The 40,659-nt window shown below is 72.6% G+C and carries 37 protein-coding genes and 2 pseudogenes; 16 read left to right on the top strand and 23 right to left on the bottom strand.

Annotation, left to right across the window (positions count from 1 at the left end; genetic code table 11):
• The 5 genes and pseudogenes from IQ251_RS19315 to larC all read left to right on the top strand — a co-directional run.
• A pseudogene (locus IQ251_RS19315) lies at positions 1-441 on the top strand (Crp/Fnr family transcriptional regulator); the annotation flags it as partial.
• A 63-nt stretch (positions 442-504) separates the two neighbouring features.
• A complete protein-coding gene (locus tag IQ251_RS19310; RefSeq protein ID WP_193930507.1) occupies positions 505-1,551 on the top strand; it encodes a family 2 encapsulin nanocompartment cargo protein polyprenyl transferase in 1,047 nt (348 codons plus the stop codon).
• Between the two features lie 218 nt (positions 1,552-1,769).
• Positions 1,770-2,594: an ATP-dependent sacrificial sulfur transferase LarE gene (gene larE, locus IQ251_RS19305; RefSeq protein ID WP_193930505.1), complete on the top strand. Its 825-nt coding sequence runs from the start codon at positions 1,770-1,772 to the stop codon at positions 2,592-2,594.
• On the top strand, positions 2,591-3,265 hold the full coding sequence (gene larB / locus IQ251_RS19300) for a nickel pincer cofactor biosynthesis protein LarB (RefSeq protein WP_193930495.1): 675 nt from the start codon (positions 2,591-2,593) through the stop codon (positions 3,263-3,265). Before larE ends, larB begins: the two co-directional genes overlap by 4 nt.
• Positions 3,262-4,422: a nickel pincer cofactor biosynthesis protein LarC gene (gene larC, locus IQ251_RS19295; RefSeq protein ID WP_193930487.1), complete on the top strand. Its 1,161-nt coding sequence runs from the start codon at positions 3,262-3,264 to the stop codon at positions 4,420-4,422. Before larB ends, larC begins: the two co-directional genes overlap by 4 nt.
• On the opposite strand, the gene IQ251_RS19290 is transcribed toward larC, so the two are convergent.
• The 6 genes from IQ251_RS19290 to IQ251_RS19265 are packed head-to-tail and all read right to left on the bottom strand — an operon-like array spanning position 4,391 to position 9,843.
• Positions 4,391-6,460, bottom strand: a complete 2,070-nt coding sequence (locus tag IQ251_RS19290; protein ID WP_193930475.1) for a xanthine dehydrogenase family protein molybdopterin-binding subunit — start codon at positions 6,458-6,460, stop codon at positions 4,391-4,393. The two genes, larC and IQ251_RS19290, sit on opposite strands and share 32 nt — an antisense overlap.
• Entirely contained in the window at positions 6,457-7,446 is a 990-nt protein-coding gene (locus tag IQ251_RS19285; RefSeq protein WP_193930474.1) for an FAD binding domain-containing protein, read from the bottom strand. Before IQ251_RS19285 ends, IQ251_RS19290 begins: the two co-directional genes overlap by 4 nt.
• Entirely contained in the window at positions 7,443-7,946 is a 504-nt protein-coding gene (locus IQ251_RS19280) for a (2Fe-2S)-binding protein (protein WP_193930472.1), read from the bottom strand. Before IQ251_RS19280 ends, IQ251_RS19285 begins: the two co-directional genes overlap by 4 nt.
• A gap of 38 nt (positions 7,947-7,984) precedes the next feature.
• Positions 7,985-8,341, bottom strand: coding sequence for a hypothetical protein (locus IQ251_RS19275; protein WP_193930470.1), 357 nt, complete (start codon positions 8,339-8,341; stop codon positions 7,985-7,987).
• A 24-nt stretch (positions 8,342-8,365) separates the two neighbouring features.
• A complete protein-coding gene (gene ligD / locus IQ251_RS19270; protein ID WP_193930468.1) occupies positions 8,366-9,250 on the bottom strand; it encodes a non-homologous end-joining DNA ligase in 885 nt (294 codons plus the stop codon).
• Entirely contained in the window at positions 9,247-9,843 is a 597-nt protein-coding gene (locus IQ251_RS19265; RefSeq protein WP_193930465.1) for a DNA polymerase ligase N-terminal domain-containing protein, read from the bottom strand. The genes ligD and IQ251_RS19265 overlap by 4 nt, the downstream gene beginning before the upstream one ends.
• Positions 9,844-10,040: 197 nt before the next feature.
• Between IQ251_RS19265 and IQ251_RS19260 the strand changes: the two genes are divergently transcribed.
• Together IQ251_RS19260 and IQ251_RS19255 are read left to right on the top strand one after the other, a co-directional pair.
• The gene (locus tag IQ251_RS19260; RefSeq protein ID WP_193930463.1) at positions 10,041-10,244 is read left to right on the top strand and encodes a DUF8847 domain-containing protein; all 204 of its coding nucleotides are present in this window, start codon (positions 10,041-10,043) and stop codon (positions 10,242-10,244) included.
• 103 nt (positions 10,245-10,347) lie between these two features.
• Entirely contained in the window at positions 10,348-11,145 is a 798-nt protein-coding gene (locus IQ251_RS19255) for an exodeoxyribonuclease III (protein WP_193930461.1), read from the top strand.
• Between the two features lie 22 nt (positions 11,146-11,167).
• Here IQ251_RS19255 and IQ251_RS19250 read toward each other — a convergent pair whose 3' ends face one another.
• On the bottom strand, positions 11,168-11,851 hold the full coding sequence (locus IQ251_RS19250; RefSeq protein ID WP_193930459.1) for a hypothetical protein: 684 nt from the start codon (positions 11,849-11,851) through the stop codon (positions 11,168-11,170).
• A gap of 65 nt (positions 11,852-11,916) precedes the next feature.
• Complete coding sequence (locus tag IQ251_RS19245; protein ID WP_193930457.1) at positions 11,917-13,074, bottom strand: LLM class flavin-dependent oxidoreductase; 1,158 nt, start codon at positions 13,072-13,074, stop codon at positions 11,917-11,919.
• A 191-nt stretch (positions 13,075-13,265) separates the two neighbouring features.
• On the opposite strand from IQ251_RS19245, the gene IQ251_RS19240 reads away from it, so the two are divergent.
• Positions 13,266-14,735, top strand: a complete 1,470-nt coding sequence (locus tag IQ251_RS19240; RefSeq protein WP_370591509.1) for an AMP-binding protein — start codon at positions 13,266-13,268, stop codon at positions 14,733-14,735.
• A gap of 5 nt (positions 14,736-14,740) precedes the next feature.
• Here the strand turns inward: IQ251_RS19240 and IQ251_RS19235 are convergent, their stop codons facing one another.
• Positions 14,741-15,862, bottom strand: a complete 1,122-nt coding sequence (locus IQ251_RS19235; protein ID WP_193930452.1) for an NAD(P)H-dependent flavin oxidoreductase — start codon at positions 15,860-15,862, stop codon at positions 14,741-14,743.
• 44 nt (positions 15,863-15,906) lie between these two features.
• On the opposite strand from IQ251_RS19235, the pseudogene IQ251_RS19230 reads away from it, so the two are divergent.
• Positions 15,907-17,295: pseudogene (locus tag IQ251_RS19230) on the top strand (MFS transporter); the annotation flags it as partial.
• 211 nt (positions 17,296-17,506) lie between these two features.
• Here IQ251_RS19230 and IQ251_RS20400 read toward each other — a convergent pair.
• Together IQ251_RS20400 and IQ251_RS20060 are read right to left on the bottom strand one after the other, a co-directional pair.
• A complete protein-coding gene (locus IQ251_RS20400; protein WP_228047667.1) occupies positions 17,507-18,499 on the bottom strand; it encodes an Acg family FMN-binding oxidoreductase in 993 nt (330 codons plus the stop codon).
• 102 nt (positions 18,500-18,601) lie between these two features.
• The gene (locus tag IQ251_RS20060; RefSeq protein ID WP_255526629.1) at positions 18,602-18,733 is read right to left on the bottom strand and encodes a hypothetical protein; all 132 of its coding nucleotides are present in this window, start codon (positions 18,731-18,733) and stop codon (positions 18,602-18,604) included.
• Positions 18,734-19,109: 376 nt separating this feature from the next.
• Here IQ251_RS20060 and IQ251_RS19220 point away from each other — a divergent pair, with 376 nt between their 5' ends.
• The 3 genes from IQ251_RS19220 to IQ251_RS19210 all read left to right on the top strand — a co-directional run bounded on the left by IQ251_RS19220 (position 19,110) and on the right by IQ251_RS19210 (position 21,748).
• Complete coding sequence (locus IQ251_RS19220; protein ID WP_193930450.1) at positions 19,110-19,616, top strand: ATP-binding protein; 507 nt, start codon at positions 19,110-19,112, stop codon at positions 19,614-19,616.
• 81 nt (positions 19,617-19,697) lie between these two features.
• A complete protein-coding gene (locus tag IQ251_RS19215; RefSeq protein WP_193930448.1) occupies positions 19,698-21,527 on the top strand; it encodes a transketolase in 1,830 nt (609 codons plus the stop codon).
• A 23-nt stretch (positions 21,528-21,550) separates the two neighbouring features.
• Positions 21,551-21,748: a DUF2795 domain-containing protein gene (locus tag IQ251_RS19210; protein WP_193930446.1), complete on the top strand. Its 198-nt coding sequence runs from the start codon at positions 21,551-21,553 to the stop codon at positions 21,746-21,748.
• A 37-nt stretch (positions 21,749-21,785) separates the two neighbouring features.
• Here the strand turns inward: IQ251_RS19210 and IQ251_RS19205 are convergent, their stop codons facing one another.
• A complete protein-coding gene (locus IQ251_RS19205; RefSeq protein WP_193930444.1) occupies positions 21,786-22,076 on the bottom strand; it encodes a DUF3040 domain-containing protein in 291 nt (96 codons plus the stop codon).
• Positions 22,077-22,272: 196 nt separating this feature from the next.
• On the opposite strand from IQ251_RS19205, the gene IQ251_RS19200 reads away from it, so the two are divergent.
• Positions 22,273-23,259, top strand: a complete 987-nt coding sequence (locus IQ251_RS19200) for an MDR family oxidoreductase (protein WP_193930442.1) — start codon at positions 22,273-22,275, stop codon at positions 23,257-23,259.
• Between the two features lie 12 nt (positions 23,260-23,271).
• Here IQ251_RS19200 and IQ251_RS19195 read toward each other — a convergent pair whose 3' ends face one another.
• From IQ251_RS19195 to IQ251_RS19165, 7 genes are all read right to left on the bottom strand, one after another.
• Positions 23,272-24,297: an MBL fold metallo-hydrolase gene (locus IQ251_RS19195; RefSeq protein WP_193930440.1), complete on the bottom strand. Its 1,026-nt coding sequence runs from the start codon at positions 24,295-24,297 to the stop codon at positions 23,272-23,274.
• Positions 24,298-24,466: 169 nt separating this feature from the next.
• Positions 24,467-26,233: an acetyl/propionyl/methylcrotonyl-CoA carboxylase subunit alpha gene (locus IQ251_RS19190; RefSeq protein ID WP_193930509.1), complete on the bottom strand. Its 1,767-nt coding sequence runs from the start codon at positions 26,231-26,233 to the stop codon at positions 24,467-24,469.
• A gap of 76 nt (positions 26,234-26,309) precedes the next feature.
• Complete coding sequence (locus IQ251_RS19185) at positions 26,310-26,573, bottom strand: acyl-CoA carboxylase epsilon subunit (protein WP_193930438.1); 264 nt, start codon at positions 26,571-26,573, stop codon at positions 26,310-26,312.
• Between the two features lie 26 nt (positions 26,574-26,599).
• Complete coding sequence (locus IQ251_RS19180) at positions 26,600-28,240, bottom strand: acyl-CoA carboxylase subunit beta (RefSeq protein ID WP_193930436.1); 1,641 nt, start codon at positions 28,238-28,240, stop codon at positions 26,600-26,602.
• Between the two features lie 232 nt (positions 28,241-28,472).
• Positions 28,473-29,675, bottom strand: a complete 1,203-nt coding sequence (locus IQ251_RS19175) for a TetR/AcrR family transcriptional regulator (protein WP_193930434.1) — start codon at positions 29,673-29,675, stop codon at positions 28,473-28,475.
• Positions 29,676-29,774: 99 nt separating this feature from the next.
• Positions 29,775-30,392: an FMN reductase gene (locus tag IQ251_RS19170; protein WP_193930432.1), complete on the bottom strand. Its 618-nt coding sequence runs from the start codon at positions 30,390-30,392 to the stop codon at positions 29,775-29,777.
• Positions 30,389-31,489 carry an LLM class flavin-dependent oxidoreductase gene (locus tag IQ251_RS19165; protein WP_193930430.1) on the bottom strand — a complete coding sequence of 367 codons (1,101 nt, stop codon included), beginning with the start codon at positions 31,487-31,489 and terminating at the stop codon, positions 30,389-30,391. Before IQ251_RS19165 ends, IQ251_RS19170 begins: the two co-directional genes overlap by 4 nt.
• Before the next feature lie 163 nt (positions 31,490-31,652).
• Between IQ251_RS19165 and recQ the strand changes: the two genes are divergently transcribed.
• Entirely contained in the window at positions 31,653-33,539 is a 1,887-nt protein-coding gene (gene recQ / locus IQ251_RS19160) for a DNA helicase RecQ (protein ID WP_193930428.1), read from the top strand.
• A 3-nt stretch (positions 33,540-33,542) separates the two neighbouring features.
• Here the strand turns inward: recQ and IQ251_RS19155 are convergent, their stop codons facing one another.
• From IQ251_RS19155 to IQ251_RS19145, 3 genes are all read right to left on the bottom strand, one after another.
• On the bottom strand, positions 33,543-35,087 hold the full coding sequence (locus tag IQ251_RS19155; protein WP_370591507.1) for an acyl--CoA ligase family protein: 1,545 nt from the start codon (positions 35,085-35,087) through the stop codon (positions 33,543-33,545).
• Between the two features lie 72 nt (positions 35,088-35,159).
• Positions 35,160-35,669: an XdhC family protein gene (locus IQ251_RS19150; protein WP_193930424.1), complete on the bottom strand. Its 510-nt coding sequence runs from the start codon at positions 35,667-35,669 to the stop codon at positions 35,160-35,162.
• Between the two features lie 22 nt (positions 35,670-35,691).
• The gene (locus IQ251_RS19145) at positions 35,692-36,315 is read right to left on the bottom strand and encodes a class I SAM-dependent methyltransferase (protein WP_193930422.1); all 624 of its coding nucleotides are present in this window, start codon (positions 36,313-36,315) and stop codon (positions 35,692-35,694) included.
• A 281-nt stretch (positions 36,316-36,596) separates the two neighbouring features.
• Here IQ251_RS19145 and IQ251_RS19140 point away from each other — a divergent pair, with 281 nt between their 5' ends.
• Positions 36,597-39,113 (top strand): ATP-dependent Clp protease ATP-binding subunit, encoded by a 2,517-nt coding sequence (locus tag IQ251_RS19140; RefSeq protein WP_193930420.1) that lies wholly within the window; start codon positions 36,597-36,599, stop codon positions 39,111-39,113.
• A 76-nt stretch (positions 39,114-39,189) separates the two neighbouring features.
• On the opposite strand, the gene IQ251_RS19135 is transcribed toward IQ251_RS19140, so the two are convergent.
• Positions 39,190-40,164, bottom strand: coding sequence for an aldo/keto reductase (locus tag IQ251_RS19135; protein ID WP_193930418.1), 975 nt, complete (start codon positions 40,162-40,164; stop codon positions 39,190-39,192).
• Between the two features lie 216 nt (positions 40,165-40,380).
• Here IQ251_RS19135 and IQ251_RS19130 point away from each other — a divergent pair, with 216 nt between their 5' ends.
• On the top strand, positions 40,381-40,548 hold the full coding sequence (locus tag IQ251_RS19130) for a hypothetical protein (protein WP_193930415.1): 168 nt from the start codon (positions 40,381-40,383) through the stop codon (positions 40,546-40,548).
• Positions 40,549-40,659 lie beyond the last annotated feature (111 nt).

Genomic DNA, 40,659 nt, shown 5'->3' with positions numbered 1-40,659 from the left:
ACCGGCCCACCCACCCCCGACGACCTCGACGAGCTCGTCTCGCGCCGGCGCCGCACCCGGTTCCTGCTCGCGCATCCGCGCACCATCGCCGCGTTCGGCCGGGAGTGCACCCGCCGCGGGATCTACCCCGAACCCACCGACGTGGGCGGGCGCACGGTGCAGGCGTGGCGCGGGATCCCGTTGCTGCCCAGCGACAAGGTGCCGATCAGCGATCGGGGCACCAGCTCGGTGCTGGCGATGCGCACCGGCGAGGACGACCAGGGCGTGGTGGGTCTGCACCGGACAGGGCTGGCCGACGAGTACCAGCCGGGCATCTCGGCGCGGTTCATGGGCATCGACCGGAACGCGGTCATGTCGTACTTGGTCAGCACCTACTACTCGGCCGCCGCGCTGGTCCCGGACTCGCTGGGCGTGCTCGAACACGTCGAGATCAACCGCTGACCCGCCGACCCCGGTGGACACCCGGTCCCCGCGTGCGGGGCACGAGCCGAAGGGAAGCAGCAGATGACAGCTCTGCAGCACAACGCGAACGGGGCCGGGGCCGCCGCGCGGGCAGCCCTGGACCGCAGCCGGACGGCCGCGGAACCGGCACTGCGCGCCGCCGTGGACGAGCTGCCGGAGCGGATGCGGCACATCACCGGCTACCACCTCGGATGGTGGGACGAGCGGGGCAATCCGGTGGACGCGGACCGGGGCAAGGCCGTCCGGCCCGCCCTGGTGCTGCTGGCTTCCGCGGCGGTGGGCGGGGCGGAGTCCGACGCGCTGCCCGGGGCCGTCGCGGTCGAGCTGGTGCACAACTTCTCGCTGCTGCACGACGACGTGATGGACGGGGACGTCTCGCGCAGGCACCGGCCGACGGCCTGGACCGTGTTCGGGACCGGCCCGGCGATCCTGGCCGGGGATGCGCTGCTGACGCTGGCCAACGACGTGCTCGCCTCCTGCGCGAACCCGCGGGCGGCCGAAGCGGCGCGGATGCTGTCCACCGCGGTGCTCGACCTGATCAGCGGGCAGAGCGCGGATCTCACGTTCGAGGACCGGCACGTCGTGGAACTGGCGGAATGCCGGCGCATGGCGCGGGACAAGACCGGTGCGCTGCTCGGCGGGGCCGCCGCGCTCGGTGCGCTGCTCGGCGGCGGTTCGGCCGAGCAGGTCGCACGGATGCAGTCCTTCGGCGAGCGGCTGGGGGTGGCGTTCCAGCACGTGGACGACCTGCTGGGCATCTGGGGCGATCCGGGCGTCACCGGGAAACCGGTGTTCTCCGACCTGCGCACCCGCAAGAAGACCCTGCCGGTGGTGGCCGCGCTGAGCTCGGGGACGCCGGCCGGGCAGCGGTTGGCCGAGCTCTACCGCCGGGACGAGCCGCTCTCCGGCAGCGATCTGGCGCACGCCGCGGAACTCGTGGCGGTGGCCGGTGGCCGGGCGTGGAGTCAACGCCAGGCCGACGACGTGCTCTCCAGCGCGCTGCGCGACCTGCGGCGGGCCGGACCGGTCGAGTCGGCCACCGGTGAGCTGACCGCGCTCGCGCAGCTGATGACGAATCGCGACCACTAGCATCCGTCCATTGCGGACGATCAGGTCTAGTGCCGCAGTGGCCTGCTGGGCGGTGCGGGCCGCGTGCCGCGCGGAGACGGATTCCGTCGCTCAAGGAGCACAACCCGGAACCTCCCTCCCGCACCGGAGCTTCGGCGCGGGACGGGTCTTGCGCCGTTGGGCTAGAGTCGTCCCGGGCCGGGCACGTGCCCCGCGCCGCTGGACGGAAGGAGCCGGCCGTGAGCTCGTCCGCACTCGATCGCCTGCACACCCGGATCGCCGCGGAACCCGCCCTGGTGGTGGCGTTCTCCGGCGGGGTGGACTCGGCGCTGCTGGCCGAGGTCGCCCACCGGGTCCTCGGTTCCCGGATGCTCGCGATCACCGCGATTTCGCCGAGCCTGCCCGCCGCCGAGCGCGCCGGAGCGCGCGCGTTCGCCCGCGACCGCGGTTTCGCGCACGTGGAAGTGTGCACCGACGAGGCCGAGCGCCCGGAATACGCTGCCAACGACGGGAACCGCTGCTTCCACTGCAAATCGGCGCTGTTCGACGCGGCGGACCCGATCGCGACCGCGATGGGCGCGCGGGTCGCGCTGGGCACCAACCTCGACGATCTCGGCGATCACCGACCGGGACAGCGCGCCGCCGCCGGGCGGGACGCGATCGCGCCGATGGTGGATGCGGGACTCGACAAGCGCGCGGTGCGCGCGATCAGCGGCGATCTCGGACTGTCCACAGCGGACAAACCTGCGGCCGCATGCCTGGCCTCGCGGGTCGCCTACGGGGACCCGGTCACCCCGGAGGTGCTGGCGCAGGTCGAGCGCGCCGAACAGGAGCTGCACCGGCTGGGCTTCGCGGAGTGCCGGGTGCGCGCGCACTCCGGCGGGACGCTCGCGCGGTTGGAGGTGCCCCCGGACGCGGTCGAGCGGGCCGCGGCCGCCCGGCAGGAGATCGACGGCGCCGTGCGCGCGGCCGGGTTCACCTTCTGCTCACTGGACCTCGCCGGGTTCACCAGTGGCCGGATGAATGCCCTGTTGCCGCTGCTGCCGTCCCGGACGAGCGCATGACCGGGTTCACCGACCTCGGCTACGCCCGCCCGGACCTGGACCGGGAATCCCGGCAGGGCCTGCCGGAAGTGGTCTACGCCCCGGGCAAGCGCACCGCTGAGATCACCGGTGTGGTGCGCGAACTGCACGCGCACAGCAGCGGACCGGTGTTGGTGACCAGGATCGGCGCGGACGCGGCCGCCGAGGTGCTGGCCGAAGTCCCGGACGGGCACTACCGTGCCGACGCGCGACTGCTCGTGTGGCGCCCCGCGGCGGAGGGCTCGTTCCGGATCTGCGTGGCCACCGCCGGAACCGCCGACGGGCCCGTCGCGGCCGAAGCGACCGCGGTCGCCGAGGCGATCGGGCTGCGCACCACCGCGGTGCGCGATGTGGGGGTGGCCGGGCTGCACCGGCTACTGGCGGTGCAGGACGAACTGGCCGCCGCCGACGCGGTGATCGTGGTCGCGGGCATGGAAGGGGCGCTGGCCAGCGCGGTCGGCGGATTGGTCGGCTGCCCGGTGATCGCGGTGCCGACCTCGGTCGGCTACGGCGCCGCGCTGGACGGGGTGACCCCGCTGCTGGCGATGCTGACCTCCTGTGCGGCCGGGATCGTCGTGGTCAACATCGACTCCGGGTTCGGTGCGGCGATGGCCGCGCACCGGCTCGCGCGCACCGCGGCGGGGCAGCGGTGATCCTCTGGCTCAACCCGGCCACGGGCGTCTCCGGGGACATGCTGCTGGGCGCGTTGCTCGGACTCGGCGCACCGCTGGACCGGGTGCGCGCGGCCGTCGAGGCCACGGGTCTGCGCGGCTGGTCGCTGGCTGCCGAGCAGGTCGGCACCGGCGGCATCAGCGCGACCCGGGCCGTGATCGGTACGGACGACGACCGCACCGCGCGCACGGCGGCCGACCTGCTCGACCGGGTGCGGCGCGCCCGCCCGGAACCGGTCGCCGACCTCGCCGCCGAGGCGGTGCGGGCCATCGCGGGCACCGAAGCCGCGCTGCACGGCCAGGATCCGGATCAGGTGCACCTGCACGAGATCGGCGGTCTGGACACCGTGCTGGACACCGTGGGCACCGCGGCGGCCCTGCACGCGCTGGGCGTGCGGCAGGTGCACAGCGCCCCGCTCGCCCTGGGCACCGGGACCGTCCGCTGCGCGCACGGCGTGCTGCCCGCACCGGCCCCGGCCACGACGGAGCTGCTGCGCGGTGCGGTGGTCCGCGGGTGTGATCTGGATGGGGAAACGGTCACCCCGACCGGTGCCGCGCTGCTGCGCGCCGCCGGGACCAGCTACGCCCCACCGCCGCCGATGACGGTGGTCGGGACCGCGCGCGGCGCGGGGACCCGCGAGTTCGCGGACCGGCCCAACGCGCTCACCGCGGTGCTCGGCGAACCGGTCGGCGAACCGGCGGGCGCGATGGCGATGCTGGAGACCACTGTGGACGATGTACCGGGTGAGATCCTGGGACATGTGCTGGAAAGCGCGCTGCAACGCGGCGCCGCGGACGCGTGGACGAGCCCGGCGGGGATGAAGAAGTCCCGGCCCGGGTGCGTGCTGCACGTGCTGTGCGATCCGGCGCTGGAACCGGAGCTGACCGAGCTGCTGTTGGCCGAGACCGGAACGCTGGGCGTGCGCAGCCACCGCGTGCACCGCTCCCCCGCACCCCGCACGACCTCGGCGGTGCTGGTCGGTGGACACCGGGTGCGGGTCAAACAGGGCCCGTGGCACGCGAAACCGGAGCACGACGACGTCGTCGCCGCGGCCGACGCCCTCGGCGTGCCTGCGCGCGCGGTCGCCGAGCGCGCGTTGCGCGGGTTCACGGACCGCGCAGGAACCGGTCCGGGGTGAGCGGCAGCTCGCGCACCCGCACCCCGCTCGCGTGGTACGCCCCGTTGGCCACGGCCGCCGCGGTGCCGACGATCCCGATCTCGCCGATCCCCTTGGCGCCCATCGGGTTGACGTAGGGGTCGTGCTCCTCGATCCAGTCCGCCTCGATCTCGCCGATGTCCGCGTGCCCGGCGATGTGGTACTGCGCGAGATCGCGGTTGACGACGTGCCCGAACCGGGGATCGCGGTAGCTGTGCTCGTGCAAGGCGCCGGACAGCCCCATCGTCATCCCGCCGATCAGCTGCGACCGGCCGGTGACGGCGTTGATCACCCGGCCGACGGCGAAAATGCCCAGCAGACGCGGAACCCGCACCTCACCGGTGTGCACGTGCACCCGCACCTCGGCGAACTGGGCCCCGAAGGCGTGCATCGCGCAGTTGCCCGCGTGCGGGTTGTCCGGCAGACCCGCGGTGACCGCGACCCCCTCGTCGGGCATCGCCTCCCGCTCGGCCAGCTGCTCCCGCAGCAGCCGAGCCGCGTGCACGATGGCCGACCCCCAGCAGTTCGTGCCGGTCGATCCGCCCGCGCCCGAGGCCCACGGCAGGTCGGTGTCGCCGAGGCTGACCCGCACCGAGCTCTCCGGCACGTCCAGCGCCTCGGCCGCGATCCGGGTCAGCGCGGTCCACGCCCCGGTCCCGATATCACTCGCCCCGATGAGCACCTGGTAGGTCCCGTCCGGCCGCGCCCGGACGGTGGCCCGCGAACCGGGCATGCGCAACACCGGATAGGTCGACGCGGCCACCCCGGTACCGACCAGCCACTCGCCGTCCCTGTTGCCGCGCGGGCTGGGCGCCCGGTCGTACCAGCCGAACCGCTGCGCTCCGGTGCGCAAGCAGGACACCAGGTTCCGACTGGAGAACGGCAGTCCGGTGGCGGGATCCTGCGCGGTGTCGTTGCGTTCGCGGAACTCGATCGGGTCCAGCCCGCACGCTTCGGCCGTCTCGTCGGCGGCGACCTCCAGGCCGAACATCCCCGGGCACTCACCGGGCGCGCGCATCCAGCTGGGCACCGGCACGTCGAGCACCGCGATCCGGTGCGCGGTGCGCCGGTTCGGGGCCGCGTAGGTGGTGCGGGTGGGCACCGCGGTCTGCTCGGCGAACTCCTTGGTCCGCGACGACTGCTCGGCGACGTCGTGGCTGATCGCGGTCAACCGCCCCGCGGAATCGGCGGCCATCCGGATGTGCTGGACCGTCGGGGTGCGGTAGCCGACCACATCGAACATCTGCCCGCGGGTCAGCGGGTACTTCACCGGCCGCGGCGCCACCAGGCGCGCGGCCATGGCGGTCAGCACCACGTTGGAATGCGGGATCCCCTTGGACCCGAAACCGCCACCCACGTGCGGCGAGATCACGTGCACCCGCTCCGGGTCGAGGCCGAACGCGCGCACCAGCGCGTCGCGCACCCAGTGCACGCCCTGGGTGGAGTCGTACAGGGTGAGCTCCCCGTCGGCCGACCAGGACGCGATGGTGGCGTGCGGTTCCATCGGGTTGTTGTGCTCCAGCGGTGTGCGGTACGTGCCCCGCACCAGCACCTCGGCCGCGGCGAACGCGGCGTCCACGTCGCCCTGGTCGGTGTCGGTCGGGTGCCCGGCGTTGACCTTCTCCGGCGCCACCAGCTGCGGATCGTCCGGCGCGAAGGCGAGTTCGGCGGGCTGCTCGGCGTACTGCACCTGGACGAGACCGGCGGCGTGCCGGGCAGCTTCGGGCGTTTCGGCCAGAACCGCGCCGATGAACTGGCCGCGGTACCCGATCTCCGCGGACTGCAGCACCACCAGGTCGCGATCGGCTTCCGGGGCCAGCCGCGGGGCGTTGTCGTGCGTGAGCAGTCCGAGCACCCCGTCCTGCGCCCGCGCCGCGCCGACGTCCAGCGCGGTCACCGACCCGCGGGCGATCCGGGACTGCAGCGCGTACAGGTGCACCGGATCCTCGACCGGGTGCTCGGCGGCGTAGCGTGCGGTCCCCCGCACCTTGTCCGGTCCGTCCAGCCGCAGCTCGCTCATCGCTGTTCCCCCGCGATGTCGGCCAGCGTCGCAACGATCATGTTGCGCGCCAGCGGGACTTTGAACTCGTTGCCCGGAACCGGCTGCGCCGCGGACAGTTCGGCATCGGCGGCCGCGGTGAACCGCGCGGTGTCGGCGGGGGCGCCGAGCAGTTCGGCCTCGGCGGCGGCGGCCCGCCACGGCTTGTGCGCGACACCGCCGAGCGCGAGGCGCACCCCGCGCACGATCCCGTCGGCGACGTCGAGCGCAGCGGCCACCGACACCAGCGCGAACGCGAAGGACGCCCGTTCCCGGGCCTTGCGGTAGCGCGAACGCGGGGCGAAACCCAGCGGCGGGATGTCCACCGCGGTGATCAGTTCGCCGTGCTCCAGCACGGTGTCGTGCTGGGGTTCGTCTCCCGGCAGCCGGTGCAGCTGGGCGATCGGCAGCACGCGCGCACCGCTCGGGCCGGTGGTGCGCACCGCGGCGTCCAGCGCCACGAGCGCGACCGCCATGTCCGAGGGGTGCGTGGCGATGCACGACCGGGACGCGCCGAGGATCGCGTGCTCGCGCTGGAACCCCTCCAGCGCCGAACAGCCGGTGCCGGGTTCGCGCTTGGTGCACGGCGTGGTCACGTCCTGGAAGTACGGGCATCGGGTGCGCTGCAGCAGGTTGCCGCCGGTGGTGGCGATGTTGCGCAGCTGCCCGGACGCGCCGGTCAGCACCGCTTCGGACAGCAGCGGGTAGCGGCTGCGCACCTCGGTGTCAGCGGCCAGCGCGGTGTTGGTGACCGCGGCGCCGATGCGCAGCCCGCCGTCGTCCAGCCGCTCGATACGCGGGGCGGTGGCGGTGCGCACGTCGACCAGCGAGCCCGGTTCGGCCACTGCCAGCTTCATCAGGTCGACGAGATTGGTGCCACCGGCCAGGAATCGGGCGTCCGGATCGCGGGAGACGGCACGCACCGCCGCGTCCGGGTTCGCGGCGTGCTCGTAGCGGAACGGCCTCACCGGTCGGACACCTCCCGGATCGCGGGCACGATGTTGGCGTAGGCGCCGCAGCGGCACAGATTCCCACTCATCCGCTCGCGGATCTCGTCATCGGGGTCCGCGGGTGTGCCGTCGCGGCGAGTCGCGGCGCTGGGCGTTCCGGCGGCCCACTCGTCGAGGGCGCCCACCGCGGAGATCACCTGGCCGGGCGTGCAGTAGCCGCACTGCAGCGCATCGTGTTCGACGAACGAGCGCTGCATCGGGTGCGGATCCTCGGCCGTGCCGAGCCCTTCGGCGGTGCCGACGCGGGATCCGCCGCATGCCACCGCCAGCAGCAGGCACGAGTTGGCCCGCACGCCGTCCAGCAGCACGGTGCAGGCACCGCACTGCCCGTGGTCGCAACCCTTCTTCGGGCTGGTCACCCCCAACCGCTCGCGCAGCGCGTCCAACACGGTCGTCCGCGTGTCCACGGTGAACCGGTGCCGCGTCCCGTCGACCGTCAACGTGATCTCGGCGTCCACTGCTCCCCCTTCCCGCCGAGCGGACCTCGCCTGCCCGGTCAGTCCGGTTCGACGTGGTCCGGGTCGCTGTCGGCGACCTGCTGTTCGGCGCGCTCGTCGACGGTCTCGTCGAGCTCGTGCTCGCGGGTCTCGCCGACCGGTTCGGTGCCGACCGGCTCGTTCTCGGTGTCCGGGCGTTCCTCGGCCAGCCGCTGCTCGACGGATTCGCCGGCGCGCTGCTCGCGCGGGGTGGGCCGGTCGGCGGCCGTCCTGCTCCACTCGTCCGGCGGTTCCACACCGCCCGGGGTCCGGTCCTCGCCGATCTCGTCCTCGTCGAGGCCGGTCGGTCCGCCCAGCGTGGTGGGCTCCTCCGGTTCCGGGGCGCTCTCACCGGTCTCGGCCGGATCGGAGCTCATCGGTCCTCCTCTCGCGTCGGTCGGTCACGCACCGCCGGGCAGTCCGGCAGGATGAGCCTGCTCGATGCCGCTCCACGGATCCCCGCGGCGCGCCAACCGTTCGGCCATACCGGCCAGACCGAACGAGCGGGGACCGACCTCGTCCAGCTCTTCCTCGGTCACCGGGGTGGCCGCGGGGGCACCGTCCCGCGCGCGCAGCGAGTACGGCGCGATCATGGTCTGCCCGTAGGCGTTCCGGCCGACGTCGAGGTAGATGCGGTCGCCGCGGTGCTGCTTGCGCTGGCTGGTGGTCAGCGTGCGCGGCTGGTCGTCCTGGGCCTGCTGGCTCATCGTCCGCATCCGGTCGCGTACTTCGTCGAAACCGTGCTCGCCGGCCAGCGGCGCGACCACGTGGAACCCCTTGCCGCCGGTGGTCTGCAGGTACGGGGTGAGCCCGGCCCCGCGGAACCGCCGGCACAGATCGCGCACCACGTCGCGCAGCAGCGGCAGGTCGACGTCGGCCGGCGGGTCGACGTCCAGCACAGCCAGCAGCGGACGGTCGGGCTGCTCCACGCGCGCCAGCCCCACGTGCAGTTCCAGGCACGCCAGGTTGGCCAGGTACAGCAGCGTGGCCGCGTCGTCGGCGACGACCTGGTGCAGCGGTTCCGCGGAGCCCACCTGAGGCACGGCCGCCACCCGGATCCAGTCCGGGACGGAATCCGGTGCCGCCTTCTGGAAGAAGCCCTCCTCGTGCACCCCGTCCGGGAACCGGCGCAGGGTCGCGGGTTTGCCGCGCACGTGCGGCAGCATCTCGCTGGAGACCGAGCCGAAGTACTCGAACACGTCCCGCTTGGTCCGGCCGTCGGCCGGGTAGAGGACCTTGTCCGGGTTCGACAGCTCCACGTCCCGTTCGCCGGGGTCGCGGTTCATCGGCCTCCTCCGCTGCGCAGTTCGGCGTTGGTCCGGCCGGACAGCACCGACTCCGGGTCCTCGCGCACCGGATCGTGCCTGCGGTCGACCTCGGCGTCGTCCACCTTCACCAGCAGCCATTCGGCGCGGCCGTCCATCCGGGTGCGGGTGAGCGCGAACGCGCCGTGCAGTTTGCTACCTCGAAGCTCGACCTTGACGTGCCCGCGGTCCAGCGCATCGGGAACGGGAACCGGTGCGCCGCGGTGCTCGGTGAGGTTGCGGTAGGTACCGGTGTCCCACACCACGACGGTGCCGGCGCCGTAGCCCTCCGGGATCTCGCCCTCGAAGTCCGCGTAGTCCACCGGGTGGTCCTCGGTCTGCGTGGCCAGCCGCTTGTCGTGCGGGTCCAGCGACGGCCCCTTGGGCACCGCCCAGGACTTGAGCACGCCGTCGGCCTCCAGCCGGAAGTCGTAATGCAGGCTGGAGGCTTCGTGCCGCTGCACCACGAACCGCGGGTGCGGTCCGCCGTTCGCGCCGGACCGCGCCCCGCTGGGTTCGCCGGACGTTGCCGTGTCCCGCCGGGCGCGGTAGGTGGCGAGTCCGTCATCGGTCATGCCGCTCGCGTACCCGCGGGACGGGAGGCGCAATCTCCGCGCCGCGACCGCGGCTCCGGCACGGAGCGCTGTCCGGCGAACGCGAAACGTATCTGCGCGATCGACTTCGTTGCGACCTTCGGGTGACACGTGGAACCCAATCCGAACACAGATGGTCCCATGGACAGCGCAGTCGTCACCGAACGGAGGGATACTGGATGCAGCAGCACGTGCACGCGGAGTTGATCGGCGGCCCACAGGACGGCCGGTCGTTCATCCTCCCGGCGCCCGGCGCGCAGCCGCCCGTGGGCGAGTTCACCTTCGGCACCGACGGTGCCGCGAGCCGGGTGCACTACGAGCGGTACGACCGCCGGGCCGACGGCGTGTGGCGCTACCAGTTCGCCGGCGAGCAGGCGGCCTGACAGCGGCCGACCCCTGCGATCCGGCGACCCCGCACGCGGTGATCCCCGGAGGGCGGCGACCTCTCCCGCAGCGCGCGCGAGCAGGTATGACAGGCTCTCCGCCATGCGCATCGCCACCTGGAACGTCAACTCGGTGAACGCGCGGCTACCCAAGCTGCTCGACTGGCTGTCCGCGGCCGAGCCGGACGTGCTGTGCCTGCAGGAGCTGAAGGTCGACGCCGACGCGTTCCCGGCCGAGCAGGTCGCCGAACTCGGCTACGAGGTGGCCGCGCACGGCAACGGCCGTTGGAACGGCGTCGCGGTGCTGTCCCGGGTCGGGCTGGACGACGTGCGGCGCGGCCTGGCCGACGAACCGGGGTTCCAGGCCGAGGGAGCGATGTTCGAGGCGGCCGAACCGCGGGCGATCGGCGCCACCTGCGGCGGTGTCCGGGTGTGGTCGGTGTACGTGCCCAACGGCCGCGATGTCGACCACCCGCACTACGAGTACAAGCTGCGCTGGCTTTCCGCGCTGCGCGAGACAGCGGCCGAAGAGCTCAAGACCGCCGGACCGTTCGCCGTGCTGGGGGATTTCAACATCGCGCCCACCGATGCCGATGTGTGGGACATCGGCCAGTTCGACGGCGCGACGCACGTGACCGAGCGGGAGCGCGCCGCGCTGACCGAACTGGTCGGCACGGGCCTGGCCGAGGTGGCGCCGCGGCCGCTGAAGTACGAGGTGGCCTTCACGTACTGGGACTACCGCGCACTGCGCTTCCCGAAGAACCAGGGCATGCGCATCGACCTGGTCTACGGCGACCCGCAGCTGACCGCTGCGGTCAGCGACGCCTACGTGGACCGGGACGCGCGCAAGGGCAAGGGAACCTCGGACCACGCCCCGGTGGTCGTCGACCTCGACCTGTGACCGCACCCCGGTCCACGATCCGTCAGTCGTCCGCGTCGGTGCCCGCGACCGCGTGGTCGTAGTACCCGACGAGGCCGCGCGTCACGTGCAGCGCGAAGTCCGCCTGGTCGGTGTCCGACGGTCCGGCCGCCTCCACGACGTGCCGGAGATGCCCGCCGACCAGCACGTCGAGTTCGCGCCACCGCGCGACCGGATCGGCGTCCGCGGTGGGCCTGCCGTCGGCTGCCGCGCCGAACTCCGCCGCACACCACCGGGCCGTGCTGCGTACCGCGCGCAACCCGTCGGCCAGCTGCTCCTCGGTGTGGAACTCGGACGGTCGCAGCTCGCGGGCGTGCTGGTCGAGCAGCCCGGCGACGTGCTTGATATCCGGGATGTGCTCGGCGAGCCACTTGCGCCGCCGGTAGATCTCGCCCAACCCCGGCCACCGCTTGCGCGCGGCCTGCCGGGAATGACCGGTGGACGTGCCGAGGTCGGCCAGGCTCGCACCCAACCACACGGCCCGTTCGGCCGCCGCCGCGGTGCGCTGGGCGGCCGCGCGGGCGGCGAGCTCCTCCACGTCCCGCGCAGCCCTCAGTCGGCCCATGGCCGCGCCGCGGCGGCGCTGCTCGTCGGGCGGGTCCTCGTTCTTCGGCGCCACGACGGAATCCTCGGCTTTCTCCACCGCCAACCGCTCCGCCAGGGCGCCGAGCTCCTGCACCGGCATCATCGCGCCCACCTCCTAGCTGTAAACCTGAGGTTCACAGTACGCGGCATCATGTCTCGGCGCCAGGGTCAGCCGCCCTCCTCCGCGTATTTCTGCGTCATCCGTGCCACCGCGTCCAGCTGCGCCTGCGCGTGCCCGCTGCGCACCTCCGTGGCCCGGTCCCGCGCGCGCAGCGTCGGCTCGCTCTGCCCCTGGAAGTGCGGCAGAACCCGCTCGGCGAGCAGTTCGTAGGAGCGCCGGGTCGCCGCCGGATCGGCCCAGTCCTGCGCCATCACCAGCATCGCACCGAAACCGCCCGACTGGTCCCACAACCGCTGCACCTGCTCGGTGGCGTCGTCGGGCGTACCGATCACGCCGACCCCGGACTCCCGGATGAAATCCACCATCTCCCGCATGTTCCCGCCCTCCACGTGCATCTGCGGGAACGCGGCGACCTTCTGGAAGTAGCGGAACCAGTCCTCGATGCCGTGCTCGACGTCCCGGTACGCCTGCTCCCGGGTCTCGGCCACGTGCATCGGCCCCACCAGCCGCCAGGAGGCGCGGTCCACCTCGGCACCCACGTGTTGCGCGCGTTCGGCGAGCACGCCCCAGTGGTGGCCCAGCGCATCGAACCCGTCCGCGGTCAGCGTCGCGCCGAGGGACAGCATGCCCAGCCCGTGCGTCCCGGCGAGGCGCGGCCCGGTGGGCGAGGCCACCGCGGCGACCGCGATGTCGAACAGCGGGTCCGAGTACGGGCGCAGCTGCAGCCGCGCATCGACGAGCTCGTGCGTGCGGGTGCTCGCCGTGACCGCCTCGCCGCGCAGCAGCCGCAGCACGATGTCCAGGTTGGTCGCCAGCAGCTCGCGGGTGGCGGTGGGGTCGAGCCCGATCATCGCTGAATCGGTGGGCAGCGAACCGGGTCCCACGCCGAGCATCACCCGCCCACGGGTGAGGTGGTCCAGCAGCACCATGCGATCGGCCACCCACAGGGGGTTGTGGTACGACAGCGAGACCACGCCGGTGCCCAACCGGATCCGCCGGGTCCGTTCGGCCGCCGCGGCGATGAAGATCTCCGGCGAGGCGATCAGCTCGCTGCCCGCCGAATGGTGTTCACCGATCCAGACCTCGTCGAAGCCGAGGTCGTCGAGGTGCTCGACCAGCTCCAGATCGCGCTGCAGCGCGAGGGTGGGATTGCGGCCGGGAGTGTGGAAAGGTGCCAGGAAAACGCCGAATCGCAGCTTGCTCACGCCAACCTCCCCACGCACAGGCGCTTCCGGACGCCCGCGGCGATCGCTCCGGAACCAGTGCACACGTGCCTTCCGGAACAGCACAATCCGCCGCATGGCGGTTCTTTCCACCGTTCCCGTCGTCGAGGCGATCGGCGAACACTCCATAGTGGATCATGAGACCTCGGCTCCGACGCGAAGGAGAACCGACCGTGTCCGACGATGATCAGCACTCCGGCACACCACTCCCGGTCCGACTGGCCGAACTCGCCGCCGAAGGACCCGATATACCCGCCCTCACCTGCGAAGACGGAACGCTGACCCGCGCCCGGCTGGAGTCGGCCGCCAACCGGCTGGCCCGCGACATGCTGGCGGCCGGTGTCCGCGCCGGGGATTTCACCGCCATCGTGCTGGGAAACAGCACCGCGTTCGTGCTCGCCGAGGTCGCCTGCTGGAAGATCGGCGCGGTCCCGCAGCCGCTGAGCCCGAAGCTGCCCACCGCCGAACTCGCCGAGATCGTCGCTCTCACCGGTCCGGCCCTGGTGATCGGCGACGTGCCCGGCGAGGTCACCGGCAACCGGCCGCACCTGCCCGCGGGGCACCGGAGTTCCGCCCAGCAGGACGATTCCCCGTTGCCCCCGGCCATCTCGCCGGCGTGGAAGGCGCCGGCCTCCGGCGGGAGCACCGGCCGGCCGAAGGTCATCGTCTCCGGCGGCGCAGCCACCGTCGAGGAGATCGACCCCGCCGCGGACGCGTTCGGGATCGAGCACGGCGGGGTCGTGCTGGTGCCGTCCCCGGTCTCGCACAACGGCCCGAACATGGCCGTGGCGATGGGACTGCTGCGCGGCAACCACGTCGTGCTCATGCGCCGCTTCGACGCGGCCCGCGCGCTGGAGCTCATCGCCGAGCACCGGGTCAGTTGGCTCTACGCGGTCTCCACGATCCTGCACCGGATCGCGAAACTCCCCGAACCCGTGCGCGCGGCCGCGGACATGTCCAGCCTGCGCACCGTTTTCCACACCGCCGCCCCGGTCCCCGTCTGGCTCAAGCGGCACTGGATCGACTGGGTGGGCCCGATCCTGCGCGAGATCTACGCCGGGACCGAATCGGTGGCCTCCGCGGCGATCACCGGTGAGGAGTGGCTGCAGCACCCGGGTTCGGTGGGCAGGGTGCTCAAGGGTCGGATGCAGGTGCGCGACGCGGACGGGCGCGAGCTCGGCCCGGGTCGGGAAGGCAAGATCTGGATGCGCCGCGACGCGGGCACCGAGCCGACCTACCACCTGCTCGGCGGCACGGCCGACGCCGACGACGCGGGCTGGGAATCGCTGGGCGACATCGGATGGTTCGACGAGCACGGCTACCTCTACCTCGGCGACCGGGAATCGGACATGATCCTGGTGGGCGGGGCCAACGTCTACCCGGCGGAGATCGAAGCCGCGCTCGGGCTGCACGAGGCGGTCGCGGACAGCTGCGTGATCGGGCTACCGGACGAGGACCTGGGCAATGCGGTGCACGCGATCGTGCAACCGAGCGCTCCGGTCAGCGCCGAAGCCCTGCTGGAACACCTGCGCGGGCACGTGGCGGCGCACCGCCTGCCCCGCAGCGTGGAGTTCACCGCGCAACCGCTGCGCGACGAGGCGGGCAAGGTGCGGCGCGGCCTGCTGCGCGCCGAACGCCGGTAGCGGCCTCAGTCGGCGAGACCGCCCAGCCCGCGCAGCACTTCCCGGCAGTCGTCGATCATCTCCCGGGTGATCTCGGCTGCCGGGCGCAGCTGCGCGAACGAACCGACGACCTGACCGATGAAGAACGATTCGAGCTCCCGGGCGCCTGCGTGGCCCTGCTCGGCGGCGCGGTCGATGCGCCGCCACGCCTCGGTGACCAGCATCGGTTGCAGCGGCATCGGCAGCGCGCCCGGGGAGGCCGGGCCCGCCCACTCGTCGTGCCAGGCGCTGCGCAGCTGGCGCGCGGGCTTGCCGGTCCTGGCCGGTGAGCGCACGGTGTCCGAGCTCGTGGCGCCGAGGAACTTCGCCTTGACCGCGGGCGAGGTGATGTCCTCGTGGCTGGACAACCACACCGAGCCGCACCAGACTCCCGCCGCGCCGAGGGCTAGGGCCGCCGCCATCTGCCTGCCCGAGGCGATCCCGCCCGCGGCCAGCACCGGCACATCGCCCGCCGCCTCGACGACTTCCGGGACCAGCACGGTCGTGGCGATGGTGCCCGTGTGCCCGCCCGCCTCGGTCCCCTGCGCGACCAGCAGGTCCACCCCGAGGTCGAGCTGCCGGGCCGCGTGCTCCGGCGTGCCCACCAGTGCGGCGATCGGGATGCCGTCGCGCCGCCCGCGCTCCAGCATCCCGGGCGGTGGCGGGCCGAGCGCGTTGGCCATCAGCGAAATCCGGTGCGAGAAGGCGACGTCCAGCAGCGGTTCGACGATCTCCGGTCCGACGCTGGCCGCGAACCGCTCGCTGCCCAGTTCGGGGTCCGGGACCGGCGGAATGTCGTACTTGGCGAGCAGTTCGTCCACGAAACGGCGGTGCTCGTCCGGGATCTGCGCGCGCAGGCTGGCGATGTAGTCGGCCGGGTCGCCGGTGGCGGTCTTGGACGGCACCAGGACGTCGACGCCGAACGGCCGCCCGCCGACCTGCTGCTCGATCCAGGTCAGTTGCGCATCGAGCTCCTCGGGCGTGTACCCGGTCGCGGCGAGCACCCCCATCCCGCCGGCCTTGGTCACCTCGGCCACCACACCCGGTGAGCGGTTGAACCCGACGAGCGGGCTGTCGATGCCGAACATGCCGGTCAGCGCGTTGCGCATGAGCGATCCTCCGTTCGCCGCAGCGGTGCGGCCGCCGTCCGATCATGCACGTCGAGCACGGCGTTGACCAGACGCACCGCGTAATCCACAGTGGACTTGGTGGCGGGAACTGGTCCACTGGCATGAATTCCAGGTGGACGGCATTGCGTTCACCACGGATCGCGGGGTTTACTCCTCGGTCGGCCGCACAAGCGCATACGAGGAGGACGATGAGCAGCGCAGCAAGCGCCGCACCGTCCCGCAGCAGCCGGACCGTCATCGCGGTCCTGGCCTCCTGCGGCATCGCGGTATCGCTGATGCAGACGCTCGTGGTCCCGCTGCTCGGCGAGTTCCCGCACCTGCTGGACACCTCCCGGGCCAATGCCGCGTGGCTGGTCACCTCGACGCTGGTCGCGGGTGCGGTGTGCGCGCCCGTGCTGGGCCGGCTCGGCGACATGCACGGCAAGCGGCGGATGCTGCTGATCGCGCTGGCCTGCATGGCCGCCGGTTCGGCGCTGGGGGCGGTCAGCGACGAGTTCGCCGTGGTGCTGTGCGGCCGAGTCCTGCAGGGCGCCGCGATCGGGGTGGTGCCGCTGGGCATGAGCATCATGCGCGACGTGCTGCCGCCGGAGCGGGTCGGTTCCGGTGTGGCGCTGATGAGCGCGACGCTGGGCATCGGCGGCGCGGTCGGGTTGCCGATCACCGGTCTGGTCGCCGAGCGGTTCGACTGGCACTGGCTGTTCGCCGGTGCCGCCGCGTTCGGTATCGCCGAGATCGTGCTGGTGCGGCTGGTCGTACCGGCCTCGCCGCTGCGTTCCGGCGGGGGCTTCGACGTCCCCGGCGCGGTCGGGCTCAGCGCCGGTCTGGTGTGCCTGCTGCTGGCCGTGTCCAAGGGCAACGACTGGGGCTGGACCAGCGCCGCGGTGCTCGGCCCCGGCGCCGCGTCCGTCGTGCTGTTCCTGGTGTGGGGGCGCTACGAGCTGCGGCGCGGCGATCCGCTGGTGGACCTGCGGATCTCGGCGCGCCCGACGGTGCTGTTCACCAACATCGCCTCGATGTTGGTGGGTACGGCGATGTTCGGCGGATTCATGGTCGGCGCGCAGATCATGCAGGCACCGCGGGCCACCGGGTACGGCTTCGGGCTGTCCCTAGTGGCCAGCGGGCTCGTGCTGCTGCCCATCGGCGCCGCGATGGGCGTGTTCTCCCCGGTGTCGGCGCACCTCTCGGCCCGTTACGGCCCGCGCACCGCCGTGGTGCTCGGGGCGAGCGTGCTCACCTGCGGGAACGTGGCCGCGGCGATGGTGACCGCACCGCTGGCCCTGGTGGTCGCGGCGCTGACGCTGATCGCCGTCGGCGGTGCGCTGGCCTACGGGGCGCTGCCGACGCTGATCATGCAGGCGGTACCGACGAGCACCACGGCGGCCGCGAACAGCCTCAACAGCCTCGCCCGCTCCATCGGGACCGCGGCGTGCAGCGCGGTCGTGGTCGCGTTCACCACCGGGTGGGTGCTGCGGGTGGACAGCGCGGTGCTGCCGGCCCGCGCCGCCTACACCGGGATCTTCCTGGTCGCCGCGGGAGCGGCGTTGGCCGCGGCGGTGCTTGCGGCGGTGACTCCGCGCCCGACGGGGGTGGACGCGGAGCCGGAAAGGCCGGCCCGGCAGCCGGTCAGTCCTCGAACACCTGCGGCAACGGGCGACGCTCGGCGTGCGGGACGTGCGGCTCCGGGGGGAAGCCGACGCGCAGCAGCACCTGCGGGATCCCGCCGAGCCCGAGCTCGTCGCGCAGCTCGGTCCGCACCTCCGACAGGCGCAGCGGCTGGGTCAGCACCGAACCGACCAACCCGAGCCGGGTCGCCTCCAACCAGGCGCGCTGAACCGCCATGCCCACCCGCAGCTGATCCCGAGGACCGTCGGTCAGCGTGCTGAACACCAGCACCGACTCCTGGCCGATCCACTCGGCGAGCCGCTCCTGGTCGGGCAGTCGGGTGCCGGATCCGACCAACCCCACCGACGGGAGCCCGGTCTCGGCCAGGGCATCGGCCGGGAAACCCGTGCCGCCGCTGGGTTCGGACATCCACATGCCCAGCTCGCGCTGGTACCGGACGTCGCTGCGGTTGATCCGCGCCGCGCGGGCGAGGTTCCGCGCCAGCGCGCGCTCCTCGGCACCACCGCGGATCCAGCTCGCCTGCACCGTCGCCGCCGAGATCACGCAGGTGCGCAGCAAGTGCGGCACCACCCGCCCCGCGAACGGGCGCCGGAAACTCGCCCGCTCACCGATGGCGCGGGCGCGCTCGCGGTCCAGCACCGTCGCGCGCTGCCGGTGCGTGCCGATCACCGTCGCGGTGCCCGGTTCGTCCTCGGCGTGCCACCGCACATCGGTGGCCCAGCCGAGCGCGCGCACGGACAGCGCGAGATCGGCGACGGCCGCACCGACGGAGATGCGCCGGTCGCGGCCCTCCGGGTCCTGCTCGTGCAGGCCTTCCACGGACCGCTCGTGCAAGGTGGCGCTGCGGCCGTCGACCGCCAGCGTCCAGGGCTGCGCGTTGTGCACGGAAGGCGCCAACCGCACCGCTTCGGCGAGGGTCTCGACCTCCTCGGAGGTGAACGGCCGCTCCTCGGCGACGCCCCGCTTCCTGCTCATGGCCGGGAACCACGTCATGGCCCGCTCCCTCCCTCTGCCGGTGTTCGGACACCACAGACAGTGCCCGCGCCGGAACCCGGCGGGCAGAGGAAAACGTCCCGGTGTGACCGACGCTGCAGATCACGAGCGTTGCGCGCGGGCGGTGATCACGCCGGTACCGTGCGCCGACGGGCGCGCCTGCTTCGCCCGCAATGCGCCGAACGGACCGGTGAACCGGGCCACGACGACATCCGCCGGTGGCCGCGCGCTCATCCGCGCGGCACACCGCCGTTGCGGAACCGATACGCCCAGAAGGGTGTACCGGCCGCGGAGCCGTGCCGTAACTTCCGGACATGCCCAAGCGCCCGGCACCCTCGCCACGAGGCCGTGACCAGCGCTCGCGCAGCCGGCACCGGACGGTCCGGCGGGTGTCCGCAGTGGACCGGACGTGCGGAGCCCCGCACGACTCCGCGCCCCGGCCGCCACGATCGGCCACTGCCGAGCGCTTCCGCGGGCGAACACCTGTGCGCCGGGTGGCGCGCGGTCGAGCCGGTCCGCCCCTGGCTGCGGGCCGGATCGCGGGGGTTGGCAAGATGAAGTACCCGGGTGAGGCGGCACCCGCAGCGGACGTGGAGAGGACGAGGACCAGGTGAGCACCCAGACCGCACAAGTCGACGACCTTCGACTCATCGCCTTGCCGAGTGCGTTGAACTGCACGGAGATGTTCGTCCGGTTCTCCCTGACCGAGTGGTCGCTGCGCTCGATGATCGAGCAGACGAGCACGCTCGCCGCCCAGTTCGTGACCGCGGCCGTGGACAGCGCCGACCAGAACTCCCCCGGTTTCCTCACCGTGCGCCTGCGGCTCAGCGGCGAGGCGCTCGTGCTGGAGGTCGAGGACGAGCAGGGCGGCGAGGCCCCGGCCCTGGACCCCGCGCTGGCCGACGGCCGGTGCGGCGCCACCACGCTGACCGGCGGCGGGACCGTGGTCTGGTGCGAACTCGCGCTTCCCGGCGGCGTGTCCGCGGACGCCGTCCCGCTGCCCCGCCGCTCCCCCGGTCGCACCGCACCCGCCGAGAAGCCCACCGAGCAGACCGGCGAGATCGACCCCGAGGTGATCAAGCGGCTGCTGTCCGGGCTGAACAACACGCAGAACTGAGTCCACTGAGGACGGTCGGTCGACCGGGTGTGCGACCGGCGGCAGGTTTCGGCACCCCGACGAGCGGGGCACCACGGGTGCATGGACCAAACGACGTTCCGCCATGAACTCGCGCAACAGCTCCGAGTCGATTCGGTCCGGGCTAGCGATGCGGCGGGGTCCGGGCACCCGACGTCGTCCATGTCGGCCGCGGACCTGATGGCCTGCCTGCTGGACGGCCACCTGCGGCTGGACTTCACACGTCCGGACGATCCGCGCAACGACCACCTGGTCTTCTCCAAGGGGCATGCCTCCCCGCTGCTGTACTCCTGCTTCAAGGCGGTCGGTGCCGTCGACGACGCGGAGCTGCTCACCTTCCGCGCCTTCGGCAGCCGCCTGCAGGGCCACCCCACCCCGGTCCTGCCCTGGGTCGATGTCGCCACCGGCTCGTTGGGCCAGGGATTGCCGGTCGGCGTCGGCCTCGCACTGGCGGCCCGGCGGCTGGACCGGCTGCCCTACCGCGTGTGGGTGCTGTGCGGGGACGGCGAGATGGCCGAGGGCTCGACCTGGGAGGCCCTGGAACACGCGGGCCACGAGCAGCTGGACAACCTGGTCGCGCTGATCGACGTGAACCGGCTGGGGCAGACCGGCGAGACGATGCACGGCTGGAACCTGGAGTCCTACGCGGCACGCGCCCAGGCCGCCGGCTGGCGCACCGTGGAGATCGACGGGCACGACCTCGCGCAGATCGAAGCCGCGCTGGAACGGGCGGACGAGCCGGACGGACGGCCGCTGGCGATCATCGCCGCCACCAAGAAGGGGCGCGGCGTGGCCGCGGTCGAGGACCAGCTCGGCGCGCACGGCAAACCGCTGAAGGATCCGCGGGAAGCCATCGCCGAACTCGGCGGCGTGCGCGATCTGCGCGTCTCGCCCACCGCGCCGACCGGCGACAGCACCCGGCACACGTTCACCGCGGCGGGCGGCCAGCTGCCGACCTTCGACCCCGGCGAGCAACTGGCCACCCGCAAGGCGTACGGGCAGGTGCTGGAGGCCCTGGGCAATCGGCGCGGGGACGTCATCGCCCTGGACGGCGAGGTGTCCAACTCGACGTTCTCCGAGCTGTTCCGGGACGCACATCCCGAGCGCTACTTCGAGATGTTCATCAGCGAGCAGCAGATGGTGGCCGCGGCCATCGGGCTGCAGGCCCGCGGTTGGCGACCGTTCCTGTCCACCTTCGCCGCGTTCCTGACCCGCGCCTACGACTTCATCCGGATGGCCGCGGTCAGCGAGGCGGACTTCTGCGTGGCCGGATCGCACGCCGGCGTGGCCATCGGCGAGGACGGCCCGTCCCAGATGGGGCTGGAGGACCTGGCCATGTTCCGCGCGGTGCACGGCAGCACCGTGCTCTACCCGTGCGATGCGAACCAGACCGCGCAACTGGTGGCGGCGGTGGCCGACCGCCCGGGCATCAGCTACCTGCGCACCAACCGCGGCGCCACCCCGGTGCGGTACGGGCCGGACGAGGAATTCCCGATCGGCGGTTCGAAGGTGCTGCGCGAGGGTTCCGACGTGACGCTGATCGGCGCCGGCGTCACCGTGCCGGAAGCGGTGTCCGCCGCCGAAGCGCTGGCCACCGAGGGGATCGAGGCGCGGGTCATCGACCTCTACTCGGTCAAGCCGGTGGACACCGGCACGCTGCGCCGCGCGGCCGAGGAGACGGGCGCGATCGTCACTGCCGAGGACCACTGGGGTGCAGGCGGTCTCGGCGAAGCGGTACTGGGCGGACTTGCGGAGCACGGCGTTCCCGCCCCGGTGCACTCGCTGGCGGTGCGCGACCTTCCCGGCTCCGGGACCCCGGCCGAACTGCTGCAGCAGGCGGGCATCGACGCCGAGGCGATCGCCGCGGCGGCCCGCAAGGCACTGGCCGGGTAGTGGCACGGCGGGAGGGGGTGACGATGTCCGAGCCCGATCGGGGGGAGTTGCTGCGGTTGCTCGCGCACGTCCACTACCCGGCGACGCGGCGGCAGATCTTCGACCAGCTCATCGAGCACGGGGCTCCGGAAGCGCACCTGGCCCGCATCGACGAGCTGCCGGACGAGACCTACGTCGAGCCGGACACCGTGCTGCAGGCGCTGCGCCACGGGCCCGGCTGAAGCGCCGCCCGGAGTACGGACCGGCCGGGCGCGCCGGTCACGTCCTGCCGGATGCGCCCGGTCGGCGCCACGCCCGCCAGCAGCACACCGCGCCGCCCACGACGGCCAGCGCACCGACCACGGCTGCGGCGATCAACTGCCCGCTCACCAGGAGCACCGAGACCAGCGCACCGGCCAGCGCGAGCGCCAGCACGACGACCACGCGCCACAGGCCGGACGCGTCCCGGCCCCCGTCGAACCGTTCGAATTTCTCCGCCAGCCGCGGATCGTCGGACAGCAGGCCGGATTCGATCTCGGCCAGCCGATCCCGCTCGTGCCTGCTCAACATGGCGAGCTCCTAGCGACGTTCCCTCGACCCCAACGAGATACCCGCTGCCCGCCACCGCCATTCCGCGATGCGCGGGAATCCAGGCTGCCACGCCGCGCGCCCGCACCGAACGCCGCAGGTGGGTGATTTTCCGGCCAGGGCACCGGGCGCCCGGCGCCGGTTGCCGAAGCACCGCCCGCCCGGGTAGGACGGCAGCATGGATTCCCATCGCGCACTGGTCGCCTCCGGCGACGGCCCAGCCCGGTTCGAGCAGCTCACCGACGCCGACCTCCCCCCGGGCGAGGTGACGGTCGACGTCCGGTACTCGTCGCTGAACTACAAGGACGGACTCGCGGTCACCGGCAAGGGCAAAATCGTGCGCAAGTTCCCGCTGGTGTGCGGGATCGACCTGGCAGGTGTGGTCGCCGAGTCCGACGCCCCGCAGTGGCGGCCCGGCGACGAGGTGATCGTCACCGGCTGGGGCCTGTCCGAGACGCATCCCGGCGGGTACACCGCGCGGCAGCGGGTCCCGGCCGATTGGCTGGTGCACAAGCCGGAACCGATCGGGCTGCGCCAGTCGATGGCCGTCGGCACCGCCGGGCTCACCGCCATGCTGTGCGTGCTGGCGCTGGAGGAGTCCGGTGTCAGCCCGGAGGACGGGGGCGAGGTCTTGGTGACCGGTGCCGCGGGCGGGGTCGGCAGCGTCGCGGTCGCCCTGCTGTCCCGGTTGGGCCACCGGGTCACCGCCGCGACGGGGCGCCCGGAGACCCGGGACTACCTCACCTCGCTGGGCGCGAGCGGGTTCGTCGGCCGGGAGGAGCTGGCGGGCGATTCCGGGCGCCCGCTGGACAGGGCCCGCTGGAGCGCTGCGGTGGACACGGTCGGTGGCCAGGTGCTGGCCACCGTGCTCAAGCAGACCGACTACCGGGGAGCCGTGGCCGCGTGCGGCATGGCCGCGGGCACCGACCTGCCCACCAGCGTGCTGCCGTTCATCCTGCGCGGGATCGACCTGCGCGGCATCGACTCGGTGCAGTGCCCGAACCCGGTGCGCGCCGAGGCGTGGAGCCGGTTGAGCACCGACCTCCCGCTGGACGTGCTGGACGCGGCCACCGAGGTGCGGCCGCTGTCCGAGGTGCCGGAACTGGCCGCGGAGATCTTGGCCGGCCGCACCCGCGGGCGCGTCGTCGTGGACACCGCGGCCTGAGCCGGGCGGAGGTCAGGCGGGGGCGAAGTGCACGACGCCCTCGACCTCCTCCTCGCACAGCCTGTCCTGCAGGCGCAGCACGTCCAGGTGGGTGGCCGTCTCCAGCACCGCCATCATCTGGTTGAACGGTTCCAGGTCGTCGAGCGCGTACTCGTGCCGCGTCCAGGTGAGCGCGCGAGCCGCCTCGTAGGGCGTGCTCGCGCCGCACTGCACGACACCGGCGATCGCGGACAGCCGCTCGTCGTGGTGGTCGAGCAGTTCGTCCACCCGCCGGTGCACGCTGTCGGTCACCGGACCGTGCGCGGGCAGCAGCCGCCGGTCCGGCATCGAGCGCACCAGGCGCAGCGAGGACAGGTAGTCGCGCAGCGGCACTTCGCTGGGCGCCTGTTCGAACCCGATGGACGGGGTGATGTGCGGCAGCACGTGGTCACCGGCGAACATCAGCTCGCTCGCCTCGTCCACGAACACCAGGTGGCCGCGGGTGTGCCCCGGGGTGGCCACCGCGCGCAGCGGCCGGTCGGCGAGCGCGATCTCGGTGGCGGCGCCGATCCAGCGGTCCGGGTCCTCCCAGTCGTCCGGGGTGCGCGTGCCACCGCCGCGCGCGGCCAGCACCGCGTCCCGGACCGGCTTGGCACCGCAGCGCGCGAGCAGCTCCACCTGCTTGGCCAGCGGCCGGTGCTCCGGCGCGCGCAGCGCCTGCAGGGTGTGCCGCTCCTCCTCGCCGAGCAGCACCTCGGTGCCGTACTCCCGGCGCAGCGCGACGGCCTGCGTGTAGTGGTCCCGGTGCGCGTGGGTGACCAGGAACCGGCGGATGTCGCCGAGCCCGGCACCGAGCTGCCCGAGCGCCGTGACCAGGTGCTCGCGGGCGTCCTCCAGCGCCCACCCGCCGTCCACGAGCGTCAGCGAGTCGCCGTCGGTGATCGCGTAGACGTTCACCGCGCGCAGCCCGTCGTTGGGCAGCGGTAGCGGAATCCGGTGCACTCCGGGGGAAACCTCGTGGGCACCCGGTTCCAGCCACTCGTACCGCGACGTCGTCATCACCGCTCCTCGAACTCGCGCGTGCACCGGCCCGCCGGTGGTCTTCAGCGATACTCAGACCTACCACACATACCAACCGGTTGGTGTGTTCCGGGTGTCCGAAAGCACGCGGGCCCGCTCCGGACGCACCGGAACGGGCCCGCGGGCTCACTCGCGAACGGCCGGTCAGTCAGTCCTTGATCTCGCAGAGCGGGGTGCCCTGGGACACCGACTCGCCCGGCTGGGCGCCGAGGCCGCTGATGGTGCCGGCCTTGTGCGCGTTGACCGGGTTCTCCATCTTCATCGCCTCCAGGACCGCGATCCGGTCCCCGGCCTGCACCTGCGTCCCGTCCTCGACCTCGATCTTGACGATGGTGCCCTGCATCGGCGCGGTGACCGCGTCCCCGGACACCGCAGCGCCCTGCCCGCCACCGGAGCGCCTGCGCGGCGGGGCCGAGTTCTGCGCCGGGGCCGCCGGCGCCGCGAACGCCGCGGGCAGCGACACCTCCAGCCGCTTGCCGCCGACCTCGACCACGACCGTCTGCCGCTGCTCGGTCTCCGCACCGGGCTCGGCGCCACCGGTGAACGGCTCGACGGTGTTGTCCCACTCGGTCTCGATCCAGCGGGTGTGCACGGTGAATTCCTCGTCCGCGGTGAACGCGGGATCGCGCACGATCGCCCGGTGGAACGGCAGCACCGTGGCCATGCCCTCCACCTGCATCTCGTCCAGGACGCGGCGGGAGCGCTGCAGCGCCTGCTCGCGGTCGGCACCGGTGACGATCAGCTTGCCGAGCATGGAGTCGAACTGGCCGCCGATCACCGTGCCGGCCTCCATCCCGGCGTCCACCCGGACACCGGGGCCCTGCGGCACGTCGAAACGGGTGATCGTGCCCGGGGCGGGCAGGAAGTTGCGCCCGGCGTCCTCACCGTTGATCCGGAACTCGATGGAGTGGCCGTTCGGCGCCGGGTCCTCGGTGATGTCCAGCTTGGCGCCCTCGGCGATGCGGAACTGCTGGCGCACCAGGTCGATCCCGGTGGTCTCCTCGGTCACCGGGTGCTCCACCTGCAGCCGGGTGTTGACCTCCAGGAACGAGATGGTCCCGTCCAGCCCGACGAGGAACTCGACCGTGCCCGCGCCGTGGTAACCGGCCTCGGCGCAGATCGAGCGGGCCGCCTCGTGGATCCGGGAACGCTGGTCGTCGGTGAGGTACGGGGCGGGGGCTTCCTCGACGAGCTTCTGGTGCCTGCGCTGCAGCGAGCAGTCCCGGGTGCCGGCCACCACGACGGTGCCGTGCTGGTCGGCGATCACCTGGGCCTCGACGTGCCGCGGCCGGTCCAGGTAGCGCTCCACGAAGCACTCCCCGCGGCCGAACGCGCCCTCGGCCTCGCGCACCGCCGAGGAGTACAGCTCCGGGATCTCCTCCATCGTGCGGGCCACCTTCAGCCCGCGGCCGCCGCCGCCGAACGCGGCCTTGATCGCGACCGGCAGCCCGTGCTCCTCGGCGAAGGCCACCACCTCGTCGGCCCCGGAGACCGGGTCCTTGGTGCCCGGCACCAGCGGAGCGCCGGCCCGGGTGGCGATGTGCCGCGCGGTGACCTTGTCCCCGAGATCGCGGATGGCCTGCGGCGCCGGGCCAATCCAGTTCAGCCCCGCATCGATGACGGCCTGCGCGAAATCGGCGTTCTCGGACAGGAATCCGTACCCGGGGTGCACGGCGTCCGCGCCGCTGCGCCGGGCCACGTCCACGATCTTGGCGATGTCCAGGTACGACTCGCCGGGGGTGGTCCCCCCGAGCGCGAACGCCTCGTCGGCCAGCCGCACGAACGACATGTCCGCGTCCGGCTCGGCGTACACCGCGACGCTGGCGATGTTCTCGTCCCGGCAGGCGCGGATCACACGCACGGCGATCTCGCCGCGGTTGGCGATCAGGACCTTGCTGATCGGCGTCACGTCCACAGTGGTCAACTCCTCAACTCCCGGCGCGACGCCGGCTGGTCATCGGTGGTGGTCGGCACGGAAAACCGGGCCGGGGTCAGCCCGGCAGCCCGGAGGCGCGCCAGGCGTGCCTGCCCGGGCGCAGCGGGCGCCGCCCGGCGGGATGGCGCAACCCCGCCTCGCGGTCGGCCCACACCGACATGCGCGGCGGGGCCGCCGGTTCCTGGGCGGCGGCGGAGGCCGCGGCCGCGGTCAACGCGGTGGTCAGCGCCGCGATCTCGGCCTCGTCGGGTTCGCCGCGCACGACGCGCAGCACCGGGCGCTCGTCCGGCTGCGGGGCCGGCCCGTCGTCTTGGCTCATGGGCACCTCCGGCGTCCGGTCATCGGTCACAGCGGGATGTTGCCGTGCTTCTTGGCGGGCAGGCTGGCCCGCTTGTCGGCCAGCATCCGCAGCGAACGGGCCACGTGCCCGCGGGTGTGCGACGGCGGGATGACCGTGTCCACGTAGCCCCGCTCAGCCGCCTCGTACGGGTTGCACAGCGTGTCCTCGTATTCCTGCTGCAGGTCCGCCCGCACGGACTCCACGTCCTGCCCCGCCTCGGCCGCCTCGGTCAGCTGCCTGCGGTACAGAATGTTGACCGCGCCCTGCGCGCCCATGACGGCGATCTGCGCGCTGGGCCAGGCGATGTTGATGTCCGCGCCGAGGTGCTTGGAACCCATCACGTCGTAGGCCCCGCCGTAGGCCTTGCGCGTGATGACGGTGACCAGCGGGACGGTCGCCTCGGCGTAGGCGTAGAGCAGCTTGGCGCCGCGGCGGATGATCCCGTTGAACTCCTGGTCGGTACCGGGCAGGAAGCCGGGCACGTCGACGAAGGTCAGCACCGGGATGTTGAACGCGTCGCAGGTGCGCACGAACCGGGCGGCCTTCTCGCTGGCGTCGATGTCCAGCGTGCCGGCCAGCTGGGTGGGCTGGTTGGCCACGATGCCGACCGGCGAGCCCTCGACCCGGCCGTAGCCGGTGAGGATGTTCGGCGCGAACATGCTGCCGACTTCGAGGAACTCGCCCTCGTCGACCACCCGCGCGATGACCTCGTGCATGTCGTAGGGCTGGTTGGGTGAGTCCGGCACGAGGGTGTCCAGCTCGCGGTCGGCGTCGGTGACCGAGTCGGCCACCGAACCGGATGCCTCGGCGGAGCCACCGAACACCGGCGGTTCGCTGAGGTTGTTGCTCGGCAGGAAGGACAGCAGCTCCTTGACGTAGGAGACCGCGTCGTCCTCGTCCGAGGCGAGGTAGTGCGCGTTGCCGGAGCGGGAGTTGTGCGTGCGCGCACCGCCGAGGTCCTCGAAGGTGACGTCCTCACCGGTGACGGTCTTGATCACATCCGGGCCGGTGATGAACATGTGCGAGGTCTGGTCGACCATGACGGTGAAGTCGGTGATCGCCGGGGAGTACACGGCACCGCCGGCGCACGGGCCCATGATCAGCGAGATCTGCGGGATGACGCCGGAGGCGTGCGTGTTGCGCTTGAAAATCTCGGCGTACAGGCCCAGCGCCGCGACACCTTCCTGGATGCGCGCGCCGCCGGAATCGTTGATGCCGATCAGCGGGCAGCCGGTCTTGAGCGCCAGGTCCATGACCTTGACGATCTTCTCGCCGAAGACCTCGCCCAGCGAGCCGCCGAACACGGTGAAGTCCTGGGAGAACACGCAGACCTTGCGGCCGTCGACCGTGCCGTAGCCGGTGACCACGCCATCGCCGTAGGGGCGGTCGGCGTCCATGCCGAAGTTGGTCGTGCGGTGCCGGGCGTGCACGTCGAGTTCGACGAACGAGCCCGGGTCCAGCAACATGTCGACCCGCTCGCGGGCCGTCTTCTTGCCCTTGGCGTGCTGCTTCTCGACCGCCCGCGCCGAGCCGGCGTGCACCGCCTCGTCGTTGCGCCGGTACAGATCCGCGAGCTTGCCCGCGGTCGTGTGGATGTCCGGCACCTCGGCCGGCGGCTCGCCCACCGGCTCAGTCGCGCTGCTCATGCAACCAACCTGTTCGTCGTCACCCGTGCTCGGCAGCGGCCTGCCCCACCGGCGGGCCGCAGCGGATGTGTGCACCCGCGACCACGACCCTAGCTGCCCGAGCAGACCTGATCGGAGTGGAGGCTAGCCGCGCGCACGTGCCTCGGTCAACGTCGGAAGTGATCGGCAGTTAGCTCCCGAACCTCTCGGGAACCCGCTCTTCCAGGGACGATGCCGGCCAAGTGAATACCCGCTAGCAATCCGACTCGGTCTGCACCGCGGTGTCGAGCATGACGGCCGTGCCGATCGCGCAGACCGCTTCGACGTGCCGCGAACCGCCGGTGCGCGCCATGTCGTTGGCGGCGGTCAGCGCCGCCTGGACCAGGATCCGCGCGCGCACCTGGTCGAGTTCCGGCCGCGCCTCGCACAGCAGCCCGACCCACTCGGCGACGTAGGCGTGCTGGGTCTGCCGGATGCGGTGCCGCTCGTCGTCGGGCAGGTGGTTGACCTCGCTGACCAGCGCGTCGATGAACCCGCCCTGGTCGAAGGCGAAGGTGGTGTAGGAGCGCAGCAGCTCGCGCAGCGCGGCGGACGCCTCCGGCTCGCTGGCCAACGTGCGTTCCAGCTCGACCTCCAGCCAGGCCGCGCCGCGGGTCAGCACCGCCCCGAGCAGCTCCTGCTTGCTGGCGAAGTAGTGGTACAGGCTCGGTCCGGCGATGCCCGCGGCGGCACCGATGTCCTCGGTGGTGACCTCGGTGTACCCCCGGTCGGAGAACAGCCGCGCCCCCGCGGACAGCAGCAGCCGTCGGCGCGAGGCCCGCCCGGACAGCGAGGTCGGACGCCGCGCAGCGCGCCCGCGCCCGGCCAGCTGCAGCGGCGGCTGCTCGCAGACGACCCGCACGCAGGACCGCAGCAGCTGCTCGAACGCGGCGCGGGACAGTTCGACCCGGTGGTACGACGGGCTGGTCAGCACGCTGAACGCGCACCAGCCGCGGAACCGCGCGTCCTGACCGGTCAGGTCGGGGCGGAACGCACGCACCATCCCGGTCAGCCCGGCGGCCACCTGGCGCAGTTCGGCGCGCAGCACGTCGCGCTGCTGGACCGGCAGGTGCCGGGACTCGCGCTGCCAGAGCACGCCGAGCTGGCGGTGGTCCAGCGCGGCCCCGGCCAACGCCCCCGCGGTCGCGTCCAGATCGGCGCCGGGCCGCGCGCAGATCTCCGCGAACGGCTGGAACTCTTCGAGCACCAGCCCGGTGAGCAGCTGCTGCTTGCCCGCGAAGTGCCGGTACAGCGCCGACGGACCGACGCCGACGGCCGCGGCGATGTCGTTCATCGACACCCGGTCGTAGCCGAGCCGGTAGAACAGGTCCGCGGCCGCCGCGGTGATCAGCGTCCTGCGGTTGCCCGGACGCGTGTTCCGGGGCGGCGGAGGGGACGTACCGCGCGCCTCGACCATCCTGGGCCTCCCGTCGTCCGGTGCACCGGCCTGGACGACCGTGCCGACCCGACGTTAGGGGGTGCGCCCGGGCGCACCGCGACCAGCCTCCGCCCGCGTTCAGCCGTACGAGGCCATCAGCTGCTCGAACGGGACCGGATCGTCGAACCCGTCGGCCACCGGGGCCGATTCGCGTGCTGCGACCAGCGGGGCGAACTCCGCCGCCGCGCGGTCCACCCGCTCGGACAGCGCGCGGCCGGCCCCGCCACCGCCCCAGTCCTCCGCCGCCGCGTACACGGCGGTGGGCACCACGACCGACCGCAGGTAGCCGAACATCGGGCGCATCGCGTGCTCCAGCACCAGCGAGTGCCGGGGCGAGCCGCCGGTGGCCCCGAGCAGCGCGGGTGTGCCGATCAGCGCTTCGCCGTCGAGCACGTCGAAGAACGACTTGAACAACCCGCTGTAGGACGCCTGGAACACCGGGGTGACCGCGATGAGGCCGTCGGCGGCGGCAACCGAGTCCAGGACCGCGCGCAGCTCCGCCCCGGGGAACCCGGTCACCAGGTTGTTGGCGATCTCCTTGGCGTGCTCGCGCAGCTCGACGACCTCGACCTCGGCCTGCGCACCGCGTTCGGCCAGCTCGCGCACCGCCGCCGTGGAGAGCTGGTCGGCCAGCAGCCGGGTGGACGAGGGCCGGCTCAGCCCGGCGGACACGACGACGAGACGGCGGTCGGTCATCGGGAGACACCTTCTTCCTGCTGCTCCTGCTGCTGGGCCAGCAGCGCGGCGTGCGTGGGCGCGTCCGGCACGTGGCTCGGGCGCTGCTTGGCGAACTCCTCGCGCAGCACCGGAACGACCTCCTCGCCGAGCAGGTCGAGCTGTTCGAGCACGGTCTTGAGCGGCAGTCCCGCGTGATCCATCAGGAACAACTGGCGCTGGTAGTCGCCGAAATCCGCGCGGAACCGCAGCGTCCGGTCGATGACCTGCTGCGGGCTGCCCACCGTCAGCGGCGTCTGCTCGGTGAACTCCTCCAGCGTCGGACCGCCGCCGTAGACCGGTGCGTGGTCGAAGTACGGCCGGAACTCGCTGACGGCGTCCTGCGAGTTCTTGCGCATGAACACCTGCCCGCCCAAGCCGACGATCGCCTGGTCGGCACTGCCATGCCCGTAGTGCTCGAAGCGGCGCCGGTAGAGGTCGACCATCCGCTTGGTGTGTTCGGCGGGCCAGAAGATGTTGTTGTGGAAGAACCCGTCGCCGTAGTAGGCGGCCTGCTCGGCGATCTCCGGGCTGCGGATCGACCCGTGCCAGACGAACGGCGGCACGCCGTCCAGCGGCCGGGGCGTGGCGGTGAACGACTGCAGCGGGGTGCGGAACCGCCCCTCCCAGTCGACGACGTCCTCGCGCCACAACCGGTGCAGCAGGTGGTAGTTCTCCAGCGCGAGCGGGATGCCCTGCCGGATGTCCTGGCCGAACCACGGGTAGACGGGTCCGGTGTTGCCGCGGCCCATCATCACGTCCACCCGGCCGTCGGCCACGTGCTGCAGCATCGCGAAGTCCTCGGCGATCTTGACCGGGTCGTTCGTGGTGATCAGCGTGGTGGCCGTGGACAGCTGCAGCCGCTCGGTGCGCGCGGCGACGTAGCCGAGCATCGTCGTGGGCGAGGACGGGACGAACGGCGGGTTGTGGTGCTCGCCGGTGGCGAACACGTCCAGTCCGACCTCGTCGGCCTTAAGCGCGATCCGCAGCATCGCCTTGATCCGCTCGGCCTCGGACGGGGTGCGGCCGTTGGTCGGGTCGGTGGTGACGTCACCGACCGAGAAGATTCCGAACTGCATCTGCGCTCCTCAGCAACCGAGCCATTCGTTGTCAGTCTAAACTACTTCCACGAACGATTCTTCATCGCGAGTCATTCCCGCGACACCTCCCGAGCGCCACGTCACACCGGACGACACACCGCGGAACCCGCTCGCCCGGGGCGGCTGGCTAGACTCCGCGGCGATGACCACCCCGGATGAGGCCCCCGCGATCGATGGGGCCCCCGCGATCGACGAGGGCCCAGCCGACGACGCCCGGGACGTCCTGCGCCGGGTGTTCGGCTACGAGGACTTCCGCGGCAGGCAGCGCGAGATCGTCGAGCACGTGATCGGCGGCGGCGACGCCCTCGTGCTGATGCCCACCGGCGGTGGCAAATCGCTGTGCTACCAGGTCCCGTCGCTGGTGCGGCCGGGAACCGGGATCGTCGTCTCCCCGCTGATCGCGCTGATGCAGGACCAAGTCGACGCGCTCACCGAGCTCGGTGTGCGGGCCGGATTCCTCAACTCCGCGCAGCAGCCGCACGAGCGCCGCGCCACCGAGGAAGCCTTCCTGGCCGGCGAACTGGACCTGCTCTACCTGGCACCGGAGCGGCTGCGCACCGAACCGACCGCCGATCTGCTGGACCGCGGGCGGATCTCGCTGTTCGCCATCGACGAGGCGCACTGCGTGGCCCAGTGGGGCCACGACTTCCGGCCGGAGTACCTGCAGCTGTCCGTGCTGCACGAGCGCTGGCCGTCGGTGCCGCGCATCGCGCTGACCGCCACCGCCACCCCGCGCACCCGCGAGGAGATCTCCACCCGGCTGGAGCTGACCGGGGCGCGGCACTTCGTCGCGGACTTCGACCGGCCCAACATCCGCTACCGGATCGCCGCCAAGGCCGAGCCGCGCAAGCAGCTGCTGGACCTGCTGCGCACCGAGCACCCCGGCGACGCCGGGATCGTCTACCGGTTGTCCCGCGCCGATGTGGAGCGCACCGCGGAATTCCTGTCCGGCAACGGGATCGACGCGGTGCCGTACCACGCGGGGCTGGACGCCTCCGTGCGCGCCCGCCACCAGGAGCGGTTCCTGCGCGAGGACGGCGTGGTCGTGGTGGCCACCATCGCCTTCGGCATGGGCATCGACAAACCGGATGTGCGGTTCGTGGCCCACCTCGACCTGCCGAAGTCCATCGAGGGCTACTACCAGGAGACCGGGCGGGCCGGGCGCGACGGGCTCCCGGCGACGGCCTGGATGGCCTACGGCCTGCAGGACGTGGTGCAGCAGCGCAAGATGATCCAGTCCTCCGACGGCGACGAGGCGCACCGGCGCACGCTCACCGCGCACCTGGACGCGATGCTCGCGCTGTGCGAGACGGTGGACTGCCGCCGGGTGCGGCTGCTCGCGCACTTCGGCCAGGAATCCGGGCCGTGCGGCAACTGCGACACCTGCCTGACCCCGCCGGAGTCCTGGGACGGCACCGTGGCGGCGCAGAAGCTGCTGTCGACCGTGGTGCGCCTGGACCGGGAGCGGAACCAGAAGTTCGGCACCGGGCAGATCGTGGACATCCTGCGCGGCAAGCGCACCGCCAAGGTCGAGCAGTTCCGGCACCACGAGCTCAGCGTGTTCGGCGTCGGTGCCGAACTCGGCGACGCGGAATGGCGCACCGTGGCGCGCCAACTGCTGGCGGCCGGGCTGCTGGCCGTCGAGGGCGAGTACGGCACCCTGGTGCTCACCGCGAGCAGCTCGGAGGTGCTGCGCCGCGAGGAGCCCCGGACCGTGCGGCTGCGCAGCGAACCGCAGCGCAGCGCCGGCGGCTCCGGTGCCGGGACGAGCCGGGCGAAGAAGGGCGGGACCCCGCAGGAGCTGCCCGCCGAGGCCGAGCCGGTGTTCCAGCACCTGCGCGCGTGGCGCGCGGCCACGGCCAGGGAGGAGAACAAAGCTCCGTTCGTCATCTTCCACGACGCGACGCTGCGCCAGATCGCCATCACCAAGCCCGGCAGCCCCGAGGAACTGGCCACGATCAGCGGGGTCGGCGAGAACAAGCTCGCCAAGTACGGCGACCAGCTGCTCGCCGCGCTCGCCGAGGTGTGAGGCTCAGCCGCCGGTACGGGAGCGCTGGCGCAGCACATTCTTGCGCAGCTTGCCGGTGGAGGTCTTGGGCAGGTCGCCGAACACGACGTACCGCGGCGCCTTGAAGCGGGCGATCCGCTCGCGCACGTGGTCGATGAGCTCCTGCTCGGTGGTGCGCGCACCGCTGCGCAGCGCCACGTGCGCGACCGGCACCTCGCCCCACTTCTCGTCCGGCACGCCCACGACCGCGGCTTCCAGCACGTCGGGATGCGCGGTCAGCGCGTTCTCCACCTCCACCGAGGCGATGTTCTCCCCGCCGGAGATGATCACGTCCTTGAGCCGGTCCCGGATCTCCACGTAGCCGTCCGGGTGGCGCACGGCCAGATCGCCGCTACGGAACCAGCCGTCCAGCGTGGCCGCCGCGGTGGCTTCCTCGTCGCGGTAGTAGCCCAGCATCACATCGTTGCCACGCAGCAGGAGTTCTCCGGCCGTCTCCCCGTCCGCCGGCACGTCGCGCCCCTCGGGATCGGCGACCCGCACCGGTTCGGCGATGACGTTGGCGATGCCCTGCCGGGCGATCAGCCGGGCGCGCTCATCGGGTGCGCGCGACGCCCACTCGGGCTGCACCTCGCAGACCACCGCGGGCCCGAAGGTCTCGGTCAGCCCGTAGAGGTGGCGGACGTCCAGCCCCAGTTCGCCGGTGCGCTCCAGCAACGCGGGCCACGGCGGCGCCCCGCCGGCGAACACCCGCACCACCTGCTGCGGCCGAGCGGCGGCGGGATGCTCGGTCAACCCGGTCAGCACCGTAGGGGCGGCGCAGAAGTGCGTAACCCCGTCCTCGTGCACCGCACGCCAGATCTCGGCCGGGTCCACCGCACGCAGGCACTGGTGCACCGCCCCCGCCGCGGTCACCGCCCACGGGAAGCACCAGCCGTTGGTGTGGAACATCGGCAGCGTCCACAGGTAGCGCGCCGAGGTGTCCAACTGCGCGTGGTAGGCCATCGCCAGCGCCTGCAGGTAGGCGCCGCGGTGGTGGTACATCACGCCTTTCGGGCGGCCGGTGGTGCCGCTGGTGTAGTTGAGCGAGAGCAGCCCGCGCTCGTCGGTGATCTCGTGCCGGTGCGGTTCGGCGCCGCGCAGCTCGCGCTCGAACCGGTCCGCGCCGACCGCCTCGGGAGCGTCGGCGCCGAGCTCGCCCAGCGCCCGCTCGGCGAGCTCGGTCAGCGCATCGTCCACCAGCAGCAGCCGAGAACCGCTGTGCTGCAGGATGTATCCGATCTCGGCCGCGGACAGCCGGGTGTTCAGCGCGACGAGCACCGCCCCGGCCAGCGGGACGCCGTAATGCGCCTCCAACAGCACCGGTGAGTTGGGCGCGAGCACCGCCACCCGGTCCCCGGGCTGGATCCCGCGCGCCACCAGCGCGCCGGCCATCCGTTGCGCGCGATCCCAGAACTCGGCGTAGGAGCGAACGTCGGCGCCGTCGACCACCGCGGGGCGATCGGCGAACACCTCCGCAGCGCGCTGCAGGAACGACACCGGGGACAACTCCCGAAACGCGATACCGGACACCGCGCGCTCCTCCCGCATCGGGTCACCGAGCGCGGCGCAGCATAGCCCCGAGCCGAGCCCCCGCGCGAGACCTCAGAACTCGAAGCCGCCCGGCCTGCCGTTGCGGTCGGCGATCAGGCCGGCCAGCGTGGCCAGCGCGATCTCCGGCGGGGTGCGGGAACCGATGTTGAGTCCGACCGGGCGGTGCACCCGGGCGATGCTCTCCTCGGCGACGCCGAGCTCGCGCAGCGCCGCCACGTGCGGGCCTTCGTGCCGCGGGTTGCCGAGCACGCCGATCCACCGGCTGGGCCCGTGCAGCGCATCGCGCAGCACGGACCCCAGTTCCGGCCGGTGGTGGTCGGTGACCACGATGTCGGTGCCGTCGTCGAGCCCGGTCACCGCCTGCTGCACCGGGATTCCGCCGTTGCGCGCTTCGGCGGCGCGCTGCGGGTCCGGTTCGACCAGCCGCACCGCGAACCCCAGCTCGCGCCCGAAGTGCAGCAGGTGCCCGGCGACCGGACCCGCGAACACCGCCGCCAATGCCCGCTCCCCCACCTCGGCGGGAGAACTACCGTGCGCCACCGCGCAGGATTCGTCCGACATGCGCGCAGTCTGCCACCGCGGCTCAGCGCCGGACGGCGGTGGCCGACCACGCCGGCGCGTCGACGATCTCGCCTTCGGCGACGCCGAACGCCGCCGCGGAGTCGCCGCGCGCCACCCCGCGGTAGTGGGCCCGTTCGAGGCGGGTCAGTTGCCAGCCGTCCGCGAACGCGGCGCGGATCTCCGCGGCGCTGACCCGCGGGCCGATCTGCGGTTCGGCATCGGCCAGCGCCAGCAGGTGAACCCGGCCGCGGACCGCCCGGTGCAGGCTGCGCGTGTAGCGGAGCTGGTCGGCGGTCCCGAAGATGTGGAACAGCGCGCTGTCCAGCACGGTGTCGTACACCGCCTGCGCGGACAGGTCGAGGGCGTCGGCCTGCTCGAACCGGACCTCGACCCCGCGAGCGGCCGCGGTGGCCCGGGCCCGTTGCAGTGCTGTGGGCGAGGCGTCGATGCCCACCACGTCGTAGCCCAGCGCGGCGAGGTGCACCGCGTTGTCCCCGGTCCCGCAGCCGATGTCCAGCACGGTCCCGCTGACCTGCCCGGCGCGTTCGAGCTCCACCAGCGCCGGCTGCGGCTGCCCGATCACCCAGGGCGGATCGCCCTTCCGATAGCCGTCCTCGAACACCGCGGTGTCCACCGAAGTCTCCATCGGCCCTGCCTCCTCGTGCGCGGCCCGCCCGGTGCGGACCCGGTACGGCCACGGTGCGACTTCCAGCGCGCTGCAAGTCAAGGCTTGTGCACCGGGGAAGCCGCAGGCGGGGTCGCGGTGTTGTACCGGGTGCCGCGGCAGCCGAGCGGAGCCGTTCGGCGTGACGTGGGTCTCGCTGATCTCGCCCCGGAATTATCCGAGGGCTACTGACGTTAGTTGATAGTAGAAGACTCAAGGAGATGGCTGCGGCAGCCAGCAACACTGTCGCGAGGAGGTACGGAATGGCCACGTTCTTCGGACCGGTCGGCGGCGGACCGTTCGACGACTACTTCGCCCGCTTCTTCGGCACCGACGACACCTCGCCCCGCTCGCGTCGGATCGACATCACCGAGCTGATGACCGAGCAGGCGCAGCAGTTGCTGGGTGAAGCCGTCGGGTACGCGCGGGAGCGCGGGCAGAACGACCTGGACGCCCTGCACCTGCTGTGGGCTGCGAGCAACCAAGAGCCCACCCGGCGGATGCTGAACCAGGCGAGCGTGGACGCGGACTCGTTCAGCAAGCGGATCGAGGAGCACCTGCCCGCCAAGTCCGGCACCCCGGTGTCCGACGAGCAGGGGCTGACCGTGACGCTGGCGGCGAAGACCGTGCTCACCGACGCGCACCAGGTGGCGCGGGCCCTGGGCTCGACCTACATCGGCCCGCAGCACATCCTGCTGGCCATGGCGGCCAACTCCGACTCGGAGACCGGGCGGCTGCTGTCCGCGCACGGCGCGGGCCCGGAGTCGCTGCGCTCGGCCCAGCAGCAAGCCGAGCAGGCCGGCCCGGACGGCGGCGCCCAGTCCGGCAGCACCGAGACGCCCACGCTCGACCAGTACGGCACCGACCTGACCGAACGCGCCCGCGGCGGCGAGCTCGACCCGGTCATCGGCCGCGCCGACGAGATCGAGCAGACGGTGGAGATCCTGTCCCGGCGCACCAAGAACAACCCGGTGCTCATCGGCGAGGCCGGTGTCGGCAAGACCGCCATCGTCGAGGGCCTGGCCCAGCGCATCGTGGACGGCCAGGTGCCGAAGGTGCTGGAGGGCAAGCGCGTCGTGCAGCTGGACCTGTCCGGCATGCTCGCCGGCACCCGCTACCGCGGTGACTTCGAGGAGCGGATGACCAAGGTCATCGACGAGGTTTCCGGCAACAGCGAGCGGATCATCCTGTTCCTCGACGAGCTGCACACCGTGGTCGGCGCCGGTGGCGCCGAAGGCGCGGTGGACGCCGGCAACATGCTCAAGCCGCGGCTGGCCCGCGGGGAACTGCACGTGGTCGGCGCGACCACGCTGGAGGAGTACCGCAAGAACATCGAGAAGGACCAGGCCCTGGAGCGCCGGTTCGGTCCCGTGCAGGTGCCCGAACCGACCGTGGCCGACACCGTCTCGATCCTGCGCGGCCTGCAGGAAAGCTACGAGCAGCACCACCAGGTCCACTACACCGAGACCGCGGTCGACGCGGCGGCCCGGCTGTCCGACCAGTACGTCACCGACCGGTTCCTGCCGGACAAGGCGATCGACCTGATCGACCAGGCGGGTGCGCGCAAGCGTCTCGCGGCGCTGTCCCCGGACTCGCAGGAGGCCGGCATCCGGCAGCGCGTCGAGCAGCTGGAGCAGGACAAGGAGCAGGCGGTGGCCGCCGAGGAGTACGAGCGGGCCTCCGAGCTGCGCGACCGGATCAACCAGGCGCAGCGGGAGCTTCAAGAGCTCGGCGCTTCCGAGCAGGCCGAGGTGCTGGAGGTCACCGAGGAGGACATCGCCGAGGTGGTCTCCCGGGCGACGGGCGTGCCGGTCAGCCAGCTGACCGCGGCCGAGAAGGTCCGGCTGCAGCGGCTGGAGCAGGAACTGCACGAGCGGGTCGTCGGCCAGGACGACGCCGTGCGGGCGCTGGCCCGCGCGGTGCGGCGCTCGCGCAGCGGTCTGGGCGATCCGAACCGGCCCGTGGGCAGCTTCCTGTTCCTCGGCCCGACCGGTGTCGGCAAGACGGAGCTGGCCAAGGCGCTGGCGGCCTCGCTGTTCGGCGACGAGAAGCGGATGGTCCGGCTGGACATGAGCGAGTTCCAGGAGCGGCACACCGCCAGCCGGCTGGTCGGGGCGCCGCCGGGCTACGTCGGGCACGGCGAGGCCGGTGAGCTCACCGAGCAGGTGCGGCGCCACCCGTACTCGGTGGTGCTGCTCGACGAGATCGAGAAGGCCCACCCGGACGTGTTCAACACGCTGCTGCAGGTGCTCGACGACGGGCGGATGACCGACGGCCAGGGACGCACGGTCGACTTCAGCAACACGGTGCTGATCATGACCAGCAACCTGGGCTCGGAGCTGGTCTCCAGCAGCGGCGGCGCGATCGGCTTCAAGAGCGGCGAGGAGTCCCCGGCGCTGGACGAGCGGATCATGCCGAAGCTGCGCGAGGCGTTCCGCCCCGAATTCCTCAACCGCATCAACGAGATCGTGGTGTTCAAGCGGCTGGACGGCGATCAGCTGCACACGATCACCCGCATGCTGCTGGAGCAGACCGTGGAGCGGTTGCGGGCGATGGGCGTCGAGGTCGAGTTCACCGACGCCGCGGTCGGCTGGATCTCCGAACGGGGCTACCAGCCCGAGTTCGGGGCGCGGCCGCTGCGCCGGGCGATCGAGCGCCAGGTCGACGACCGGATCAGCGACCTGCTGCTGGACGGCAGCCTCACCGAGGGCAGCCGGCTGCGGGTCGACGCCGAGGACGGCGAGCTGACCACCACCGTCGACGAACCGGCCACTGCCTGACCGGGGTCGAACACCGCGGGGCGGGTGCGCACACCGGCGCACCCGCCCCGCTTTCGCGCGTGCCCGCCGGCACCGCTCAGGCGACGCCTTCCGGACTGGCCCCGCCGATCTCCACCGCGTCGGCGGTGATCCGCTCGATGTTGGCCAGGTCTTCCTCGGTGAGGTCGATCTCGGCCGCGGCGATGCTGTTCTCGATGTTGCGCGCGCTGCGTGCCCCCACGATCGCCGCGTGCACGCCCTGCTGGGCCAGCACCCAGGCGATCGCCAGCTGGCTCACCGAGATCCGCTTGCCGGCGGCGAATTCTTCGAGCCGGTCCACGATCTCCAGGTTGCGCCGCAGCGCCTCCCCGCGGAACGCGGTGGACTGCGCGCGCCAGTCGCCGGATTCGAACCGCGTCTCCGGGGTGATCGTGCCGGTCAACAGCCCGCTGGCGAGCGGGCTGTAGCAGAGCACGCCGATGTCGTGCGTGCGGGCGTAGGGCAGGATCTCGGCCTCGATCCCGCGCCGGAACAGGTGGTACGGCGGCTGCAGCGTCTCCACCGGCCGCGTCCGGTCGAAGTCGGCCAGCTGGGCCGCGTCGTAGTTGGACACCCCGGCGTGCCGGATCTTGCCCTCGTCGACGAGTTCCTGCAGCGCACCGGCGGTTTCCTCGCTCGGCGTCCGCGGATCGGGCCAGTGCACCTGGTAGAGGTCCACGTGGTCCACGCCGAGCGCGCGCAGGCTCTGCTCGACACCCGAGCGCAGCGAGGACCGGCCCGCGTCGCGGCTGCGCGCAGCTCCCGGAGCGATCCCGCCCTTCGTCGCGATGACCAGGCTCTCCCGGTCCCGGTCGAGCTCCTGGCGCAGCGCCCGCCCCAGCAGGGCCTCGGCCTCGCCGAACCCGTACCCCTGCGCCGTGTCGAACAGGTTGACGCCCAGCTCCCGCGCGTGGCGGATCGCCCCGGTGGCCGCCTGCTCGTCGTAGGAACCCCAGTCCCCGCCGACCTGCCAGGTGCCGAAGGCGATGCGGGAGACGTCCATACCGGTCTTGCCCAGGATCGTGCTGCGCATGCCCCCATGACACCGCAGCCGGACCGGTTCCGCGCGGCGGCTGCTGGGTGCTGGCGCTCAACGATGCGGTCGGCGAGTCGATGGCCCTGGCCGACGCGCTGGGCGTGGACCCGCGGGCGTTCCTGGACGCGATCGCGGGGCTCCGGTACCGATTCACCGTATGCGCACGTCAAGGGCGGGGCCGTCCTGGAGGACGATGACACACCCTCGTTCACGGTGACCGCGGCGCTCAAGGACGCCGAGCTCATCCGCAGCGCCACTGGCGACGGGCTGCGCCTGGACATGGCCGAGGCCGCGCGGCAGCGGCTGCACCGGGTGCACGACGCCGGGTACGCGGACCGCGATATGGCCGCCGCCTCCTTCGCGTCTTTCCTCGACCGCTAGCGGCGGGCGCCGGACTGCGGCTGCTGGGGCGGGCGCGGCGGCTGCGGCGGGTGCTGCTGCGGCGGGTGCTGCTGCCCCGGTCCCGGGCGGCCCGGCGCCCCGGGCGGGGGC

This window comes from Saccharopolyspora montiporae, from assembly GCF_015209505.1.
Lineage (GTDB): Bacteria > Actinomycetota > Actinomycetes > Mycobacteriales > Pseudonocardiaceae > Saccharopolyspora > Saccharopolyspora montiporae.
This window is presented reverse-complemented; position numbering and strand designations above follow the sequence as displayed.

Bases quoted from the DNA above. Each gene is read 5' to 3' on its own strand.
- IQ251_RS20400 (WP_228047667.1), bottom strand. From the start codon at position 18,499: ATGACGTGGTTCCCGGCCATGAGCAGGAAGCGGGGCGTCGCCGAGGAG.
- IQ251_RS19170 (WP_193930432.1), bottom strand. From the start codon at position 30,392: ATGACCGACCGCCGTCTCGTCGTCGTGTCCGCCGGGCTGAGCCGGCCC.
- ligD (WP_193930468.1), bottom strand. From the start codon at position 9,250: ATGAACCGCGACCCCGGCGAACGGGACGTGGAGCTGTCGAACCCGGAC.
- larB (WP_193930495.1), top strand. From the start codon at position 2,591: ATGACCGGGTTCACCGACCTCGGCTACGCCCGCCCGGACCTGGACCGG.
- IQ251_RS19255 (WP_193930461.1), top strand. From the start codon at position 10,348: ATGCGCATCGCCACCTGGAACGTCAACTCGGTGAACGCGCGGCTACCC.
- IQ251_RS19215 (WP_193930448.1), top strand. From the start codon at position 19,698: ATGGACCAAACGACGTTCCGCCATGAACTCGCGCAACAGCTCCGAGTC.
- recQ (WP_193930428.1), top strand. From the start codon at position 31,653: ATGACCACCCCGGATGAGGCCCCCGCGATCGATGGGGCCCCCGCGATC.
- IQ251_RS19195 (WP_193930440.1), bottom strand. From the start codon at position 24,297: ATGACGACGTCGCGGTACGAGTGGCTGGAACCGGGTGCCCACGAGGTT.
- IQ251_RS19260 (WP_193930463.1), top strand. From the start codon at position 10,041: ATGCAGCAGCACGTGCACGCGGAGTTGATCGGCGGCCCACAGGACGGC.
- IQ251_RS19250 (WP_193930459.1), bottom strand. From the start codon at position 11,851: ATGATGCCGGTGCAGGAGCTCGGCGCCCTGGCGGAGCGGTTGGCGGTG.
- IQ251_RS19200 (WP_193930442.1), top strand. From the start codon at position 22,273: ATGGATTCCCATCGCGCACTGGTCGCCTCCGGCGACGGCCCAGCCCGG.
- IQ251_RS19275 (WP_193930470.1), bottom strand. From the start codon at position 8,341: ATGAGCTCCGATCCGGCCGAGACCGGTGAGAGCGCCCCGGAACCGGAG.
- IQ251_RS19290 (WP_193930475.1), bottom strand. From the start codon at position 6,460: ATGAGCGAGCTGCGGCTGGACGGACCGGACAAGGTGCGGGGGACCGCA.
- IQ251_RS19185 (WP_193930438.1), bottom strand. From the start codon at position 26,573: ATGAGCCAAGACGACGGGCCGGCCCCGCAGCCGGACGAGCGCCCGGTG.
- IQ251_RS19265 (WP_193930465.1), bottom strand. From the start codon at position 9,843: ATGACCGATGACGGACTCGCCACCTACCGCGCCCGGCGGGACACGGCA.
- IQ251_RS20060 (WP_255526629.1), bottom strand. From the start codon at position 18,733: ATGAGCGCGCGGCCACCGGCGGATGTCGTCGTGGCCCGGTTCACCGGT.
- IQ251_RS19150 (WP_193930424.1), bottom strand. From the start codon at position 35,669: ATGTCGGACGAATCCTGCGCGGTGGCGCACGGTAGTTCTCCCGCCGAG.
- IQ251_RS19210 (WP_193930446.1), top strand. From the start codon at position 21,551: ATGTCCGAGCCCGATCGGGGGGAGTTGCTGCGGTTGCTCGCGCACGTC.
- IQ251_RS19180 (WP_193930436.1), bottom strand. From the start codon at position 28,240: ATGAGCAGCGCGACTGAGCCGGTGGGCGAGCCGCCGGCCGAGGTGCCG.
- IQ251_RS19135 (WP_193930418.1), bottom strand. From the start codon at position 40,164: ATGCGCAGCACGATCCTGGGCAAGACCGGTATGGACGTCTCCCGCATC.
- IQ251_RS19205 (WP_193930444.1), bottom strand. From the start codon at position 22,076: ATGTTGAGCAGGCACGAGCGGGATCGGCTGGCCGAGATCGAATCCGGC.
- IQ251_RS19175 (WP_193930434.1), bottom strand. From the start codon at position 29,675: ATGGTCGAGGCGCGCGGTACGTCCCCTCCGCCGCCCCGGAACACGCGT.
- IQ251_RS19145 (WP_193930422.1), bottom strand. From the start codon at position 36,315: ATGGAGACTTCGGTGGACACCGCGGTGTTCGAGGACGGCTATCGGAAG.
- IQ251_RS19140 (WP_193930420.1), top strand. From the start codon at position 36,597: ATGGCCACGTTCTTCGGACCGGTCGGCGGCGGACCGTTCGACGACTAC.
- IQ251_RS19310 (WP_193930507.1), top strand. From the start codon at position 505: ATGACAGCTCTGCAGCACAACGCGAACGGGGCCGGGGCCGCCGCGCGG.
- IQ251_RS19165 (WP_193930430.1), bottom strand. From the start codon at position 31,489: ATGCAGTTCGGAATCTTCTCGGTCGGTGACGTCACCACCGACCCGACC.
- IQ251_RS19235 (WP_193930452.1), bottom strand. From the start codon at position 15,862: ATGCGCAACGCGCTGACCGGCATGTTCGGCATCGACAGCCCGCTCGTC.